Source organism: Sphingobacterium sp. HJSM2_6, from assembly GCF_049316305.1.
Classification (GTDB): Bacteria; Bacteroidota; Bacteroidia; order Sphingobacteriales; family Sphingobacteriaceae; genus Sphingobacterium.
Window position 1 is genome coordinate 173,015 of sequence record NZ_JBMOXB010000003.1, and the last position, 57,671, is coordinate 230,685.

The 57,671-nt window shown below is 35.0% G+C and carries 53 protein-coding genes and 1 pseudogene (1 of these 54 cut by a window edge); 25 read left to right on the forward strand and 29 right to left on the reverse strand.

Annotated elements, in window-relative coordinates:
- Positions 1 to 158 precede the first annotated feature (158 nt).
- The 5 genes from ACFRAE_RS04515 to ACFRAE_RS04535 all read right to left on the reverse strand — a co-directional run bounded on the left by ACFRAE_RS04515 (position 159) and on the right by ACFRAE_RS04535 (position 3,032).
- Positions 159 to 605: a VOC family protein gene (locus ACFRAE_RS04515; RefSeq protein ID WP_422795931.1), complete on the reverse strand. Its 447-nt coding sequence runs from the start codon at positions 603 to 605 to the stop codon at positions 159 to 161.
- Between the two features lie 138 nt (positions 606 to 743).
- Entirely contained in the window at positions 744 to 1,238 is a 495-nt protein-coding gene (locus tag ACFRAE_RS04520; RefSeq protein ID WP_422795932.1) for an SRPBCC family protein, read from the reverse strand.
- A gap of 242 nt (positions 1,239 to 1,480) precedes the next feature.
- On the reverse strand, positions 1,481 to 1,906 hold the full coding sequence (locus ACFRAE_RS04525) for a DUF1801 domain-containing protein (protein ID WP_422795933.1): 426 nt from the start codon (positions 1,904 to 1,906) through the stop codon (positions 1,481 to 1,483).
- Between the two features lie 11 nt (positions 1,907 to 1,917).
- Positions 1,918 to 2,334, reverse strand: a complete 417-nt coding sequence (locus tag ACFRAE_RS04530; RefSeq protein ID WP_422795934.1) for an SRPBCC domain-containing protein — start codon at positions 2,332 to 2,334, stop codon at positions 1,918 to 1,920.
- 269 nt (positions 2,335 to 2,603) lie between these two features.
- Complete coding sequence (locus tag ACFRAE_RS04535) at positions 2,604 to 3,032, reverse strand: SRPBCC domain-containing protein (protein WP_422795935.1); 429 nt, start codon at positions 3,030 to 3,032, stop codon at positions 2,604 to 2,606.
- 429 nt (positions 3,033 to 3,461) lie between these two features.
- Here ACFRAE_RS04535 and ACFRAE_RS04540 point away from each other — a divergent pair, with 429 nt between their 5' ends.
- The 4 genes from ACFRAE_RS04540 (at position 3,462) to ACFRAE_RS04555 (ending at position 6,093) form a co-directional block, all read left to right on the forward strand.
- Positions 3,462 to 3,914, forward strand: a complete 453-nt coding sequence (locus ACFRAE_RS04540; RefSeq protein WP_422795936.1) for an SRPBCC domain-containing protein — start codon at positions 3,462 to 3,464, stop codon at positions 3,912 to 3,914.
- 11 nt (positions 3,915 to 3,925) lie between these two features.
- Positions 3,926 to 4,276: an iron chaperone gene (locus ACFRAE_RS04545; protein WP_422795937.1), complete on the forward strand. Its 351-nt coding sequence runs from the start codon at positions 3,926 to 3,928 to the stop codon at positions 4,274 to 4,276.
- Between the two features lie 179 nt (positions 4,277 to 4,455).
- The gene (locus ACFRAE_RS04550; protein ID WP_422795938.1) at positions 4,456 to 5,316 is read left to right on the forward strand and encodes an NAD(P)-dependent oxidoreductase; all 861 of its coding nucleotides are present in this window, start codon (positions 4,456 to 4,458) and stop codon (positions 5,314 to 5,316) included.
- Positions 5,317 to 6,093 carry a dienelactone hydrolase family protein gene (locus ACFRAE_RS04555; protein WP_422795939.1) on the forward strand — a complete coding sequence of 259 codons (777 nt, stop codon included), beginning with the start codon at positions 5,317 to 5,319 and terminating at the stop codon, positions 6,091 to 6,093. It abuts the gene before it with no gap.
- An 82-nt stretch (positions 6,094 to 6,175) separates the two neighbouring features.
- Here ACFRAE_RS04555 and ACFRAE_RS04560 read toward each other — a convergent pair whose 3' ends face one another.
- From ACFRAE_RS04560 to ACFRAE_RS04570, 3 genes are all read right to left on the reverse strand, one after another.
- The gene (locus ACFRAE_RS04560; RefSeq protein ID WP_422795940.1) at positions 6,176 to 7,381 is read right to left on the reverse strand and encodes an NAD(P)/FAD-dependent oxidoreductase; all 1,206 of its coding nucleotides are present in this window, start codon (positions 7,379 to 7,381) and stop codon (positions 6,176 to 6,178) included.
- Between the two features lie 105 nt (positions 7,382 to 7,486).
- On the reverse strand, positions 7,487 to 8,740 hold the full coding sequence (dctA, locus tag ACFRAE_RS04565; protein ID WP_422795941.1) for a C4-dicarboxylate transporter DctA: 1,254 nt from the start codon (positions 8,738 to 8,740) through the stop codon (positions 7,487 to 7,489).
- A 134-nt stretch (positions 8,741 to 8,874) separates the two neighbouring features.
- On the reverse strand, positions 8,875 to 9,318 hold the full coding sequence (locus ACFRAE_RS04570; protein WP_422795942.1) for an SRPBCC family protein: 444 nt from the start codon (positions 9,316 to 9,318) through the stop codon (positions 8,875 to 8,877).
- A 352-nt stretch (positions 9,319 to 9,670) separates the two neighbouring features.
- On the opposite strand from ACFRAE_RS04570, the gene ACFRAE_RS04575 reads away from it, so the two are divergent.
- From ACFRAE_RS04575 to ACFRAE_RS04585, 3 genes are all read left to right on the forward strand, one after another.
- Entirely contained in the window at positions 9,671 to 10,795 is a 1,125-nt protein-coding gene (locus ACFRAE_RS04575) for a CofH family radical SAM protein (RefSeq protein ID WP_422795943.1), read from the forward strand.
- A 9-nt stretch (positions 10,796 to 10,804) separates the two neighbouring features.
- Positions 10,805 to 11,365: an SMC-Scp complex subunit ScpB gene (gene scpB / locus ACFRAE_RS04580; RefSeq protein WP_422795944.1), complete on the forward strand. Its 561-nt coding sequence runs from the start codon at positions 10,805 to 10,807 to the stop codon at positions 11,363 to 11,365.
- Positions 11,366 to 11,477: 112 nt separating this feature from the next.
- On the forward strand, positions 11,478 to 11,654 hold the full coding sequence (locus tag ACFRAE_RS04585; RefSeq protein WP_422795945.1) for a hypothetical protein: 177 nt from the start codon (positions 11,478 to 11,480) through the stop codon (positions 11,652 to 11,654).
- Between the two features lie 224 nt (positions 11,655 to 11,878).
- Here the strand turns inward: ACFRAE_RS04585 and ACFRAE_RS04590 are convergent, their stop codons facing one another.
- From ACFRAE_RS04590 to fbaA, 8 genes are all read right to left on the reverse strand, one after another.
- On the reverse strand, positions 11,879 to 14,176 hold the full coding sequence (locus tag ACFRAE_RS04590; protein ID WP_422795946.1) for a GH92 family glycosyl hydrolase: 2,298 nt from the start codon (positions 14,174 to 14,176) through the stop codon (positions 11,879 to 11,881).
- Between the two features lie 81 nt (positions 14,177 to 14,257).
- Positions 14,258 to 15,235, reverse strand: a complete 978-nt coding sequence (locus tag ACFRAE_RS04595) for an NAD(P)H-quinone oxidoreductase (RefSeq protein ID WP_422795947.1) — start codon at positions 15,233 to 15,235, stop codon at positions 14,258 to 14,260.
- On the reverse strand, positions 15,232 to 17,940 hold the full coding sequence (locus ACFRAE_RS04600; RefSeq protein ID WP_422795948.1) for a TonB-dependent receptor: 2,709 nt from the start codon (positions 17,938 to 17,940) through the stop codon (positions 15,232 to 15,234). The genes ACFRAE_RS04595 and ACFRAE_RS04600 overlap by 4 nt, the downstream gene beginning before the upstream one ends.
- Positions 17,941 to 18,110: 170 nt before the next feature.
- Positions 18,111 to 18,638: a ferritin gene (locus ACFRAE_RS04605; protein WP_422795949.1), complete on the reverse strand. Its 528-nt coding sequence runs from the start codon at positions 18,636 to 18,638 to the stop codon at positions 18,111 to 18,113.
- Between the two features lie 171 nt (positions 18,639 to 18,809).
- A complete protein-coding gene (locus tag ACFRAE_RS04610) occupies positions 18,810 to 19,172 on the reverse strand; it encodes a hypothetical protein (RefSeq protein ID WP_422795950.1) in 363 nt (120 codons plus the stop codon).
- A gap of 171 nt (positions 19,173 to 19,343) precedes the next feature.
- Positions 19,344 to 19,685 carry a ribosome hibernation-promoting factor, HPF/YfiA family gene (gene hpf, locus ACFRAE_RS04615; protein ID WP_422795951.1) on the reverse strand — a complete coding sequence of 114 codons (342 nt, stop codon included), beginning with the start codon at positions 19,683 to 19,685 and terminating at the stop codon, positions 19,344 to 19,346.
- Positions 19,686 to 19,698: 13 nt separating this feature from the next.
- The gene (locus ACFRAE_RS04620) at positions 19,699 to 20,580 is read right to left on the reverse strand and encodes a tyrosine-type recombinase/integrase (protein WP_422795952.1); all 882 of its coding nucleotides are present in this window, start codon (positions 20,578 to 20,580) and stop codon (positions 19,699 to 19,701) included.
- 324 nt (positions 20,581 to 20,904) lie between these two features.
- Positions 20,905 to 21,984 (reverse strand): class II fructose-bisphosphate aldolase, encoded by a 1,080-nt coding sequence (gene fbaA / locus ACFRAE_RS04625; protein ID WP_422795953.1) that lies wholly within the window; start codon positions 21,982 to 21,984, stop codon positions 20,905 to 20,907.
- A gap of 178 nt (positions 21,985 to 22,162) precedes the next feature.
- Here fbaA and ACFRAE_RS04630 point away from each other — a divergent pair, with 178 nt between their 5' ends.
- From ACFRAE_RS04630 to ACFRAE_RS04640, 3 genes are read left to right on the forward strand one after another with little or no spacing between them, the layout of a single operon-like run.
- Positions 22,163 to 22,510 carry a Spx/MgsR family RNA polymerase-binding regulatory protein gene (locus ACFRAE_RS04630; RefSeq protein ID WP_422795954.1) on the forward strand — a complete coding sequence of 116 codons (348 nt, stop codon included), beginning with the start codon at positions 22,163 to 22,165 and terminating at the stop codon, positions 22,508 to 22,510.
- Between the two features lie 3 nt (positions 22,511 to 22,513).
- Positions 22,514 to 24,478 carry a M1 family metallopeptidase gene (locus tag ACFRAE_RS04635; protein ID WP_422795955.1) on the forward strand — a complete coding sequence of 655 codons (1,965 nt, stop codon included), beginning with the start codon at positions 22,514 to 22,516 and terminating at the stop codon, positions 24,476 to 24,478.
- 3 nt (positions 24,479 to 24,481) lie between these two features.
- Positions 24,482 to 25,174 carry a hypothetical protein gene (locus tag ACFRAE_RS04640; protein WP_422795956.1) on the forward strand — a complete coding sequence of 231 codons (693 nt, stop codon included), beginning with the start codon at positions 24,482 to 24,484 and terminating at the stop codon, positions 25,172 to 25,174.
- 147 nt (positions 25,175 to 25,321) lie between these two features.
- Here ACFRAE_RS04640 and ACFRAE_RS04645 read toward each other — a convergent pair whose 3' ends face one another.
- Positions 25,322 to 25,876 (reverse strand): DUF1543 domain-containing protein, encoded by a 555-nt coding sequence (locus ACFRAE_RS04645; protein ID WP_422795957.1) that lies wholly within the window; start codon positions 25,874 to 25,876, stop codon positions 25,322 to 25,324.
- Between the two features lie 61 nt (positions 25,877 to 25,937).
- On the opposite strand from ACFRAE_RS04645, the gene ACFRAE_RS04650 reads away from it, so the two are divergent.
- Complete coding sequence (locus tag ACFRAE_RS04650) at positions 25,938 to 26,834, forward strand: serine hydrolase (RefSeq protein ID WP_422795958.1); 897 nt, start codon at positions 25,938 to 25,940, stop codon at positions 26,832 to 26,834.
- Positions 26,835 to 27,674: 840 nt separating this feature from the next.
- Here ACFRAE_RS04650 and ACFRAE_RS04655 read toward each other — a convergent pair.
- The 3 genes from ACFRAE_RS04655 to pdxH are packed head-to-tail and all read right to left on the reverse strand — an operon-like array spanning position 27,675 to position 30,020.
- Complete coding sequence (locus ACFRAE_RS04655) at positions 27,675 to 28,868, reverse strand: NADH-quinone oxidoreductase subunit D (protein WP_422795959.1); 1,194 nt, start codon at positions 28,866 to 28,868, stop codon at positions 27,675 to 27,677.
- A gap of 4 nt (positions 28,869 to 28,872) precedes the next feature.
- Positions 28,873 to 29,364, reverse strand: a complete 492-nt coding sequence (locus ACFRAE_RS04660; protein ID WP_422795960.1) for an NADH-quinone oxidoreductase subunit C — start codon at positions 29,362 to 29,364, stop codon at positions 28,873 to 28,875.
- Between the two features lie 2 nt (positions 29,365 to 29,366).
- A complete protein-coding gene (pdxH, locus tag ACFRAE_RS04665) occupies positions 29,367 to 30,020 on the reverse strand; it encodes a pyridoxamine 5'-phosphate oxidase (protein ID WP_422795961.1) in 654 nt (217 codons plus the stop codon).
- Positions 30,021 to 30,150: 130 nt separating this feature from the next.
- Between pdxH and ACFRAE_RS04670 the strand changes: the two genes are divergently transcribed.
- From ACFRAE_RS04670 to ACFRAE_RS04695, 6 genes are all read left to right on the forward strand, one after another.
- The gene (locus tag ACFRAE_RS04670) at positions 30,151 to 30,717 is read left to right on the forward strand and encodes a YqgE/AlgH family protein (RefSeq protein WP_422795962.1); all 567 of its coding nucleotides are present in this window, start codon (positions 30,151 to 30,153) and stop codon (positions 30,715 to 30,717) included.
- 43 nt (positions 30,718 to 30,760) lie between these two features.
- Positions 30,761 to 32,023: a PQQ-dependent sugar dehydrogenase gene (locus ACFRAE_RS04675; protein WP_422795963.1), complete on the forward strand. Its 1,263-nt coding sequence runs from the start codon at positions 30,761 to 30,763 to the stop codon at positions 32,021 to 32,023.
- 661 nt (positions 32,024 to 32,684) lie between these two features.
- Positions 32,685 to 33,920, forward strand: a complete 1,236-nt coding sequence (locus tag ACFRAE_RS04680) for an ROK family protein (protein WP_422795964.1) — start codon at positions 32,685 to 32,687, stop codon at positions 33,918 to 33,920.
- 105 nt (positions 33,921 to 34,025) lie between these two features.
- A complete protein-coding gene (locus ACFRAE_RS04685) occupies positions 34,026 to 34,790 on the forward strand; it encodes a 5'-nucleotidase C-terminal domain-containing protein (protein WP_422795965.1) in 765 nt (254 codons plus the stop codon).
- Positions 34,765 to 35,715 (forward strand): bifunctional metallophosphatase/5'-nucleotidase, encoded by a 951-nt coding sequence (locus ACFRAE_RS04690; RefSeq protein ID WP_422795966.1) that lies wholly within the window; start codon positions 34,765 to 34,767, stop codon positions 35,713 to 35,715. The genes ACFRAE_RS04685 and ACFRAE_RS04690 overlap by 26 nt, the downstream gene beginning before the upstream one ends.
- Positions 35,716 to 35,766: 51 nt before the next feature.
- Positions 35,767 to 36,987 (forward strand): MFS transporter, encoded by a 1,221-nt coding sequence (locus tag ACFRAE_RS04695; protein ID WP_422795967.1) that lies wholly within the window; start codon positions 35,767 to 35,769, stop codon positions 36,985 to 36,987.
- Here the strand turns inward: ACFRAE_RS04695 and recR are convergent.
- Entirely contained in the window at positions 36,984 to 37,598 is a 615-nt protein-coding gene (gene recR, locus ACFRAE_RS04700; protein ID WP_422795968.1) for a recombination mediator RecR, read from the reverse strand. The genes ACFRAE_RS04695 and recR overlap by 4 nt on opposite strands.
- Positions 37,599 to 37,816: 218 nt before the next feature.
- Positions 37,817 to 39,091 carry a Gfo/Idh/MocA family protein gene (locus ACFRAE_RS04705; RefSeq protein WP_422795969.1) on the reverse strand — a complete coding sequence of 425 codons (1,275 nt, stop codon included), beginning with the start codon at positions 39,089 to 39,091 and terminating at the stop codon, positions 37,817 to 37,819.
- 226 nt (positions 39,092 to 39,317) lie between these two features.
- On the opposite strand from ACFRAE_RS04705, the gene ACFRAE_RS04710 reads away from it, so the two are divergent.
- Entirely contained in the window at positions 39,318 to 40,022 is a 705-nt protein-coding gene (locus ACFRAE_RS04710; protein WP_422795970.1) for a TIGR00730 family Rossman fold protein, read from the forward strand.
- A gap of 78 nt (positions 40,023 to 40,100) precedes the next feature.
- Here ACFRAE_RS04710 and ACFRAE_RS04715 read toward each other — a convergent pair whose 3' ends face one another.
- The 3 genes from ACFRAE_RS04715 to ACFRAE_RS04725 form a co-directional block, all read right to left on the reverse strand.
- Complete coding sequence (locus ACFRAE_RS04715) at positions 40,101 to 43,358, reverse strand: TonB-dependent receptor (RefSeq protein ID WP_422795971.1); 3,258 nt, start codon at positions 43,356 to 43,358, stop codon at positions 40,101 to 40,103.
- 370 nt (positions 43,359 to 43,728) lie between these two features.
- Positions 43,729 to 46,104 (reverse strand): endonuclease MutS2, encoded by a 2,376-nt coding sequence (locus ACFRAE_RS04720; protein WP_422795972.1) that lies wholly within the window; start codon positions 46,102 to 46,104, stop codon positions 43,729 to 43,731.
- 3 nt (positions 46,105 to 46,107) lie between these two features.
- Entirely contained in the window at positions 46,108 to 46,809 is a 702-nt protein-coding gene (locus ACFRAE_RS04725; RefSeq protein WP_422795973.1) for a DUF4296 domain-containing protein, read from the reverse strand.
- Positions 46,810 to 46,883: 74 nt separating this feature from the next.
- Between ACFRAE_RS04725 and ACFRAE_RS04730 the strand changes: the two genes are divergently transcribed.
- Genes ACFRAE_RS04730 through ACFRAE_RS04750 form a run of 5 tightly spaced genes read left to right on the forward strand, consistent with a single transcriptional unit; the run spans position 46,884 to position 51,305 of the window.
- Positions 46,884 to 47,570: a YggS family pyridoxal phosphate-dependent enzyme gene (locus tag ACFRAE_RS04730; RefSeq protein ID WP_422795974.1), complete on the forward strand. Its 687-nt coding sequence runs from the start codon at positions 46,884 to 46,886 to the stop codon at positions 47,568 to 47,570.
- A gap of 2 nt (positions 47,571 to 47,572) precedes the next feature.
- Positions 47,573 to 48,025: a GNAT family N-acetyltransferase gene (locus tag ACFRAE_RS04735; protein WP_422795975.1), complete on the forward strand. Its 453-nt coding sequence runs from the start codon at positions 47,573 to 47,575 to the stop codon at positions 48,023 to 48,025.
- Positions 48,003 to 48,854 carry a DUF3298 domain-containing protein gene (locus ACFRAE_RS04740; protein ID WP_422795976.1) on the forward strand — a complete coding sequence of 284 codons (852 nt, stop codon included), beginning with the start codon at positions 48,003 to 48,005 and terminating at the stop codon, positions 48,852 to 48,854. Before ACFRAE_RS04735 ends, ACFRAE_RS04740 begins: the two co-directional genes overlap by 23 nt.
- A 5-nt stretch (positions 48,855 to 48,859) precedes the next feature.
- The gene (locus tag ACFRAE_RS04745; RefSeq protein ID WP_422795977.1) at positions 48,860 to 50,128 is read left to right on the forward strand and encodes an aspartate kinase; all 1,269 of its coding nucleotides are present in this window, start codon (positions 48,860 to 48,862) and stop codon (positions 50,126 to 50,128) included.
- Entirely contained in the window at positions 50,121 to 51,305 is a 1,185-nt protein-coding gene (locus tag ACFRAE_RS04750; RefSeq protein WP_422795978.1) for a THUMP-like domain-containing protein, read from the forward strand. Before ACFRAE_RS04745 ends, ACFRAE_RS04750 begins: the two co-directional genes overlap by 8 nt.
- 175 nt (positions 51,306 to 51,480) lie before the next feature.
- On the opposite strand, the gene ACFRAE_RS04755 is transcribed toward ACFRAE_RS04750, so the two are convergent.
- The 4 genes and pseudogenes from ACFRAE_RS04755 to ACFRAE_RS04770 form a co-directional block, all read right to left on the reverse strand.
- Positions 51,481 to 51,810, reverse strand: a complete 330-nt coding sequence (locus ACFRAE_RS04755; RefSeq protein WP_422796004.1) for a tetratricopeptide repeat protein — start codon at positions 51,808 to 51,810, stop codon at positions 51,481 to 51,483.
- A 104-nt stretch (positions 51,811 to 51,914) separates the two neighbouring features.
- Positions 51,915 to 52,115 (reverse strand): annotated as a pseudogene (locus tag ACFRAE_RS04760) (transposase); the annotation flags it as partial.
- Positions 52,085 to 52,282 (reverse strand): hypothetical protein, encoded by a 198-nt coding sequence (locus ACFRAE_RS04765; RefSeq protein WP_422795979.1) that lies wholly within the window; start codon positions 52,280 to 52,282, stop codon positions 52,085 to 52,087. The gene ACFRAE_RS04765 and the pseudogene ACFRAE_RS04760, both read right to left, overlap by 31 nt.
- Positions 52,283 to 52,491: 209 nt before the next feature.
- Positions 52,492 to 53,091, reverse strand: a complete 600-nt coding sequence (locus ACFRAE_RS04770; protein ID WP_422795980.1) for a hypothetical protein — start codon at positions 53,089 to 53,091, stop codon at positions 52,492 to 52,494.
- Between the two features lie 1,505 nt (positions 53,092 to 54,596).
- On the opposite strand from ACFRAE_RS04770, the gene ACFRAE_RS04775 reads away from it, so the two are divergent.
- A complete protein-coding gene (locus tag ACFRAE_RS04775; RefSeq protein WP_422795981.1) occupies positions 54,597 to 55,610 on the forward strand; it encodes an LLM class flavin-dependent oxidoreductase in 1,014 nt (337 codons plus the stop codon).
- Positions 55,611 to 55,818: 208 nt separating this feature from the next.
- A protein-coding gene (locus ACFRAE_RS04780; protein ID WP_422795982.1) for an FAD/NAD(P)-binding protein crosses the window boundary here: on the forward strand, positions 55,819 to 57,671 show its 5' portion. It continues 16 nt past the right edge of the window; the window shows 1,853 of its 1,869 coding nt (coding positions 1-1,853); the start codon lies at positions 55,819 to 55,821; its stop codon lies off the right edge, out of view.

Genomic DNA, 57,671 nt, shown 5'->3' on the forward strand with positions numbered 1-57,671 from the left:
GTTCAATAAATTGCGGCATCTTAAAGATGCTTGTGTACTGATTTCTACCAAAAAGAACTTACTCTATTTATATAAATCTAGTAAGTTCTTAATGGTATAGAAATATGGGAATAAGGTTTTAATAAACTATACACTTAGCATAGGTTATGTGCTCCTCCTTAATCCATTTTTTTATTTCCTTCAAAGTGAATCATCCAATATATCCCAAATTGATCCTGAAATGAAGAGTACAATTCAGCAAAGAAGGTTTCCTCTAAATTCATTTCTATTAATTTTGCATCAGCAGATAATAGCTGATGAATAGCTTGTGCTTCTTCAGCTGTAGCAGTATCCAACATAATATATGTTGAATTTCCAGTAGTTAATCGATGTCCAAATCCTTCCACGATATCAGACCCCATAATCATAGTATCTTCATTAATTTTGATTGCCGTATGCATCACTTTACCATTTGCATCAGCTGGTAAAGGCGGATGGGATGGATCGGCAGGCATATCATCGTATAGATAGGTCCCTAAATTAGAGGTATTAAAAACTTGTTCGTAAAATTGAAAAGCTTCTTTACAGTTTCCATCGAAGTTTAAATAAGCATGAATCTTTGCCATAATAATTTAAATTAGTTTATATGAATATAGTCACGAAGATAAAAGCGAATATGACAGCCTATTGTCAGCAGGAATTTTAGGATAAAAAAAATATTAGCGGTATCTATTCGTTCTGTATAATGATGCATTATAAGTTGGTTAAGCCAATTTTAACAACAAATTATCTAAATTAAATTGACTTTGCTCATACCCTTCTTTAAAACCGAGGTCTAAATATTCCTTTAAAACTTGTTGATCTGAGAAGGTACAGGTATTTACAACGGTGCAATACGAATCATTCGAGAAAAATTCAGTGTTCCATTTAGAAGTTGGAAGTTCAGAATTGATCTGACCATTTTCATCAGAAAACGCATCAAATCCTGAATAACGTACCAGAGGAATAATTTCTTCGTATCGAAACATAGCCCAATGTTTTTCTCCTGCTGGGCCATTCATCGCATACAACCATATTCCTCCGACTTCGAAGGATTGTTCTTTGGTCGTGCACTTCCAAGGTTGTGGAGCAAACCATTGATCTGTTAGGTTGTGATCTGTATAAGCCCTCCAAATTTGATCCAATGTCCCTTTGAAATCCCTGCTGATAATAACTTGATTTTCGTTGATCTTAAATAAAGTTTTGTTCGTATGTTCCATAAATATTGCGTTAGTATAATTCCTCATTTTTAAATCATTCTAAAGCTTGGCTTCCATAATTTAAACGAGCTAATCAAAATTAAACTACTTTTACGGCTTCATACTTGCCATAAGACAAGTATTATTGACAATCGTCAGGATATAAAAACAAGTTTTACCTTAAAAAGTTTGTTTTGAACAAATCGAATCCTACACATCAGCATAAGACTTATATAATTGAGTCGAGTTACCCCAATAAACGATCAACCAATGCGGGTATATAATTTGGAAATATAGTTTACCGTTTCTTCCATCAATTTTTCGAGCGCATTAAGATTAATATCATTTAGCTTCTTGATGTAAATGCAAGCTTTTCCAATCTTATAATTACCTAAATTTTGTACTAAAGGCAGATGCTCTTCACAACCGGTATACACATACAAGGAAATTGCAGATTTTCGTGGAGAAAAGGCTAGTAATGGGGCATTACCAGCATGACCTGATGCATATTGGTAATGGTAATTTCCAAAACCAATTATGGAACTTCCAAACATTTTAGGTTCTTCTCCTGAGACTTTTCGCATTAATCCTATTAATGCTTGTGCATCAATCCGTTGCCTTTCGGAAGGAATAGTCTCCAAAAATTGGTCTACAGGAAATTCAGAAAATGCTGTTTTAGTCGTGGACATTATTTTAAACCTTATAAATTTTCGACGTATGTTTTAAAACTACCTATTACCACTTCCCAACCTGCTTTCTGAAGATCAATGGAATGAATACCATCGGGTTCAATATACAGATTGACCTCAGTCAAACCCTCTTTTACTTTGAAATGATAAGATGCTTTCCTTTTTTTATCAAATTCAAAGGAGATCTTTTCATAAGGGATAATTTCGGTATATACCCCTGAAAATTTAAAATCAAACCTTTTATCTTGATTAACCAAATGATACTTGAATTTGCCTCCAACCCTAAAATCATTTTGAACTTCAGGACAATACCATTCCCGATCCTGTTTATCCAGTGGATCAAAGACTTCAGCTTTTAAATTGGAATCCCATACTTTCTTAATATCGGCCTTAATTCTAACGACGATATGAATTTGATTTTTTGCCATTTTAGTACATTTATAGTTAATGTATCAAATGTTGTTATTGGCTATTATATTAATTGCACATCTGATTGATTATTAACTAAATTTAAGTAAACTAAAAATATTATAATCGAGAAAAGCAGGAAATTAAGATATTTAAATTTATTTGTAGTATAATTTATTACAAAAATAAAACCATAGCCCGTTTTATTATAGAAAGCTATGGTTTTTATTATTCCGATGGGCAGCTGAACTGCGACCCAATAGGTTAGCTTAGGGGTATAATTTACTCCCTAAACGGAATTGTTTTTCGTATCTACATACGTTTTGAAACTATTCAATATTGCTTGCCAACCATCTTGTTGAGATTTTATTGGATTGACATCTTCCGTTTCAAAAGTGGTAACCACCAATGTTTTCCCCTCTATTTCTTTAAAATCCACTCTTACTTTTCGTCCATCCGCCAATTCAAAAGCCAATAAATTTGGAGGGATAACCTCCGTATATCGGCCTTCATATTCAAAAGAAAAACTGCCATCTTTTGCTGCCATTTTATATTTAAAGGGTCCATCTACACGCAATTCACAATAGGCTTCTGGGCAATGCCAATCTGGACTTGCTTGATTCCATTGCATGATATCTTCCACCCTCGTATAAGCTTGCCATACTGTTTTTACATCAGCATTTATTAAAGCATCGATAGATATACTTGATTTATTCATTGTTTTTAGTTCAATAATGTTGAATTCTTAAAAACACTTATTTTGTTTCTTAAGGAAATATAAGTGAATTAAACTTCATATAAAATTATCCAAATTAACGAATAGTGCTATTTATTACAAAATTTAATTCGCTATTTCCTATTTCAACAGGCGTATGATCATTTTGTTTCAATGGCTTTCTAAAATTTGGAATAAAAATTTCAAAATTTATGGAAAGCGTTCTACAAACAGGAACAGCGTATTTTCCATTAGTTTGAAATTCCAATGAATTAAAAAATACCTTTGATTAATAGGTATTTAGCTAATACACAAAGAAACAAAGGGCTTAAGTTGTATTTTTTTCAATCAAACTTAATTATATTCGTTCAATTACATTATAAACGTTCAATGCTACTATATTTTAACCATCATATATAATTCTTAATTTATATGGAAAAATTCATCAACGCCAGAGCATCTATTCAAATTCGAAAACCCGTTAAGGAAGTATATGAGGCCATCATTTCCGCAGACAAAATGAGTGGATATTTTATCGAGAAAAGTTCAGGATCATTAGTAACAGGAGAAACGGTTTTATGGAAGTTTCCTGAATTTGAAGAGGAATTTCCAGTGACTGTGAAATTTATGAAGGCCAATGAATATATTTCCTTTGATTGGAGCGGTGGTGCTGAAGGGATGTTGGTGGAAATATTTTTAGAAAATTTAGGAAATGAATCAACCGTTGTCCGCGTGAAAGAAAGCAAAATGCAACTGGATGATGATGGAATTCAACAAGCTATCGGACAGACGGAAGGATGGGCAAATTTTTTAGCCTGCATGAAGGCTAATCTTGAGTATGGAATTAATTTGCGAAATGGCGCTTTCGACTTTATGAAAGAATAATAAAAATCGACATGAAATTTAATAGCATAGACGAATATATCGCAAGTTTCGACCAAAGTGGCCAAAACCTATTAAATGGATTTCGGGATAGCTTAAATAATATAGTCCCGAAAGGTACGTTAGAAACAATTAATTACAATATGCCAACTTGGAAATACCAAGGTAATTTGATTCATATCGCACTGTACAAAAATCATTTAGGCATCTATCCTGGATCGGCAGCAATTGCTAATTTTACAGCTGATTTAACAAAATACAAATGCTCTAAAGGAGCTATTCAAATACCTCTTGATCAACCAATTCCACAGGATTTACTTGAAAAATTAGTAAAATATAACTTGAAGCTTCTGGAAAAGAAATAGCTGCTAATAAGGCTGTTTTTTTTATTTTTATATTGCAGAAATAGGATATCCTTTTGACTTACAGTCTTTTTCCATTACCTATGGAACAGTTATTTCCCATGTATCTTAAGCTGGTATCTAGCAATCATAGTGCTGAAAATTAATTTTCTCGAAACCTAATTAATTATGTAAATTACAATATGATTTATAAAGATAAAGTTGGATTTGTAGGTTTAGGAAATATGGGGCATCCTATGGCTAAAAATCTCGAAGCAGCAGGTATCGAACTATTTGTATTCAATAGAACGCCAGAAAAAACAGAAGATTTCCAAGAAAAAAGTACCATATGCCATAGCCTCGGAGACCTCATTCAGCAAGTAGATATTATTTTTACGATGTTAAGCAATGATGATGCTGTCTATGCAGTCTATGAGAACCTATTACAACATGACATAAACGGAAAATTATTTGTGGATATGAGTACGGTTTCTAAAGAAACGTCTATTTCTATTGCGGCATCTTTGGCCGCCAAATCTGCTTCGTTTATAGATGCACCTGTAGCTGGAAGTACCAACCCAGCAAAACAAGGCACTTTATTATTTATGACCGGCTGTAATGATTTGTTATTCGAACGCATAAAGCCTTATTTGGAAATCATGGGGAAAGCTATTAAGCATCTTGGGGATAATGGTATGGGTGTTTCCGCGAAGTTATGCATTAACTATTACTTATCGATCTTATTCCAAGGTATGGCTGAAACGGTATTGTTTGCTGAAAAACTAGGGATTAGTAGATCGGCTATGATGGAAATAATCAATGAAAGTGCCAGTGGTAGTGGAGCTAGTAAAGTAAAAACGAATTCCATTGTAGATAATAAATTTCCTGCGGCATTCTCCTTGGATCTGATGTTAAAAGACATCAAATTAGCGATTGATGCTGGAGCACAATTGCCTTTCTCAAATACTTTGCTAGAGACCTATCAAGGTGCACATAATGCAGGGCATGGTGCTGAGGATGTAATGGCAATCATTCAATATTTGAAAGAAACACAAAGAAATTAAATGCATATAAAATACCATCTTAAAGAAAAAGAAATGAAGTCCTACGGTTTGTTAATATTTATTACGTTAAGTATGGCTCAAGGAGTTCGTGCTCAAGAATTAAAAGAAATAGGCTATCAGGATAAGAGTCAAAAATTGGTAGGACTCTTGACAACGAATGCGGGGTCAAGCGAATCAGCAGTATTAATTTTACCTGCTTGGAAGGGTATTGACGATGAAGCTAAGGCTGCGGCAATTTCCCTCGCCAAAGAAGGCTATGTCGCGCTTATAGCTGATATTTATGGGGAAGGTCAAATTCCTGCTGACAATACGGAAGCTGCTAAATTATCTGCTAGCTATAAGGCTGATTTTTTAAACTACCAACATCGAATCCAATTGGCCTTAGACGAATTAAAAAAACAAGGTGCTAAACGAGTGGCCATTATTGGGTATTGCTTTGGCGGAACTGGTGCACTTGAAGCCGCAAGAGGTGGATTGGATGTTTTGGGTGTAGTCTGTATTCACGGCAGTTTAAATAAAGCTGCTGATCGTCATAACAACCCTATTCAAACAAAAGTCCTGGTACAGCACCCTGCAGCTGATGCCAGTGTTAAGCAGGAACATTACGATGCCTTGGTACAAGAATTAAATGATGGGGATGCGGATTGGCAGATTATTACTTATGCGCATGCAAAACATACCTTCACGAATCCTCAGTCTGCCGATTATAATCCATTGATGGCTAAACGTGCTTGGAATCATATGTTGTTATTTTTACAAGAGCTGTTCATTCAATAAGTTTAGCTATAACAGTTATTTTTAAACCCAAGGAGACCGGAGAATAACTGGTCTGCTTGGGCTATAGTATTATCTATTTCTACTACCTACCAAAGGCAAAATAAGGACTTAATTCATGTTGTTTTCCTTCTAACCATAACGAAAGCATATCCATACCGGTAACTGAAAAAGTTATGCCATTGCCTCCAAAGCCTAAAACGAAATAAGAATTTTTAAAATCACGGTGTTCTCCAATGTAGGGAAGTCCATCTTTCGTCGATCCAAAAGTACCTGCCCAAGTAAAATCTGTTCTGAATTCAAGATTTTGAAATACTTTGAGGAAGGATTTCTCCAATTTTTCTCCCTTTTTTGCTAGTAATTCATCGCGCTTAACAGGATTGTGAAATTCTTCATCTTCACCGCCAATTAAAAAGCGTCCGTCATCTGTGGTACGCATATATAAATAGGGATCACTCGTATTCCAAAGTAATAAATCGTCATAAGAGGCATACATCGACGGATTGATTTCAGAGACAATGGCATAGGTACTTAGCAAATTCACGAATTTCTCTTTTATCATATTTGCACTTTCAAATCCTACGCAATAAATTATTTTTTTTGCCTTTATTTTTCCTCCGGTCTGTAAACTGACATACTCTCCATCCTTTTTACTAATAACCCCTGTTAAATGAGTCTTGTCAAATACCTTTAATCCTCTTTGCACATTGAAGAATAATAATTCATGCGCTAGATTAAACGCATCTACACTAGCTCCTAAGTCTGATAAAATGCCACCATAGGCATAATTTAAGTGATAGGTTTTAGCTAATGTTTCTTCATCTATCCATTGAACTGCAAAACCAGCATTTTTTCGAGCATCATATTCTTTGCTTAACCACGCTAAATCGCTCTTCCGACTAGCAAAATAAAGAGATTGCTTTCGTTTAAATCCTGCTTGTGATTTAATTTGTTTACAAATTTTTTGAAGTTTCAATATTGATTCCCCACAGGCATGATAGCTCGCAATGGCTGCTTCCTTACCTATTAATTCTTGAAGTTCATAGAGTGGCACATCGACCTCGTATTGCAACATGGAGGTTGTCGCAGAGGAGCTTCCATTAACTACCTCACGCTTATCTATTAATACTGTATGATAACCATCTTCTACACATTGATGAGCCGCTAAACTCCCAGTTATTCCAGAGCCAACTACGAGTACATCGCAACTGATTTCGTCGTAAAGGGAAGGATATGATTCTATAAGTCCATTTTTAATTAACCAAAATGGTTCATTTGATTTTAAATCCATAAATTATATATAATATTCTTAATTCATACTAGTAGTGTTTAAATAGAATAATATATAATGTCAAGAAAATGTTTTTGAAGTTAAGCAATTTAATAAACTGAGGCCTTAGTTCAGCTGTTGATGCAGCGCATCTTCATCGAGTCCTTTTTCATATTTAGCAATAACAAAAGTAGCTGCCGCATTTCCGATGATATTTGTTAATGCCCTTGCCTCACTCATGAATCGATCAATACCTAAAATAAGGGCTACTGCCTCCACAGGTACATGACCTACGACGGGTAAAGTGGCCGCTAAGGTGACAAATCCACTACCAGTTACTCCTGCAGCGCCTTTGGAAGTTAGCAGCAATACAAGGATTAGGGTAATTTCTTGCTCAAAGCTCATGTGCATGTTCAATGCTTGAGCTATAAAAACGGCTGCCATAGTCAGGTAAATGCAAGTACCATCTAAATTAAAAGAATATCCTGTAGGGATCACTAATCCAACGATGGGCTTCGAGCAGCCTGCATGTTCCAATTTTTGCATCAGGCTTGGTAAAGCTGATTCAGAAGAGGATGTGCCTAGAACAATTAAAAGCTCCTCTTTGATATAAGCTAGCAATTTGAAAATGTTGATTCGCACATAAAAATATAGTACCGCCCCTATGACAACGATAATAAAAATAAAACAGGTTAGGTAAAAACTAATCATTAGCAATCCTAATGAGGATAAGGCTTCGATACCATATTTCCCAATCGTAAAGCCCATCGCCCCCATAGCACCTATCGGAGCCAAATACATAATCATTCGTATAATGGCGAAAAGACTCTTTAGGAATGAATTTAGGACATTCATAACTGGTTCTGCTGCCTTATCTCCTATTTTAGTTAATCCTATACCAAATAGTACTGCAAATAATAATACTTGCAATAGATTATCTGAGGCTACCGCAGCAATGACATTACTGGGAATGATACTCAGAATGAAATCCATAATGGTATGATGCTCTTCTGCTTTCTGAACATAATGACTGATTTCTGAAGAGTCTAAACTCGCTGGATCTATGTTCATTCCTGTTCCTGGTTCAATTAAATTCACAAACACTAATCCGATGATCAAGGCTATCGTGGTCATGATTTCAAAATATATTATAGCGCTTAAACCAATTTTTCCAACTTTTTTAATGTCTTGCATGCCTGCAATTCCGACGACTATGGAACTAAAAATCAATGGAGCGATCAGCATCTTGATCAATTTAATAAACCCATCTCCCAATGGTTTTAATTGAATAGCAAAATCAGGATAAAAGACACCACAAAAAATCCCAATAAGGATTCCTAAAATCACTTGAACATATAAACTGGAAAAAATGGATCTCATAGATTAAATTTAGTTATTGTGTGGCTAGGTAAGAATTTTTAGCGACAGCCCAAATTTAATCTAATCTGATAAAATCCACTAAAGAAATGAAAAATTGTTTGATTACTTAATAGAGTGATCTAAATGAGCAAGCATTATCTAGTATTGTTGAGACGATCTATATATTTAGAAAGTTGATCCCCAAGGATTCGTTCCCAACCTAATTCAAAATTATCTTGAGTAAAATGCTCTCCGGCATCTTTGAAGTTTTCTAGCCCTTCATGAGTCAGGTGTAGTGTTGTAGCACCTCGACGAGGAATCAAACGCCAAGTAATAATGGATGTCCCTGCACTTTGCTTCGGATGCCTCCAAGTAAATTTAAATAGTTCGACAGGAATTATTTCAATTACTTGGCATTGATAAAGGGTGTTTTGTTGTTGATTGTGTTTAAAAAATTCAAATTCACCCCCCACTTCTGTAGTGAAATTAGGAATCTCATAGAACCATTCTTTCATATTTTGCTTATTGGTCAATGCTTGCCATAATTTGGTTGCATTTATCGGATAAGTCCGCTCCACATGTATAGTTTCTGAATGCATATCTTCCTAATTAGTTTTCCTATTAAATATACTTATAATTACAATGCATTTCCTAAAAGATTGTTTACTAAAATGTAAAATATTTAAATCTTAATGTATTGATTATTACATATTTTAAACAAATAACAGTTGAGGGTTTATTTACGATACTTTTTACGGTTAAGGAACTCCAAAAATTCTATCTTTTGGCAATTATCATTTGCCTTCAATTTGAAAAAATAATTTTTAACGTCTAGACATAAAGTTTATTTAAATCCTTAAATCAGCGGATATATTCTCAAAAATAGCTTATGAATTACTCCCAGGTATAATGCTTTACTTTTCATAAAAACCTACGTATCTTTGTCAATAGATGGATGTGAACAATTTATTAAAACGAGCTCTAAACTTTGAATTCCTAAGTAAAGAGGAAGGTATATTTTTATATCATGAAGCAGCAACTGCCGATTTGGTATTTGTGGCTAATGAATTAAGAAAAATTCAAGTCCCACATGGTAAAGTGACTTGGCAAATTGACCGCAATGTCAATACCACCAATGTCTGTATTGCAAATTGTAAGTTTTGCAATTTCTTCCGTCGTCCTGGACATGAAGATAGTTATATTACTGATCTAGAAACTTATAAACAAAAAATAGAAGAAACATTTAAATTTGGTGGTGATCAATTGCTCTTACAAGGAGGTCATCATCCGGATCTTGGATTAGACTTCTATTGCAACCTATTTAAACAACTTAAGGAATTATATCCAACCTTAAAGCTACATTCCCTAGGGCCTCCTGAAATTGCCCATGTGTCAAAATTAGAAGGTATGAGTCATTTGGATGTGCTGACAGCAATGAAAGAGGCTGGACTTGATTCATTACCTGGTGCAGGCGCTGAAATATTAAATGATCGAGTTCGTCGTTTAATCTCAAAAGGTAAATGTGGCGGGCAAGAATGGTTGGATGTTATGCGTGCAGCGCATAAAATCAATCTTCCTACTTCGGCAACGATGATGTTTGGCCATATAGAAACCATAGAAGAACGATTTGAACACTTGGTTTGGATACGTGAAGTTCAATCTGAAAAACCAGCAGATCATTATGGTTTCGTCGCATTTATTCCATGGCCATTCCAAGACGATGGCACCTTGCTTAAAAGACTTCGTGGCATAACTAACAACGTGACTGCCGATGAATATATCCGAATGATTGCTTTGAGTCGCATAATGTTACCAAACATCAAAAATATTCAGGCTTCTTGGCTTACAGTTGGTAAACAAACAGCACAGATATGTTTGCATGCTGGAGCAAATGATTTTGGATCCATCATGATTGAAGAAAATGTGGTATCTGCAGCTGGTGCTCCGCATCGGTTTACATCCAAGTCTATTCAAGACGCTATTTCAGAAGCTGGATTTGAACCTCAGTTAAGAACACAAACCTACCAATTTCGTGAAATCCCTAGCCTCATGGAGGAACAGGTTATTAATTATTAATAAGTAGCATTGAAAGATATCATTCGTCATATAGAAGCGATTATTTATGCCTCCGCAGAGGGTATTAGCTTGAAAGATTTAAGAGAAGTTTTACAAGACAGCCTTGCTATAGAAATTCAGAAAAATGAATTGCAGGGCTTTATTGATAAAATAAAAGAAAAATATGATACCGATGATTTTGTCCTGCAATTGGTCAATATCAATGATCATTATCAGTTTTTAACTAAAGCGGCGTATCATCCTGCGATTAATCAATTGCAACAACATAAAGACAAGAAGAAATTAAGTCAGGCTGCATTAGAAACCTTAGCCATCATCGCTTATAGACAACCTATAACGAAACTAGAAATAGAACAAATTCGTGGCGTTAATTGCGATTATTCGATTCAAAGGCTTTTAGAAAAAGGAATGATTCAAATTACTGGAAAGGCCGACAGCCTAGGAAAACCTCTATTGTATGCCACAAGTACGCAGTTTATGCTGCATTTTGGACTGTCGAGCACGAAGGATCTTCCTCAACTCAAAGATATCGTTTCTGAAGAAAATACAATTGGAGAAATCATTGAATAAAATCACTAATTTATTTGCAATTTTCAAATATTAAAAATTTAAAAAAAATATTTAGCAATTGAATTTTCTTGTATAATTTTACATTACAAACATAATTTATTTCTATTATAACATGGCAAATATCCAAGAAATTGAAACTGATGTAATGGTTGATGAAAAAGTGCTCAACTTCAATGGTCCTGATGATGATACTGATGACGCATTTGAAGATGATGATAACTTTGGTCTCGATGAAATCGATTCTATAGGCGAATACGATGATTTTGACGATGAAGATGATGATTTTTAATTTTTTATTAAATCATACCTTCGCTTAGAATCATCTCTTAAAACGAATCATAAGTTCTTTTATGGAGGGGCATATAAACGTTTTAATCTTTTTTATAAGCTTGAATCCTATTCAAGCTTTTTTTGTGCACTAAAAACAGGAAAAGATATCCTTCTTTTTTATTCATAACATAAAAAGGGTCGTGTTTAACAACACGACCCTTTTTATGTTATAAGATATAAAGATTACTTATCGTCTTTACTTAACGAGTAAGGTAAATCACCCTTACTTACACCTCTTTGTTTATTAGGAGTTGCTCCCATATCAAATTGGATATTTGCACCTTTCACCATAGCACTATGACTTAAATAGTTTTTGGTAAAGCTTTTACCATTGAATTTGGCCGATTGAATATACCTGTTTTTATCGGAGTTATTCTTGGTTTCTAATGTTACTTTCTTACCATTACTTAAGTTTAAGGTTACTTTATCAAATATTGGAGAACCTATCACATATTCATCCGTTGCTGGAGTAACTGGATAAAATCCAAGAGCAGAAAAAACATACCAAGCTGAAGTTTGTCCGTTGTCCTCATCCCCACAATAACCATCAGGATTAGGTGAATACATACGATTCATCGTTTCTCTTACCCAATATTGCGTTTTCCAAGGTGCAGAAACATGATTATATAAATAAATCATGTGCTGAATAGGTTGGTTACCATGTGCATACTGCCCCATATTGGCAATTTGCATTTCACGGATTTCGTGAATTGGAAATCCATAATACCCATCATCAAATACTGGAGGTAGTGTAAATACAGAATCTAATTTGATTTCCATAGCGGCATGACCACCCATTAGTTTAGCTAATCCTTCAACATCTTGGAATACAGACCAGCTATAATGCCAGCTATTACCTTCGGTAAATGCATCTCCCCATTTGAAAGGATTAAATGGTTTCATAAATTGACCATCTTTGTTTTTACCTCGCATCAATCCTGTAGCAGGATCAAATAGCTTTTGGTAATTGTAAGAACGATTTTTATAAAAGCTTAAATCTTCAGTAGGCTTATTCAGTGATTTTGCCAATTGATAAATGGAAAAGTCATCATAAGCATATTCCAAAGATCTTGCTGCATTTTCATTTATTTTAACATCGTATGGTACATAACCCAACTCGTTGTAATATTCCGCTCCTGCTCTACCCACTGCCGTAATAGGACCAGCATTTTTAGAGCCCTTTTTCACTGCTTCGTATAAAACCTCAATATCTTTCGAGCGTACACCTTTAATCCAAGCATCCGACACTACAGAGGCCGAATTATTACCTACCATGATATTACGATAACCAGGACTTGCCCATTCAGGCAACCAGCCGCCTTCACGATACGCATTCGCCAACCCTTCTTGCATCTTTTCATTCATCTCCGGATACATTAGATTTAAGAATGGAAATAAACATCTGAAAGTATCCCAAAATCCGGTATCCGTAAACATATAGCCAGGAAGAACTTGACCATTGTAGGGCGAGTAATGTACTACTTCACCTTGGGCATTGATCTCATAAAACATCCTAGGGAATAATAAGGATCGGTATAAGCAAGAATAAAAAATTCTCATTTGATCAATTGTTCCACCCTCAATTTCAATTTTTCCTAATTCTTTATTCCAAATAGCTTCACCTTTGCTCACTTGTTGGTCGAAGGTTACGCCATCCAACTCTTTCAAGTTTAAATCTGCCTGTGCTCTATCGATAAATGAAGAAGCTACTTTTACTAAGATTTGTTCACCTGCTTTTGCAGTTTGAAATCCAACTATAGCGCCCACATGATCTGCTTTTACAACATATCTACCATCGGTTAGTACAGAATCTGCAAATGTTGAAACATTAGCAAATGGACGGTCAAATTGAAGAACAAAATAGTTTTTAAAGTTACTAGGTACTCCTCCACTGTTTTTGGTGGTATATCCAATGATTTTTTGCTCCTTCGGAAGAACCTCTACAAAAGAACCTTTATCAAATGCATCGATTAATACATAGGCTTTGTCGGTCTTTGGAAAAGTAAAGCGAAAATAGGAAGCTCGTTCGGTTGGTGTAACTTCAACTTTCGTATCGTAATCCGCTAAATAAACAGAATAATAATGTGGTTTTGCAATTTCTGCTTTGTGGGAAAAATAACTTGATCGTTTATCTTGATCAAAAGTTTTATTATCTACCATGGCCATAATAGAAAATTGACCATAATCATTCATCCAAGGAGAAGGCTGATGCGTTTGTTTGATTCCACGCAACTTTTCTTCGGTGTACGAGTACATCCAACCATCGCCCATCTTACCCGTTTGAGGACTCCAAAAATTCATCCCCCACGGTAATGCAATCGCCGGATAAGTATTTCCACTAGATAGAAAGTAAGTTGATTGAGTCCCAACTAAAGTACTTACCAGATCAATTGGCTTTTCTACCTTACCAATTTTCTGCGCATAGCTAGTAAATATACTTCCAGCAACCAAAATTGCTGTTGTAATAAATTTTAAGTTCATAGTTTACTAAATAGGTTATATCAATATTATATGAATTATAAATATATATATAAAATATTACACGAAGAATGCTAAAAGTATTTAGCTTATATTTGTAAGTACTATTTTACCATAATGTTCGGCTTTTTCAAAACTAAAATGAGCCTCTACTACATCCTCAAGTGCAAATATTTCACGGATAATTGGTTTGATTTTATTTTCTAATATTAAGGGTATCACTTCCAGTTCGATAGCCCTAGTAAGCAAAGCTTTAAATTGTAAATCTCTTGATCTTAATGTAGAACCTGTTATCAAAATTCTCTTTTGCATCATTTTAAATAGGTTTAACGCTACTTTACCCCCTTCTACGGCATTGATATGAATCAATCGGCCATCTTCATTCAAGATATTGATATGCTTATTAAAATACTCCCCAGCAATGCTATCCAACACTAGATCAATTTTATTCGATTTCCAGGCTATTTCAAAATCATCCTTTTTATAATCTAAAATATCATCTGCTCCTAAAGATCGAACCAATTCCATTTTCTCTGGACTTCCAACCGTAGTATATACCCTTGCTCCAAATTGTTTCGCCAATTGAATCGCTATGGTCCCAATACCGCCTGCACCGCCATGAATCAATACAGATTCTCCAGCTACTAATTGCCCCCTTTGAAAAAGATTATTCCAAACGGTGTATACATTCTCTGGTAAGGCCGCTGCCTCTATAAAACTTAAATTTGCTGGCTTTTGAATACAACAAACTTCTGCGGCACAAACCATTGTTGCATAACCTCCACCAGCGATAAGAGCCATTACCTCATCCCCTAATTGAAATTTTTGAACCTCATTGCCCAAAGCTACCACAACACCTGAAACCTCCAATCCTGGAATTGAGGCATCAACCTCAGCAGGTGCAGGATAATTTCCTTTGCGTTGAAATACATCCGGTCGATTAATCCCTGCTGCTTTCACTTCAATTAATACTTCAAATGGCTTAGGTACTGGAGTCGATCTATTTTCAATACGAAATACTTCTGGGCCTCCAAATTGCGTTATAATTGCGGCTTTCATCATCGTTTATTGGGGTAAGTCTGCAGGCGTAAATTTAAACTGAGCATCAGGTATCTTCCTAAACGATTATTTCTAGACTCTATAATATCATTTCCTATATACTCCGTAAAGACTCCTACGTTTTTATTTTGATCCAATAGATCATAACATTGCAACCTGAACATGGCCATATTATTTTTCAAAAAGTTGTATTCGATATAGGTGTTGATAATAGATGGACTCACATCTGTCAATTCACTCGCATATCCACGGTAAAACTTCTGCGACATCTCCGCGCCTAAGATGAGTCGCTCACTAATATATCCTTTGGAACCCAAACTTAATAAATACGAATGTGCTTCAATCTCATTGCGGTAAGGCAATTCATAAACAGCTTTATTCAGGAAGTAATTCGTATTGAATACCGATTCAAAATACTCGTTCCAAGTATATTTCAGCGTAACATTTTGATTAAATAACACTTGTTTCGTACTGCTTTTCAAGGTGTTAATAAAAGAAATATTGTTATAATAATCCACATTACCTGACAATTCCAATTGGAAATCATCATTAACAAATGGCGTATTGAAAAAATAATACCATTTGACATCATAATAACCATCAGTATTTTCAAAGGTGGTTTCTTGAATCGTTTCATTCGATACCGCACGCTTTGAAGTCACGATTTTATTATTGATAAATGTATAAGCCAAATTCGTTTGAAAATATTGCGCTCTATTAGGGACTAATTTCCTAAACAATAAGGAAATTCGATTATTAAATTCTGCTTTTAAATATGGGTTACCGACAACAATATCCCTGGATTTTGAATTATCCCTTATGGGGATAATATGGTAGAAATTAGGCTGCGAATTACGGCCTAAATAATTCACCTCCATATCCAAATCCTTATTCAGCCTATACTTCAAATTGACAGAAGGCACTAGATTCACATTGTTATACGTATACTGTATAGAATCCCCCTTTACACTGCCAGATAAATTAATTGGCTGAACGGTTAATCCCATATTGACCCGAAACAAATCATTTGGTTCATACTGATAATTAAGTCCAGTTTTATTACTTCGGAATTGGTAGGAATAATTTACACCCAAAGAATCTATTGGTCCTTCATCCAATCGAAAAGGATCCCTTACCATCCGAACCGCCGAAATGTTGGTGATATCAAAATCATATAATATTTCCAATAGACTATGTTTCAAAAATGGCTCCACATAAGACATTGAAGCTTTATAAGCGCTCATTTCATTTCTAGTATCCAACAATTGTCGTTGATTAAACACATTCACTAGGGGATTCAATCCAGTCGAATCATAAATCAAAAAGTTCTCCGTTACACTTTCATCCTTACCCATCGATTGGAAATTGAATTTCATCTCTCCTATTAACTTACGACCGGGCTTTTGAAAATATTTGGAATACAACACAGTCATTTCCGCATTCGGTGTATTAACTACCGAAGTATCCAAATTATTTCCAAATTCTTGAATTCTATAGTTTCTTAGATTTGTTGACTTTAAATTGTAATTTATAAAATTATTATACGTCAGCGTTGGTACGATCTTCAGTATATCTTGATTTTTAAATTTCGAATTAATCTCAAAATTCAATTTATGAGAATTATCATGAGACTTTCGGAGGAAATCTTCGGATTTACGAATTTTATACCCCAAATAAGACGAGGTTAACAAGGAATTACCTTCTGTTGTATTTTGTTTGCTCTGATAAGTATAGCCTCCGCTTATGGTAATAAACCTGCCTATACTGTCTGAGAAACTAATTCCTAAAGAGGATAATTTATTTAAGCCATCGGATTGATCGGAAAAATCACCAATATCTCCTATAGCCGAGTTTCTCCCCCCTGTACCGTTGGGAGAACCAAAGGTAAATAAACTCGTATTGGTATTGTTCACAGAGGCTATAATGGACATCTCTTGCCCATTATTAAATTTATTAACCCCCAAGCTGCCCAGATACCGATCTCTTGTGCCTGAGCCTATAGTGGCTTGTCCAAAAGTTATTTCTTTTCTATTATCTTCTAAGATGATATTGATTATCTTTTCTGGTTCGGTATTCTTTATCCCCTTCTCTTCCGAAACATCACCATAGTAATCAATTACTTCAATTTTTTTAACAAAATCAGCGGGTAAATTGCGCGTGGCAGTCAATAAATCACCGTTAAAAAACTTTTTACTATCTACTTGCACACCTGCAATCACTTGACCATTATAATAAGTCGTGCCATCGCGTAGTATCCGGAAACCAGGTAAATTCTTGAGCGCTTGTTCTAACATGGCATTTTTCTCATAATTAAATGCCTTCATGTTATAAATAGTGGTATCTCCTTTTTGGATGATTGGTATAATCTTCAATATTCGGACTTCAGGAATTAAATGGGTATGAGGAAGTAATTTTACGCGAGGAACATACACATGATCTGTCAATAGATTTATGGTAATCAGTTTATTAATAATCTGATAGCCTAGCATACTGTAGGTAACACTTACATTACGACTTTTAATTTTGGATAAGGTATAAAATCCATGTTCATTCGTAAGTACCGAAACTGTATCTAAAGAACTGACTAAGCGAACAGAAGCCCCTTTCAATCCAACACCCAATGAGTCTACTACAATCCCTTCAATCCTATTTAATTTTTGGGCATAAACTTGCCCATAACCAATAGTGGTTAATATTAAAATTAGCAAACAAGGGTAGACGTATCGCACCTAAAATTTAATTTACCTGTTTATTTAAACTCATATTAAATTACAATAACTGAAATTTAACATTAAAACGTTTAAACTAAAAATAATTGTATAAAAAAAACGGGCTAAATTTAATCTTTAGCCCGTTTTTTATGATTCAAGAGAAATTATTACTCTCCAGCAAATTTTACTTTCACTAAGTGACGGTCAATTTCCCATTTTCCTGTTCCTTCTTCTCCAATAACATCAAACAATTCTAAGATGCGACGGCATACATATTCCTCTTCTACTTGTTCCGCTAAGAACCATTGTAAGAAGTTAAAAGTTACAAAATCTTTATTCGCCATACAACGATCAGCGATTTTGTTGAACTGCTCGGTAACAAACATTTCTTGCGCTAAAGCTTGTTCAAAAACGCCTCTGAAGGATTCAAAATCCACAGGCACATTGGAAACTTCAGGAGAAATAGAACGACCACCGCGCGCTGAAATATAGTTGAAGATTTTCAACATATGAGCTCTTTCTTCATCCGATTGCTTTGCAAAGAAATCTGCCGCATTATCCAAACCTTGGTCATCACACCATGCAGACATCGCTAAATAGATTGCTGATGAATGTGCTTCAACTTTAACTTGGGCATTTAATATATTTTCAATTTCTTCTGAAATTGATGTTTTTAATTTTAATAGATCTTTCATGTTATTGCTTATTTATGATAATACCATTAACAGGATATCTTCTTCGTTTCCTGTAATACAAAGGTACATTAAAATTTATTGGAATAAATGAATTAATTGCTATACGAATTCAGTCTAAATTAGGAAATAACTTTATAAACTATTTAGAATCAGTATAATTACAAAAAAGGGTTAACAAGCTAACAAGTAGTTGGATTTTAGGCACGCTTGCACTTGGCTATTCAATTCAATCATGAATTTTGCCCCAGCCAATACTTCTCTTAATTTCAAAATATCTTCAACTGTTAACAAAAAAATGCTTTCCGAGCGAAAAGGCATAATAATTTCAAAATCAAAAGTCCTATCTGAATTAATCAACATTTGCTCAATATCAATCGCGTCAATTCTCTTTTTGAACAAGAAGAAATCACGTAATTTAAATGAACTGGTAATACCTTTAAATTCCAACCAATAACAGTTTTTTCTACTGCATTGATATACAGCACCAGCTTCATTCAAAAACACTTCATCAAAACTTGCTAATGGACAAATCATCGGGTCTTCTTTTAATTTGGAACAAATCTAAATATTGTTAAGAATTAATCCAAATAAAAAACATCAATATTTTAATAAAATTACAAGCGCATGTGCTTCCTAATCCAAAATTACCTTTAAAAAAAAAAGGTACCCAGATGGAGTACCTTTTCAGTATAATTTTTCAGAGGTCTAAAACTCATCCTCTTGATTTAATATTTCTTTATGATGACTAATTGGTTCTCGTGTCTTTGTTTTGTGTTTATTAATTTGTCTACGGATGGATTCAATAGCTAAATCTGTAGCTTCTTCAAAGCTTTTGGCCTGTGCTTTCGCAAATAATTGATTTCCTGGAACATTAAATTTTAATTCTACTACCTTGTTGGACTCATCTTCTACATTTTCTAACCTCAAATAACATACGCCTTCAATAATGTTGTCTAAAAACTGATTTAATTTTTCAGTTCTTTTTTTAATGAACTCGATTAATTTGCGGTCAGCAGTAAATTTAATTGATTGCACTGTAATGTTCATTTTTCCTCCTTTTTTAAGCCTTTGGATGGGCTTGTTTATAAATAGATTTCAATCGCTCCGCTGAATTATGGGTATACACTTGGGTAGCCGCTAATCCAGCATGTCCTAATAATTCTTTAATTGCATTTAAATCCGCTCCATTGTCCAATAATGATGTTGCAAATGTGTGCCTCAGCACATGTGGACTACGTTTTTTTTGCGAGGTAATCATGCTTAAATATTTCTCGACTATCCGTGCTATTAATTTTGGATAGGCAGGTTTCCCTTCTTTGGTAACGACCAAATAAGGGGAAATGTTTTGAAATTGTTGTTCTTTTTTTTGATTGATATATTTTTTAAGTTCTTCAACTAAGGTTATATGAATTGGCACAAAACGTTCTTTGTTGCGTTTACCGAATATAAGTATTTTTTTATTATAAAAATCAATATCTATTTCTCTTATTTTTAACAATTCCGCCAATCGAACTCCAGTACCAAATAGCAACTCTATGACAACAAAGTCCCTCATGTCTTCAAAACTTTCCAATTGCTGATCCATTTGTTCTAACAATTGAACGAGTTTTTCTTTTTCAACTACCACAGGCAATTTTTTCGGAGTTTTCATCGCTTTAATGAGCGATACTGGATTCTCCTGCAACAGTCCTTCGCGCAATAAGAATTTATAAAATGATTTAATAGATGATATGCATCGGTTTACTGACCTTGAAGACATACCTTGTTCTTTTAAGCTGGCAAAAAAATACCTAAGAAATTTATAATCTATTGTAGAAAATTCCATGTGTTCAGCCTCTGAAAACAAAAGCAAACTATCGATATCTTTCTCATACGCTAATAAGGTATGATTAGAATACCGCTTTTCAAACTTCAAATAAGAAATAAATCGCTCCTTAAACATCGTATCTGCTATTCATATCACTTTATGTAAGTATAAGCATTATTACTGATAAATAAAATGATCTTAAGCACAATTAAAGGGATAATTTACCTACAATTGATATTCTTATGGGCGCTATCTTTCCTGCAATTTTAAGCATGCATTCCTCGTTTCTTTAACTAGGCAACATCATCCAAGTTCATACTTCCAGATAATGCGGATTTCCAACTCATCGTTCACCGCTACACCTTTCGTGCGATCTGCTAACCTTAAATGATCGGAACAAAAAAAGAGATGCTTGTTATAGCATCTCTTTATCTCTTTATATTGAAAAAGTTGTTCTAATTACAATTTGCTATTGATATCAATTGCGTTCAATTCTTCAAAAGCTTGTTTCAAACGAGTAACAAAAGCCTCTTCTCCTTTACGTAACCAAACACGTGGATCATAATATTTTTTGTTAGGAGAGTCAGATCCTTCTGGATTACCAATTTGAGCTTGTAAATAATCGCGATTTTTCGCTTCATATCCTCTTACTCCATCCCAGAAAGCCCATTGCATATCCGTATCGATATTCATTTTAATGGCTCCATAAGAAATAGCTTCTTCGATTTCTTCAGCAGAAGATCCCGAACCACCGTGAAACACAAAATTAACAGGTTTTTCCGCAGTTAAGCCGAATTTTGAACGAATAAATTCTTGTGAATTATGTAAAATAACAGGTTGTAATTTTACATTTCCTGGTTTGTAAACTCCGTGTACATTACCAAATGCAGCAGCAACCGTAAATTTATCAGATACTTGAGATAGTTCTTCAAAAGCATAGGCTACTTCTTCCGGTTGTGTATACAATTTAGAACTGTCTACATCCGAGTTATCCACCCCATCCTCTTCTCCACCAGTCACACCTAATTCGATCTCCACAGTCATTCCTAAAGGTTTCATGCGCTCTAAGTACTTTTTAGAAATTTCAATATTTTCTTCTATCGGCTCTTCGGATAAATCAAGCATATGTGAAGAAAATAATGGCTTACCATGTTGTGCAAAAAATTTCTCTCCTGCATCTAAAAGACCATCAATCCAAGGTAACAATTTTTTCGCTGCGTGATCCGTATGTAAAATAACAGCAACACCATAATGCTCAGCTAATAAATGAACATGATGTGCAGCGGAAACTGCGCCTAAAATACATGCTTTTAAACCATCATTATTTAATGTTTTTCCCGCATAAAATTGGGCTCCACCATTGGACAATTGAACAATTACTGGTGAATTAACCGCTTTTGCCGTTTCTAACACCGCATTTATAGAGTTGGTACCAATAACATTAACTGCTGGTAAAGCAAATTTATGCTGTTTAGCTAACTCGAACAATTCTTGTACTTGATCCCCTGTTAATACACCTTTGAAATCTTTTAGGCTCATAGTTTATTCTTTCTAAATTTTCATTAATGGAAATAAAGATAAACTTTTTTATTTACTGAAAGAAATATAGTGTAAAAAATACACTATTAAAAATTAGCATTCAAAAGTTAATATCAGGGAGGTAATTATTATTTTTAATATCTTTAGTTCTCTTTTCACAATAATTGTTTCTAAACATATGGTACAAGTTTACGGTATAAAAAATTGTAACACAGTAAAAAAAGCATTGGACTGGCTGCAAGAAAATAACATCAATTTTGTTTTTCATGATTATAAAAAAGAACCAGCCACCCTCGAAAAATTAACAGAATGGCAAAAATCTCTCCCTTGGGAATCCTTAGTCAATAAAAAAGGGACTACATGGAAAAAACTTAGTTCGGAGGAACAACTTTCTGTGGTAGATGCTCAATCTGCAAATGCAGTTTTATTAACTAATAATTCTATGATTAAAAGACCATTAATCGAAACCAACAAAGGCCTATTACTAGGTTTTAATGAAGAAGAATACCTTACTAAATTTAAATAGCCGATGAAGAAAATGATTTTAAAAGCTACGCTAGCAGCCCTTATTGTTCAAGCAACCTTCTTTAGTCAGGTGTCTGCACAAAACAAAACAGAAAGTCTTTACGATTATAAAGCAGCATTTGCCCCAGGTTTTTATACCCAAAATGGCAATCCTTACCGCTCAGCCTCCGGCAAACCTGGCCATCAATATTGGCAAAATGCAGCTAACTATGATATTAAGGTAAGTTTGAACGATCAGACTCATGAAGTAAAAGGAACCGTTAAGATTTCTTATACCAACAATAGTCCCGATGTGTTGGATTTTATTTGGTTACAACTTGAACAAAACTTATTTCATCCAAATTCGATTGGTCAAGCAGTGGTTCCATTAACAAATAGTCGATATGGCGATGCCGGCGATGACTTTGCTGGTGGGTATCAAATAAGTAACGTATTGGATGCTGCAGGAAAGGATTTACAAAATAAAATCCATGATACCCGTATGCGTATAGATTTGCCGAGCCCTTTAGCTGCAAACGGTGGTAAAACTACATTCAGTATAGATTTTTCCTATACTGTTCCAAAGCATGGGGCAGACAGAACAGGAATTTTAACGACTTCCAATGGCGATATCTATTCCATCGCTCAATGGTACCCAAAAGTTTCGGTTTACGACGATATATCAGGCTGGAACAGCCTGCCATATACAGGGCCGGGTGAATTTTACTTAGAATACGGGGATTTCAACGTTGAAATTACAGCTCCAGCAAACCATATTGTGGTTATGGGTGGAGAATTGTTAAATCCACAGGAAGTATGGACTAAGGAACAATTGGATCGGTATAATAAAGCAAAATCTTCGGATCAAACAGTTATCATTCGTGCGCAAGAAGAGGTAACAAATAGCAATTCTAGACCTAACAAAAGTACCTTAACCTGGAAATACAAATTAAGCAACAGCCGCGATGTAGCTTGGGCATCTTCCAAAGCCTTTATTATTGATGCTGCCCAGATAAACCTTCCAAGTGGTAAAAAATCATTAGCCATGTCTGCTTATCCCAAAGAAAGCAATGGTGGAAATGCTTGGGAACGATCTACAGAATATACGAAAGCATCTGTAGAATATTATTCTAAAAAATGGATGGAATACCCCTACCCTGTAGCAATTAATGTTGCATCCAATGTAGGAGGCATGGAATACCCTGCCATCGTATTTTGTGGAAGCAAAGCCAAAGCTGGAAGTTTATGGGGCGTTACAGATCATGAATTTGGACATATTTGGTTTCCAATGATTGTAGGTTCCAATGAACGTTTATATGCTTGGATGGATGAAGGTTTTACCACCTTTATAAATGACTTATCTACTGAAGCCTTTAATAAAGGAGAGTACCACCGCAAAATGGGCAATGCCAATGCGATGGCTATGAGTTTAATGAATCCCTTACTAGAACCTATTTATAGTAGCCCTCAAGGTATGAAGGAGCGTAATATTGGCTATTTAGCTTATTACAAACCTGGATTTGCATTACGTATACTCCGAGATGAGGTATTAGGTGCAGAACGATTTGATGCTGCCTTCCGTAAGTATGTAGATTATTGGGCTTATAAACATCCTACCCCACACGATTTTTTCCGTGTCATAGAAAATGAAACTGGAGAAAATTTAAATTGGTTTTGGAGATCTTGGATTATCAACAACTGGGCGCTCGATCAAGCCATTGATGATGTAAGTTATGTAGAATTGGACCCTGCTAAAGGAGCCATCATCAGCCTAAGCAATTTACAAAAAATGCCAATGCCAGTGGTCATCGAAGCAACCACTGCCTCTGGTAAGAAAATAAGACATAAACTTCCAGTGGAAGTTTGGGAAAGAAACAGTACCTGGAAATTCGTTTTAAAAAGTACTGAAAAACTAACAAATGTAATTATAGATCCTGATCAAGTATATCCTGATATTAATCCGGAGAACAACGTGTGGATTTCCAAATAGATCATGAGAAAATACCTATATATATTTGCCTCGTTCTTGTTTATTGCAATACTCATGAACATGGCTATCGCCCAAGAAATTAAGGGTGTTATTTTAGATTTAGAAAACAGTAAACGCGTATCTTCGGTGAAGATCACCAATCTTAGAACCCAACAAGAAGTCAATAGCGATACGGAGGGTAATTTCACGATTCCAGGACAGGTTAGTGATTATCTCGCTTTCGCTGTTCGAGGATATGATCGAGATACGGCTTTTATCTACCAAGATGGATTACGTTATATTTATTTAATCCGAGATAAAAGCACCATTCAAATTGACGAGGTGGTCGTTACTAAAATTACCGATAGCCGACTATCAAGAGAAATTGAAAGAGCAAAAAACAACAGTAAATCTGTGGAAACTAGCCAACAAAGAGGTGGACTACGAGTTTCTCCATCCCGGTTATTTGGTCAATCTGCAAAACAGGCTCGAAATTCCATTCAAATACTTGTTTTAGAGCAAGAATCTCGCTTTGTAGATCGCGTTTTTACAGATCAGAAAATCTTAGCATTAGTCCCTCTAAACTCATCCGATTTGGCTTTATTTAAAAGCAAATACAGACCATCGTATACGTTTATTAAACAGGCACAACCGGAAGACTTGACTTCGCATATATTAGAGTCCTATGCTGCATTCAAAAAATTGTCTAAAAAATAAAAGCTTCAGTGGACCTAAAAATTAGGTTTAATGAAATAATAGATATATAAAATGGGTTAGAAATGCTAATTATTAAATTAGCTTACTAACCCATTTTTATAGCTACAAATTTTTAATCTCCTTCAGATTTAACAGCATACCTTGGTCTTATGCCGGTGCCAATAGTTTACTTATTTTCAAATATCCAATTTCCAATTTATCTTCCATGACTCCTTCCGGATCTTCAACTAATTGAATTTCAAATTTAGATTTAATTCCCTCATACAATAGTTCCTCAACTGGATAGATGTCGTCGACATCAATACCGTATTTATCATCTATGTGTGAAGATACATGGTGTTTCCAAAAGGTAGTCTCCTTTGCTATTTTGCTCGCCTCAGCCAAATCCTTTGCAACAACCAACTGCTTATAATGATATTCTTCCATATCTGCTGGTTTATATCCTCCTAGATTTACAAAAAACAATTTCTGCGTATGTTGTTGTTGTTGGGTCCCCTTTGGTAAAATTTTAATCCGATAATTAGCAACATATTGTACTTTTCGCCAAGAATCAATATGCATTTTTCCTTCCAATTCTGGCCAAAACCTATATAGATCAGGGACTAATTCTTTCAATTCATCCGCAATTCCAAAATAGACATCATGTTGTTCTGTAAATCTTCCTTCTGGCTTCCCACCAAGTACGAGCATATATAAATCCATCGTATTTATTTTTAAATAATCTTTACTTACCTTCGAATACCTTTAAAGTTAATGCATTTTTATGAAAAATATTATCTTAATAACATTATTATTTAATCTTATTGCAATAAGCAGTAATGCTCAAAAAACAGATAAAAAATTAAGCGATAAACTCCATAAAGAAATCACAGGGTTTAAAGGAGATATCGGAATATATGTAAAACACCTCAAATCTCAGAAAGAGGTAAATATTATGGCAGACAGCATTTTCCCCACGGCAAGTATTGTCAAAGTTCCACTACTAGTTGGTGTCTTTCAAAAAATTCACGATAAGCAATTGTCCTTAAATCAGAAGTTCTTATACGATGACGCTAGAACCTATGGAGGATCAGGCTTAATGCAATTTTATAAAGATAGCACCCAAACAGATCTCTCCACGATGATTTCATTGATGCTGACTTACAGTGACAATGTTGCGTCCATTTGGTGTCAAGAATTAGCAGGAGCTGGACTAGAAATTAACCCATTGATGGATAAATTAGGCTTGAGCAATACCCGTGTGAACTCCAGAACCAAAGGAAGGGAATTGGATTGGAAAAAATATGGTTGGGGGCAAACTACAGCAAAAGAAATGGCTCAGCTTTTTGAATACATCCGATTGGGTAAGGTTATATCTCCTGCCATTTCGGATAAAATGTATCGTTTTTTAAAAAATCAATATTATAATGAACGATCCTTATCTCAATTTCCTGCACATATCAATTGCATATCAAAAACAGGCTCAGTCAATGAAGCTAGAGCTGAAGTCGTATTAGTGAATGCACCTCATGGAGATTTTGTATTTTCCGTATTTACTAAAAACAACAAGGATCAGCGTTGGACCAATCAAAATGAAGCGGAAGAACTGACGCGCCGCATTGCCCGAATTATCTGGAACCACTATGAAGAAGATTTTGAACCATATGAATTGATCAATTAATCGCTAAGGACAATAAAATTAAGCTTTACAAGCACGAACAACCATTTATTGGAGAATCAGGAATAACATCTTGATTCTCCGTTTTTTTTTAAATTTAACCAAGGAATACGATCTTAAATTTTTCCATTTTTAACGGCTAAGCCCACTCAACTACTTGTGTAAAAATTGTTAGACAAGACTGCAATTCCGAGCTTCTAGGACTGAGAAAAATCAGCTCTCATTCGGATATGGTTCGGAGATCATATGCAGATCATATGGAGATCATTTGAAAACAAGCGAACAAGATCCAAGTTAGATTCGCTCGAATACCCAATAAATCCTAGCGTCGTATGGTGCTGTCGAACATGTTGCTTTAGTTAATTTGGAACTAATAAAATTTATACTGCGAATAGGCTTCCACGTGTAAAAAACAGCAGGTCCGACCTGAGTAAGAAGCAATGTCTCATTAAACTAAAACAACATACATTTATCCGCATTTACCATAAATGGAAACTATAATGATAATTTTATTGTATCATTCACAAATTATAACTAACGCAACAAAACGCAGTATTAGGTGCCAAATCATCAAAAGGTAAAATCAAGCTATTTTAGACAAAATAAGTTTATAATAAAGCTAAATTTTAAAGATCAAGGAAAATGATTATCCAAAGAATTACTATCTTAAACTTATTAAAATGGGGTATATTCGAGATTTTAGGCAAAAAGAAAGGGAAGTAATCTGGCAATTACCTCCCTAACTATTAACCAATTATAAACTTAAATTATGAGATAGCAAAGATAAGAAATATAATTAAATCTCCTAATAATTTTGCGTTTTTTTGCGTTTTTTAAAATCCCTTATCGGTCCACTTCGCCCAATACAATATCAAGTGAGCCTAAGATAGCAATCAAATCTGCGATCAACACCCCCTTACCCAGTTCTGATAATACGGATAAGTTGTTGAAACTAGGTCCTCTAGCCTTAACTCGTCTAGGAATATCGGTTTTCTCTGCTGTCACAAAATAAAACCCTAACTCTCCTTTCGGATTTTCAGCGCGCACATAGTAATCTTGAGCCTTTAAATTCACTTTCTTAGGGACTAAACCACGAGGGTCAAAATCGATTGTTCGTTTGTAATCGGAATTTAATCGCTCTAAACATTGCTTTATGATTTTTACAGATTCCTTAACTTCTTCTACACGTACTTGATAACGGTCCCAACAATCGCCCAATTCGCCCATTGCTCCACGACCCACAGGTATTTCAAAATCCAATTCTGGGTAAACAGAGTACCCATCAATTCTTCTCAAATCCCATTTTACACCAGAAGCACGAAGCATCGGTCCTGAACAACCATAGTTGATTGCCACATCAGCTGGCAAAACGCCAATATTGGCTGTACGCTGAATAAAAATAGCATTCGTAGATAGTAATTGATCTAATTCCTCCAGTTTAGGCTCAAAATAGTGGATAAATTCCAAACAGCGTTGTTCAAAATTGACAGGTATATCGTAAAACAAACCTCCAATCCATATGTAATTATAAAGCATCCTAGACCCTGATGCCCACTCCAGCATATTCATGATATGTTCGCGATCTCTGAAACACCACATAAATGGGGTAAACGCTCCAATATCTATACCATACGTGCCAATGGCGATCAAGTGTGAAGCAATCCGGTTTAATTCACAAACCAACACCCTGATATATTCCACCCGTTTTGGAATCTTATCCGCAATTCCAAGCATTCTTTCCACCCCCATCACAAAGGCATGGCTATTGTTCATCGACGATAAATAATCTAATCGATCGGTAAATGGGATGCTTTTCGTATAGTTTATGGATTCGGCATGCTTATCAAAACACCGGTGTAAATACCCCAAATGCGGAATAATCTCCTTCACTATTTCTCCATCCGTAATCAACTCTAATCGGAGAACTCCATGGGTGGAAGGATGTTGTGGGCCCATATTGATCACCATCTCTTGAGAGGAGACCGCATCGATTCGAGCTTGATAATTTCTTAGTCCTTGCTGATATATATCGTTCATTATGTTATTTTACGGGGATGTCGTGATAGGTTTCAGGATCAATGTAATCTTTTCGCAAAGGAAAACCTTGCCAATCATCAGGCATTAATATTCTTCTTAAATCTGGATGATTTCTAAAATAAATACCCATTAAATCAAAAATTTCGCGCTCATGCCAATCTGCAGTTCTCCAAACCCCTGCTACTGAATCCAGTTCAGGCATCGTGCCTTCTACCCGATCGAATGCTAATTTCACTTTCAACGTCAACTGTTTTTGAAAAGGGATGGAGCTTAGATGATACACCACTTCGAAATAGGGTTCAGGATAAAAGTCTACGGCCGTAATATTGGCTAAAAAATCAAAATAATACCTAGGCGCATCTCTTAGTAGCTGACAAATTTCGACTAGTTTTTTTTCATGTACATAAATTGCCGCTTGTAAACCATTTTCTTGACAGGCTATCACAGCATCGTCCTGTAAATGTTTAATAATAAAATCCTTTATTTCTTCGATCATATTTATGGGGCTATACGCATTATCTTCCAAGTACTTTCCTGTTTTTCATAGACTACTCGATCATGCAATCGACTACTCCTACCTTGCCAAAATTCTACTCGAGTAGGGCTTAATAAAAATCCTCCCCAATGAATAGGTCTGGGTATATGCTGTTCGTTTGTAAACCGATCTTCAACTTCTTTAACTAAATTCTCCAATTCCATTCTATCCTTTAATAGCCTACTTTGTGGGGAAGCGATTGCTCCTATTTGACTTCCTCGGGGTCGAATAGCAAAATACGCATCCGAATCTAGGGCTGCTAATCTTTCTACCTGTGCTTCAATACGCACCTGCCTTTGTAATTCAGGCCAAAAAAACAATACACTAGCATAAGGATTAGCTAGGAGTTCTTGCCCTTTACGACTTTCATAATTCGTAAAAAAACTGAGTCCTTCGGGTTTTATATCTTTCAATAAAACCACCCTTGAAGATGGTCGCCCCTGCTGATCACAAGTAGATAATACCATCGCCGTAGGTTCTGTTACCTCACTGGTCATCGCCTCTTGAAACCATTTGGAAAATTGATGAATAGGATCAGGCAAAACATCAGATTCACTTAAGCTACTTAAAGCATAATCCTGCCGTATAGATGCAATTTCTTTATGTAGGATGGACATGGTTATTTATTATTTGCTACAAACTTAACCAAATATCCATTTTTTATAGAAAATGATATTAAAATTATTACTATTTTACATCTATATTGAAAACTTAATTGTATAAATTTGGTTATTAAGAAAGTCAATTATGTTTAGCGAATTTACGGCCAAGACTGGAAGTTTACTCATTTCTGAACCATTTATGTTGGATCAAAACTTTGAGCGATCGGTTATTTTACTCTGTGAACATGACCCACAGGAAGGTTCTATCGGGTTAATTCTAAACCATCGATCCATGCTGACTTTGCAAGATATTGTTGATCAGCTGGATGGAACACCCTTTCCATTAAATTTTGGGGGGCCTGTAGAGGGTAATGCTTTATTCTTTATCCATAAGGCGTTTGATAAACTCCAAAGCGGAAATCATATTATGGATGATCTCTACTGGGGAGGAGATTTTGACTTACTGAAAACATTAATTAACACCAATCAAATCAGCAGCAAGGAAGTAAAACTTTTTTTAGGATATTCAGGATGGAGTTCAGGTCAATTGGAAAAGGAAATCAAGGATAATTCCTGGGCCGTTCACAATACGTTCAATATAGACCTTACCTTTATTTCGGATGGAGAGGACCTATGGAAAGAGGCCGTGATCAGCTTGGGACCAAAGTATGCACATGTTGCAAATTTCCCTAAACGACCAGAATTCAATTAATAAATAGCAATAACACATAGAATCTAATAAATAAAACACTACGATGAAAAAACACATTAGCCACGTATTATTTTACACAGCAACCACAGTCTTTGTGGCCTGTTCTGGCACCAATACCAATGGGAATGAGGTAACTGACAGTAGCAAACAAACACAAGACACGACTAAGTTGGCTCCTGTAGAAACTAATCCTGCTAACAGTGCCTACAAACCTGCATTTGCTGGACAAACTAGAATAGCTGGAGTTAAAACAACGACAGCCTTTGAAGGTAAAGTCGTTGCAGAAGGTCTAAAAAGTCCTTGGGCAGCTGCTGTACTACCTGATGGAAGACTAATAGTTACCGAGAAAGCTGGGAATTTTAAAATCGTTGACACGTCCACTGGCCAGCTAAGTGAAGCCATCACAGGCTTGCCTAAAGTTGATGCGCAAGGTCAAGGTGGTCTTTTGGGTATTGCATTAGATCCTGATTTCAGCAGCAATAGAATGGTTTATTGGGTATTTGCAGAACCTGCAAGCAGCGGTGGCAATCATACTGCAGTAGCTAAAGGTAAACTTGCAGCAGACGAAAAAACAATAGAAGGTGCTACGGTCATTTATCAAGCATTGCCTTCTCACGATGGTAAACTACACTATGGTGGACGGATTATTTTTGATCAAAATGGCAACCTTATCGTAAGCACCGGTGAACGTTCGGATGCCGTAACTAGACCACAAGCACAAGATTTAAGCTCCGCATTAGGTAAAATTGTAAGAATTACTAAAGATGGAAAAGCAGTAGCAGGAAATCCTTATGAAGGAGACAGCAAAGCTCGTCCAGAAATATTAAGTTATGGTCACCGTAATGTGCAAGGAATTGCTATACATCCTGAAACTGGTGATTTATGGAATACCGAATTTGGACCAAGAGGTGGTGATGAACTGAACTTGGTTAAACCTGGTAAAAATTATGGATGGCCAACCATTACTTACGGTATAGAATACAATGGTAAAGAAATAGGTAATCCTCCGATTCAACAAAAAGAAGGAATGGAGCAACCTGTATATTATTGGGATCCTGTATTGTCGCCAAGCGGAATGATTTTTTATACCGGTTCAAATATTCCTGAATGGAAAAACAATCTTTTCATTGGTGGATTAAGCAGCACACACATTGCTCGATTAGTCATTGAAAACAATAAAGTAGTGGGTGAAGAAAGACTTTTAGCAAAAGAAGGCCAACGTTTCAGAGAAGTTGTTCAAGGTAAAGATGGTGCAATATACGCGCTGACAGATGCTGGTAAACTTTATAAAATTGACAAGAAATAAATAAAAAAATAACAAATTTAAAATAGGCTTCTTTAAAAAAGAAGCCTATTTTTTTTGAGTGCGTTTGCAACGCAATTAAATTCTATCCAGTTCCTGATAATTGCTTCAAGTGCTAAGGCTAAGCACTGGAATGGATGATACTTAGTGATCTAATATACAAATTGAACTGGACGCTCCTAACTGTATTCGATGTGTTAATCTTCAAAGGCAAAGGATAAAAATTTAGGTAAAGCAAATAATAATTATTTTTTAAATAATGCTTAGCATTTCATTGAAATAATAAGTGAATAGGGTTAATAATAACAGCTGGTTAATAGGGATTCGTCGATGTAATGAATTAGCTAAACTGAATCTACTAAAAATCCGCTTCAAATATATTATTTCTCATTAAATAATATGTTTTATCAAAAATTAATATTTTTAAATATAATTTTTTAGGTAATTTTATTTTTCAATACACCTGATTAAGTAACCAATAGTTTAATTTTTCATTTTCTCAGACCTCATCTATTTGCTATTTATAAAATAAATATCTATTTTAGAAAAATTTTAATCAAGTACTCAAATAAATGTTTTCAATAAGCAAATCCTTTTAGCAATTTAAACACTCACCAAAACAGGATTTTATTATTAAGAACAGCGTATTTTACACCTCAATGTTATGAATTTTGTAGAAAGATCGTTTTTCCCTAACCCAAGTAAAACACAAACTATAGCGAAAACTGCTAGAAAAAAATTTACGTTATTAAAAACAGTATACCAAATAGAAAAAACCTCCGTAAACGAGCTCATGAAAAAACTTGATTTGAGTTTCCCTACATTAAATACATTAATTGTCGATTTAGTAAAACAAAATTTACTCATCCAGCATGAACGTGGGGAGTCGCTTGGAGGTAGAAAACCAAACCTATACCAATTGAATAATAATTTATTCAAAGTGTTAACGATAGAGCTGGACAAGTATGGTTGTTTTCTAACGTTAGTGGATAATAACGGAAATGTATTGAACAAAACGAAACGTTATCCCTTGCAGTTGTCGAGAGATTTAAATCAACTGAACCAATTTTACGATATCATTAGAAAATTTAAGGAGGAGGAATCTATCTTATGGCCCGAACTATCAGGTATTGCGATTTCTATGCCTGGCTTAATAGATAAGGTTACGGGAGACAATTACACGTATTTTTATGAGCCTAATTTTCACTTAGAACTAGAAATCGAAAAAGTATTTAATAAAAAAACCAGGATCATTAATGATTCGAAGATTTATACACTGACCGAACAACAGCTTGGGCAACTACGTAATAGAAAGGATGGATTGGTTATCCGCTTAGATTGGGGAATTTCATTAGGAATAATCACCAATGGGGAAGTATATATGGGTAAAAATGGTTTTTCCGGCGAAATGGGACATATCAGCTTCGTAGAGGATGGAGAGCTTTGTTATTGTGGGAAACGCGGTTGTTTGGAAACCTTAGTATCTGGTATTGCATTGGTTAAAAAAGCTATTCGAGATATTGAAAATGGTATCCCAACCTTGATTGCTAATAAATTTAACAATGAAGAACTTCAACCCTTTCATATTATTCAAGCCGCATTGGATGGGGATCAATACGCCATCGAGCTTATATCTGATCTGGGCACGAAACTCGGGAAAGCAATCTCCTTTTTCCTACAAGTATTCAATCCGGAAACTATCGTATTAGTTGGACAATTTGCTAAGGCTTCCAACTTGATTACTACTCCAATCTTACAACAAATACAAACCTATTCCATGACTAGAATATCAAGCAATTGCGAAATACAGGTTTCCAATTTGAAGGAAACCGCAATTCCGATAGGTCTTGCTCGTTATTTTGTTCAACGTTATTTTGAAGATCGGCTAAACCTTAATTAACTTTAAGTTAGGATAAAGTTATACTTTCATGTCTTTTAGAAATAAAAGAAGCGATTGTTATTAATTTACTGCAATCTTAATAACTTTGTGTAAAATTGAGTTGATATGCGCAGAAGGTTGAATAAGCATTTTCTTTTAGGGATCTCCCTATTTCTTTTACTGTTTAATTCCTGTAAAACGAATTATTACCAATCGCAGGATAGTCAAAAGCAAATGATTGCTATTGACTCAAAATTGGAAGAGGATCCAAAGATTAATACCCTAGTCATCCCCTATCGTCAACAGCTAGAAGCAAAAATGTCTGAAGTAATTGGGCTGTCCAAGGAAAGTATGGCACAAAATAGAAGTCTTGCAGAATCTCAGCTGGGAAATTTCTTTGCAGATGCGTTATTAGTTATTGGTAAAAACATGGACGCCTCTGTCGATTTTTCCTTGGCGACAAAAGATGGCATGCGTTCGAGTATAAAACAAGGAAATATCACGGTGGGTAATATTTTTGAATTTATGCCATTTGAAAATGCCATTACTATTTTAGAATTGAAAGGAACTGATGTCTTATTATTGGCGAAGTTTATTGCCGAAACAAATGGTCAACCCATAGCCGGTGCAAGCATAGTTATCAAAAACAAACAATTGGTTTCTTTTCTTATAAATAAGGAGACTATAGATCCTAATAAGTCATACAAATTGGTTACGTATGATTTTGTAGCCAATGGTGGAGACCATGTACAAGGGCTTTCTAATCCAATAAGTCGGATTACCGCTCCTTCACTTGTACGTGAATCACTTATTGACTATATACAAACATTAACAAAATCTGGTAGACAAGTAGAAGCAGCATTAGATGGAAGAGTTAAAATCATTCAATAGACGGAAGTTTTTAAAAGGATTAGTAGCAATTGGTGCAACAAGCAGTCTAATTGGTTTACCAAATACAGGTTTTGCAAATAGAAAACCTATTAAAATAACCATTCTGCATACCAATGATGTGCATAGCCGCATAGATCCTTTCCCAATGGATGGAAGTCGATTGCAAGGATTAGGAGGCGTAGCTCGTCGGAGCACTTTATTGAAGAAAATTAGGCAAGAAGAGGAAGAGGTCCTGTTGTTTGATGCAGGGGATATTTTTCAAGGTACGCCATATTACAATATTTTTGGAGGTAAGCTTGAACTTCAATTGATGAGTGAGCTTGGCTATGATGCGGGCACTTTTGGAAATCACGAATTCGATAATGGTCTTTCTGGCTTGGCAAAGCATTGGCATGAAGCAAAATTTCCATTCATATCTTCAAATTACGATTTCAGCAATACAATATTAGCTGGAAAAGTTAAAGAATTCATGATTTTTAAAAGACAAGGGATTAAAATAGGTGTTTTTGCAGTGGGGGTAGATTTAGCTGGTTTGGTAGATCCGAATCATTATAAGGATGTGCTAATCAAAGATCCTATCGAAGTTGCTCAAAAAATGACCAAGACCTTGAAAACGGACCATCAATGTGATTTAATTATTTGCTTATCGCATATTGGCTACCAATACGATGATGAAAAGGTCTCTGATTTAATCTTAGCAAAAAACACCAAAGATATTGATTTAATCATCGGTGGCCACACGCATACCTTTTTAGATAAGCCAACCGAGGTTAGCAATTTAGATGGTAAAATAACCTTGGTAAATCAGACTGGACGTTCGGGGGTTAATCTAGGAAGAATAGATTTTATTTTTGATAAACAAAAAAATATCCAAAGAACAATCGCTTACAATTACCCTATTGACGCACAATTAGATCTGGCATAATAGGTTTATTCTTTTACAGTTTATCTATCGCATTTTGGGGATTATCAAAAGTTGAAAACGCTTATTAAATTATATGTAGATTCTTATCGGGGGCTCTCCTCCGCCGCATGGTTATTGGCATTAGTTATTCTAATAAACCGTACCGGATCAATGGTTATCCCATTTTTAGGAATATACATGTCATCGGCGTTGGGATTCTCGAAAACGCAAGTAGGCATTGTTCTCGGTTGTTTTGGATTGGGTTCCGTGGTTGGATCCTGGGTAGGTGGTTGGTTAACCGATAGACTTGGCAGTTATAAGGTTCAGATGATGAGCTTATTATTGGCCATCCCTATTTTCTTGGTATTACCTCATTTTAAAACATTTCATGGATTAAGTTTCATGATATTTATATTGAGTATCAGCACTGATATCTTTAGGCCTGCAAATTCAGTGGCTGTAGCCAGGTATGCTAAACCGGAGAATATTACCCGAGCCTATTCGTTAAACCGCATGGCAATCAATCTTGGATTTTCTATTGGCCCCGCTCTTGGCGGCTTTTTAGCAACTTATTCCTATGATTTGATTTTTTATGGAAATGCTTTTGGTGCAGCGTGTGCAGCTGTTGTGTTAACGATTTTCTTTCGTAAAAGGGTCGCTGTATCCACGGTCGAGAAATCAAAAACAGGGCACGCGGAAATCAATCCAACGAAACGTAATGCATATACCGATGGATTATTTCTGATTTTTAGCCTTACATGCTTCTTTTTCTCTTTAGCATTTTTTCAACTGTTAGGTACACTACCCCTCTTTTATAAAGAAATTTATCAATTAAAACCAGACCAAATTGGTTTAATTCTTGGGTTTAGTGGTTTTGTGATCGTCTTGTTTGAAATGATTTTGGTGCATTGGGCTGAACATCGATTTAAAGTTAAACAAATCATGTTCTGGGGAACCGCCTTAGCGGGATTATCTTATTTTATGTTAACCTTAGACTTTGGAATCGTATGGCTATACTTTGCAATGTTTATCCTATCCTCGGGGGAAATGCTGACTTTACCATTTTCGGCTACAGTCGCTATTCATCGAGCAAGTAAAAATAATCAGGGAGCTTACATGGGATTAAATGCATTATCTTTTGCTGCATCGCATATTTTTACAGCCTATTTAGGAACTTATATTGCGGAGCATTTTGGTTACCATACGCTATGGTTCGCCACTGGGTTTACATTAGTCGCTTGCAGCTTTTCTTATTATTTTATTATAGACAAACTCCTTAAAACAAAAACTTAACCTACATTACGTTCGTAGGGTACCCGAGTAGCAATGGATCTCCCTAACGTGATTTCATCTACATATTCCAATTCCCCACCGAAAGAAATGCCTCGTGCAATTGTACTAATTTGAATATTATACTCCTTCAGCTTCCTATAAAGGTAAAATATAGTGGTGTCTCCTTCCATCGTTGCACTTAATGCTAAAATGACCTCTTGGATATCACCTTGCTTAACACGTTCGATAAGTCCTTCAATTTTTAAATCAGCAGGCCCTACTCCTTCCATTGGAGAAATTAATCCTCCTAAGACATGGTAAACGCCATGATATTGGTTGGTGTTTTCGATAGCCATAACATCACGAGTGTCTTCAACTACACAGACTATTCCATGCTCTCTTTTAACGGAGCTGCATATCTCGCAATAATTATGATCAGAAATATTAAAACAGGTGCGGCAATATTTGATATCGCTTTTAAGTTTATCAATTGCTTGCGTAAAACTGTGAACTTCTGAATCAGATTGCTTAAGTAAATGCAATACTAATCGCAAGGCTGTTTTCTTACCTACGCCCGGCAGCTTTGCAAACTCATCCACCGCTAATTCCAATAATCTTGATGAAAAATTCATTCTTCAAAATTACAAAATATTGAAGGAATTAATCTGTAAATATTTGAAGGAATATAGACAGATTAGTTAAAAAAAACTGCTTCTTAGGGAGCATATCATAATCCCTCAGCATAAAACACCGAGTTCCCATATTTCTAATAAACTCGAGAATTAATGCCTGAGACCAAAAAAAACGCTTGATTACGATCGTAATCAAGCGTTTACCATATGCTATTGGATTAAAAATCCAAATAATTCCATTCACCTCGATAAGGCCTAGTTTTTAAGTTGTTTGCAAATGGATTGTCAAACAATTCCTTTTTAGGATCCCACTTAATTGTTTTTTGCAATTGGTAGCCAATATTTACAGCATTACAAACAGTAGCTGTACGATGTCCGATTTCCACATCACAGATTGGCTTACTTCTTTTCTTGATGGAATCTACAAAATCTTTGTAATGATTCTCAGAATAGTACACTTTGCGATCTTTCTCCGCGATTGTTTTAGGCAAATTGGATTTGTCAGAATTTAAAAATTCCCTGGAAACTTCTATTTTACCTTCGGTACCTATAAACTGAATGGCATTGAATTTACCCCATGCTTTATGAGTAACTTTCACCCCATTGGCATAATTATAATAAAGTCCTTCTTTTGCATTCGCTTGTTCCGGTGGCGTAAATGATACTGGCCCACTGTGATCCATATCTAAAGCCCATTGCACAATATCATACATATGCGCTCCCCAGTCAGTGATATATCCTCCCCCAAATCCATGATATAACCTCCACATCGCCCATTCAGGTGCATCAATTAGCGGACTCAATACAGGGTGATAACCCCGGTATAAGGAAGGGCCTACCCAAAAATCCCAGTCTAAATGCGCAGGTGCGTCTAACCAAGGTAAATCACATTCCTTTACTGGATCTCCAACAGAAACATTAACTTCTTTTATTTGACCAATATATCCATTACGAATCAGGTCTGCAGCATGACGGAAATTATGGTATGATCGCTGCATACTTCCAGTTTGCAAGACACGTTTGTACTTTCTTACAGCATTGACCATCGCTCTACCTTCATCTATCGTTAATGCCAATGGCTTTTCACAATAGATATCCTTTCCGGCTTTGGCACTATGAATCACATGCAATGCATGCCAATGATCCGGGGATGCAATCACGACAGCATCGATATCTTTTCGTGCCAATAAATCGCGGTAATCCTTATAGCCTTCTACTTGATGTGCAGATTTCTTCGCATTATGCGTATTAGCCTCTCCAATGAAACGATTTAATTTCGTGCTATCTACATCAGCAGCAGCCAATACCATGGTTTCTGGAAGCCCCATGAGTCCATTTAACAAGGTTCCAACTTGTTTACCAACACCAATATACCCCAGGTTGATACGATCACTTGGCGCTAAAAAACCATTGCCTCCTAGCACATGTCTAGGAAGGATACTAAATGCGGCTGCTCCTAAAGCTGCATTGCTTATAAATTTTCTTCTGTTCATTTAGGTCTATACTAGTTGACTCTTTGTCCTTGTTTAAAATAGGTTTACTTATTTAAAGCTATGGAAAGCATTTTAATAATCAAAATTTACATGAATGAACTTTTAAAAGGAACTATTATTAGAAAAAACAACTTAGTTTCTAGTAATTATTTTAAGATTAAATCTTATATTTCACTAGGAAGAAATGAGGTGCATAAATGAGTATGCAGATAAAGATTTTACAAATATGACAAAAGACGAAAAAATCATAAGATCCTTTGCCAATAAAAATTGGCAAGAAATAAAAGTAAAAGACTCTTGGCAGATATTTAAAATCATGGCAGAGTTTGTTGATGGTTTTGAAAAACTAGCTAAAATTGGACCTTGTGTCTCTATTTTTGGGTCGGCAAGAACCCCAGAAAATCATAAATATTATGAAATGACCGTAGAAATCGGTAGGCTTTTAGCTGATCGAGGGTATGGGGTAATATCTGGAGGCGGCCCCGGTATTATGGAAGCTGCAAATAAAGGTGCTTATACTGCTGGAGGAAAATCCGTAGGCTTAAACATTGAATTGCCTTTTGAACAATTTCACAACAAGTATATTGATCGGGATAAATTGTTGGAGTTTAATTATTTCTTTGTTCGTAAGGTCATGTTCATGAAATATTCCCAAGGCTATATTGTAATGCCAGGCGGATTTGGTACCATGGACGAACTATTTGAAGCCATAACTCTTATTCAAACGGGTAAGATTGCTCGATTCCCAATTGTATTAGTCGGTCTAGATTATTGGAATGGCTTATTTGACTGGATAAAAAACAGCATGCTAGGAAATAAGTATATTTCAGAAGAAGATCTAAACCTTTACCGTATGGTCGACACTGCCGAAGAAGCCGCAGAACATATCTTTAGATTCTATGATAAGTATCTATTGAAACCAAACTTTTAAAAATAGAATAACTATAAAAGCAAAAAGGCTGTATCATCTTTCGATGATACAGCCTTTTTTTTTCTAGAATAGGATATCTTAATTAAAGATATAACGTACACCTAATTGAATTTGGTATCTAGAATCCATACCCGTATTCACACGGTAAGTTTCATTACCTAATGCTTGATTCACTTGATAAACAGGTCTATTTTGGTTGTCCTTGTTTACAAATTGCAATACATTATTCGTAACTGGGATTTTTGTTGTACCCCATTCGCTGTTCAATAAGTTACCTAAATTGATGATATCAATCGATAATTGTAATTTATGATCATTGTTTTTCAATAATGCAGAAATCTCTTGCATAAAACGTAAATCAAAACGATTCATCCAAGGGTATTGAGCACCATTACGTTCAGCATATTTTCCTTTTCTTGAACTTAAATAATCATCTTGATTAATGAATGCATTTAAGCGAGTCCATTGATCATTTGCACTTTCAAATACCGTTCTGTTTTTTGAATTTTCTTGAATATCTACCAATTCGATTTGCTCTCTGCTTCCAGGTACAAACATTAATTGATTAGAAATTCTACTTGCAATTCTCATTGGATCATTCGTAGTTAAGAAACTGAATCTCGTAGCACCGTATTGATCACCATATGGTCTTCCTTCGTAGAATAAACCAACTTTAGAAGGGAAGTTTTTAGCAATTGCAAAGTTGATATTTACCGCAGCAACTACACGATCAGAAACTAGGAAGTTTGTATACGAAAGAACTGGTTTGTTTGGCTCGTCAACAACTGGATTACCTGTGTATGCTGAATTTGCTTGAGAACCAGGGTTTGAAGTTACATCACGTGCATCACTTTTGGTATAGGCTACCATAACATCACCGTATTTACCAAATGTTTGCGATAATTGAACTGTAATGTTAGCAGCATGTCCCTTACTTGTATTATCTAACACAATAGCACGTGTAATCGATGAGTTAATACGATTATCCGTTCCGTTTGTACCAGCATAATAATGGCGCGTATCACCTAATCCAGAATATTGACCACTAGCTGCTACTTGATTTGCATCTCTGTGGTAAACTTCTGTCAAAGATTTGGTGAACATACCTTCTACAGAGATTTTAGTTTTCCAAGGGAAAGTATAATCTACACCGAAGCTAGATCTCCAGATTTGAGGTAATTTGAAATTATTTGCAGTCGCATTAATTTCGTACGAAGAAAGAGCAGAAGGATTGCTTGGAATATAAGCTGTTGGATCATTAGAAAATGGTCTATTTTCTGGATTTGTTAAGAAATCACTACCAAATAATAATCCAGTTTGTCCAGCTTGGTTTGTTAACCAAACCCCCGGTACACCTCCTGTAAATAGACCTGATCCAGCACGAAGTACTAACGATTTATTTCCATATACATCATAATCTACAGCAATTCTTGGAGAAACTTGCACACGTGATTTTGGTAATCTACTCACATCTAATTTCTCGTCTGAGCCTTGCCCATCTTTAAATGTCATGGCATTTACTTTATCATTTGCTGTAATATTTGCTGTATAAATTGGCATATCTAAGCGCACACCATAAGTAAATTTCAAATTAGGCATTGCAAACCAATCATCTTGAGCATATACAGAGATAGGCATCAAACTAAATTTAGCACTAGGTCTAGGTGTTCCACTAACAGCTGAGTAGGTTAACTGATATAACAATGGTTTTACAGTAGTACTTCCTTGAGCTGCATTCAAAAAATCATCTAATGTATTGTAACGATATTGACCATTAAACATTTGAGCAAATGCGTTATCGTATTGTTGAAATCCTACAGAAGCTCCAAAAGTAAATTTGTGATTTCCTGCATATAAATTTAAATCATTAGAAAGCGAGTATAAATCTTGATTCAACACATTCAATCCTGAGAAAGGTTCAGAACCAAAAGATATGTAATTTGCGCCAGCTCCATTCTCAATATCCACTAATGGGAAAGCACCACCTAACATATCACGTTTAGCACGAAATCCTGAATAAGTCATTTTTAAATTATTTGACCATTGAGAATTGAAAGATGAATTTAATTCTGCCGTAATAGAGTTGATGTTCTCATTTTGTCTGTAACGTAAACCAGAGAAATTCATGGAGGTTAAAGAAGTACCTCTACCTCTTGAATTAGAACCACTTGGATTAACGTCTCTAAAAGATTTCAAAAAGTTATAACGAACGGTTAATTTGTTTTTGTCATTGATATTCCAGTCAAATCTTGCCGTTAAGTTGGTCGCTTTCTGATCATTATTATATCCTTCATAAGTACCTGGATCATATCCATATTTAGAGATTAATAAATCTTTTACAACATCTAAATCAGAGGCCAATACATTAGAGATATTACCACCAGCTTCTGTTCCGCGGTTTGCAAGCATGTTAGTACCAGGAGTAACACGCGTAGTATGTTCACCGTTGATAAAGAAAAACAATTTATCTTTAATAATTGGTCCACCTAAACTAGCTCCAATTTGTTTGTTGGTGTACGTTTCTGTTTTAGCAATATCAAGATCACCAACTTTGTATCCTTGTAAATCTTGATTTTTGTAATACGTATAAACCGATCCAGTAACTTTATTAGAACCACTTTTCGTGATTGCATTTACACTAGCACCTGTAAAACCGCCTTGACTAACATCATATGGCGAAAGGTTAATTTGAATAGCCTCAATAGCGTCTAATGAAAAAGGTTGAGCACCTGTACCACCACCTGGTAAAGAAGACAAACCAAATGCATTGTTCATTTGAGCACCATCTAATGTCAATGAATTAAATAAACTATTACGTCCAGCAAATGAAAAACCATCACCTTGTGAGTTCGCTTGTGGAGTAAGTTTAGTTAAATCGGTAATACTTCTAGAAATTGCAGGCATTTCCTCAATTTTCTTTCTCGAAATATTAGTAGAAATTCCCGTGTTTTTGTTGGTTAAGGAACGTGTACCTACGATCGTTACTTCGGCAATCTCAGTACCTGCATTTGCACCAAACACGGGGTTCAATACAAAAGGTTGACCTAATTGTAAGTAAACATCATCATAAACGATAGGATCTTGACCCACATACGTCACTTCGATACGGTAAGGACCTCCGACACGCATGTTCGCCAAATTGAAACGACCTGATTCATTTGCTGAACCAGAGTAAGTGGTACCTGATGGGGTATGCACCGCTTTGATGGTAGCACCTGAAGTCGAGGATCCCGACGATTGAGTGACTACACCCGTCATGCTACTTGTAGTTACTTGCGCTTGGATGGTTCCATAACTTGCAAGAACTAAAGCAAAGAAAAGTAAAGATTTCTTCATAAAGTTTGTTGTTTTTCCAATGCAAAATTAAAAAGCCAAATTGACTTTGTTGGATGCTTAACACAAACTTAATATACACCAAGGGCACTCCTTAAACACTTTTGGCTTAAATGAGTAAATAATACACTTAGGAAATAATACTTTTATTACAATGCACGCATAATAATTATTAAATCCACAATCAAAAGTATGGATAATTAAAATTTTAACAATTTTTAACTTTTGTTAAATGTGGAAAAGTTTTTTTACTATTGTGACTAGAAATTTCTGTTTTAACCTAATTTAGTAACGAACCTATCCAAACAAGACTCAAGTTGTATGATTATCAAGGTCCTAAAGAGGAAATTGAATTGAATAAAATAGGCTAATCTTAAGCCAGATAAGCATAGGTAATGCCATCTCCCCCACGGTCTGCATGCTCATCTTCAAAACGGCTCACTTGAGCATATTTTCGCAAGTATTCTCGAATGAATCTACGCAGAATTCCATCCCCACGACCATGAATTATTTTCAACGATGGATAGCCAATCATCACTGCACGATCCAGAACCAGTTCCAGTTTATTAATTGCATCCTCTGTACGTAGGCCTCGCACATCGATCTCTGGATGAAAATCTGCCACACTATCTGAAGAAACAGATTTAAATCGCTTGGTCGCTTTCGCTTTTTCCTTACCTCGCAACTTCTCTACCTTATTCTTTTTCACGACCGTACGCAATTCACCTAAAGCTAATATTAAGTTGTTTTTAGCAATTTCAATCACCTGAGCCTCATTGCCCGTATCCACAATTCTCACCCAATCCCCTACTGCTAAATCTTCAGAGGGCTCAACTATGATATTCGGCTTAACGACTTTAACCATTTTTTCTTTAAGCAGATCAGCCTCTTGCTGCAGACTAGCACGGAGTTTTTTAGTTTTATCTTTATCCGCTTGCGTGGACTTAATTTCCGAAATGGTATTCTCTACTAGCTTATTCGCATTCTTGATAATTGCTCTTGCTTCCTCCTTAGCCGCTTTGATCAGTTGAGATTTATGTTCCTCCAAATACGTTTTTAATTCCGTCAATTCGCTTTGTTGGCTCAGCATTTCCTTCTCGCGCAGTTGAATAGCCGTTTTAGTATCGTAAATTTCCTTTTTCTCCCGTTCCAAATCCACCAGCAAGGTATCCACTTTCTTTTGTTGAACACCGATCTTCTGCTTTGCCAAATGAATCACCTCTTTAGGCAATCCGATATTTTGCGCTATTTCAAACGCATAAGAACTTCCAGGTTTTCCAATTTGCAAGATATAGCGAGGTTTCATAGCCTCGTTATCAAACAGCATGGATGCATTTTCAATACCTTCTTGATTACTTGCAAAAACTTTTAAATTCGAATAATGCGTAGTAATAACCCCCCTCACCTTCTTCTTATTCAACACTTCCAATACCGCCTCTGCAATAGGTCCACCAAATTGAGGATCCGTTCCTGTACCAAACTCATCGATCAATAACAATGATTTTGCATCCGCAAATTGCGTGAAGTATTTCATTTTCGATAGATGAGCACTATAAGTACTTAAATCACTATCGATAGACTGATCATCACCTATATCTGCAAAAAACTGTTTAAACACACCTACTTTCGAACTGGAATCACAAGGAATCAGAAAACCCGATTGCGCCATCAGTTGCAATAAACCAACCGTTTTCATACAAACAGACTTTCCACCCGCATTTGGACCAGATACCAATAATATTCGATCCACTTCATCAATCTTCAAATTAAGTGGAACTACATCCATTAATTTCTCTTTTTTAGCCGTCAAAAACAGCAGCGGATGCTTTGCATTCGTCAATGAAATACTCGGTTGATTGATTATTTCTGGCATTTGCCCTTCGATATCTATGGCAAACAAAGCTTTCGCTCGTACAAAATCCAGCTTGGTCAATAGCCCATGATAAGAGAACAATAAAGGCACATGCGGACGCAATTCAGTCGTTAACTGAATCAAAATCCGGATGATTTCCCGCCTGCGTTCAAACTCCAGATCCCTGATCTTATTATTTAATTGAAAGACTTCTTCTGGCTCTAAATAAACCGTTTGTCCCGTAGCAGACACATCATGAATTAATCCTTTAATCTTACGTTTATTCTCCGCTAAAATAGGAATACATAGGCGGCCATCCCGAATAGTCAAGTTGCCATCTGCTGTCCATCCCTGCCCTTGCGCTTGCTTAAAAACAGAATCTATACGTTTTCTAGCTTCTTGTTCAGACTTTAAAATTTGCTGACTGATTTCCAACAACAATCGAGATGCATTTTCTTTTATTTTTCCACGTTCATCGAGTACGTTTTCTATATGTCTAACGATAGATTTTTCTATGGGTAAATGCTCAAACAGTAATTCCAAGTTCGGATACTGCTGTTCTCGTTCATTAAAGTACCGTATGATCGCATAAACTGTTCTTAAAGACAAGAGAATTTTATAAAACTCATCTTCTAACAAAAACGAACCTTCCACTTTTGCTTTCTCTATAAAGGATTTTATAGGGTAAAAATGGTCTATAGGTAGTGGTGCATCATGCAGCAAAACCTGTTTAAATTCATTCGTTTGGCGTAAAAAACGATCTATATTTTCCAGTTTCGTTTGTGGTTGTACTTTATCAACCAGCTCCTTACCAGCTTCAGTTAAACATTTCGCTTTTACTAAGTCTTTGATTTCAATAAATCCTAACTTCTCAACGGCATTTTTCGGATAAATCATGACTTAAGGTATGAGTTGGTGTTTTCGCTTGGATGGTAATACAGGTTTCACTCGCAAACTTGGGGATTCCTGTTCTTTTAATTTTAATGTATCAGGTAAACTTGGCTTCTTTACTAAACTATCCAATACAGGGCTATTTTTTAAAGCTGTGCTATCTTTAGGAAGTTTCAATGGAGCACCATGAAAGAAATTCTTTTCTAATAAAAATGAAATTCCAGAATTTTCAAACGTCCTTCTAGAATAATCCAATATTGTTAAGTTTATCGAATCCGATTTCGCATTTAAGATCATGTTGTTTAACTGATTGACTATGCGCTGCTCCTTCATAGTTCTATTGACACTGTCTTGATAAACAGCATTTTTTATGGAGTCCATTTTTACAAATTCACGTTCTTCCAATTCCAAATTCTTAACCACCTCCGTATAGGTGCGCTCATTTAGTTTTGGATTTCCATAGTAGTAAACTAGGTTATTTTTAAATGAATTGGAATCTAGGTCATATTTCAAAAACAATTCTTCGTAAAGCGGATCGATTACTTTTCGAGCACTATCAGGAGATAGCGACACCAAGTAACCATCAAGTATATGCATATCTGTAAATAAGGCAATCATCTCTTTCTCGGAAAGTATACCCCTTGGAGTACCTTTCTTACAAGAAGAACTGATAAAAAACAACAGCAATAAAACAATTATTAATCGATGCATTTCGTAAATTTGTACAAAATTAAGTAAATCCTAGCATATAGCTTTCCAAATTTAATTAAAGAGTATCCATTACTATGAGTATTTCATCAAATATTGAAACTTTACAAAACGAATTAACTCCTATAGGTGTTCAATTAATTGCTATTTCAAAAACAAAATCCAATGAGGACATCTTAGAAGCCTATCAGGCTGGCCAGCGCATATTTGGTGAAAATCAAGTTCAGGAGCTTACAGCCAAGCATGAAGCACTTCCCAAAGATATACAATGGCATCTAGTAGGTCATCTTCAAACAAATAAGGTGAAATACATTGCAGACTTCATCTCCCTTATACATTCTGTTGATTCCTTAAAACTATTACAAGAAATTAATAAACATGCTTTAAAAAGCGATCGAATTATTGATTGTCTTTTACAAGTCTATATTGCAGATGAAGACAGCAAGTTTGGGTTAGACCATGCGGAAGTTATTGAACTATTACGCAGTGAAGAATTGCAAGAACTAAAAAACATCAGAATCTGTGGTCTCATGGGTATTGCTAGTAATACCAGTAATGAACGCATTATAAAAGAAGAATTTTACGAATTGAAGATCTTATTTGATGGAATCAAAACCACCTATTTCCGAAAAGATCCTTCTTTTCAAATCTTATCGATGGGTATGTCCTCAGATTATAAATTAGCCATAGAACAAGGAGCTAATATGGTCCGATTAGGCAGTACCATCTTTGGCCAACGCGTAATCAAACATTTTAAAGCGTAAGTATGAATTTTCAAATACGATCAGCCAAACGATCTGACTGTCCAAGGATGATGGAGCTCATTCAAGAATTAGCCATATTTGAAAAAGCTCCAAATGAAGTCACTGTTAGTCTAGCTGAGTTTGAAGATGCTGGATTCGGAAATAACCCCGTATGGGCCGCATTTGTTGGTGAAATAGACGGTAGCATAGTAGCTCTTTCTTTATATTATATCCGCTATTCCACCTGGAAAGGTAGAAGATTATATTTAGAAGATTTAATCATTACCGAACAATACCGAGGCAAAGGTTATGGAAAACTGCTTTTAGATCATACCATTAATTATGCAAAAACCAGCAATTACAGTGGTATGATGTGGCAAGTATTAGATTGGAATAAACCTGCAATTGACTTTTATAAGAAATACGATTGCAATTTTGATGAGGAATGGATAAATGTTAGCATTAATTTTCAATAAAACTATCCTACGCTATGTTTTCATTGTAGTTTGTTTGTACCTAAGTCAGGCATGTCTTCGTCCACCTGCTGAGCAGACAAAGGCACACAGCATATTCAATAAAAACCTGACAGACACTGCCGTATACCAGCAAAAAACAGTTTTCGAGGCTAGTCCATATCTTACTGAAAACGAGGGTCAGCTGGACACTAGCTTTGTAAAAATAACTTACCCTGAATTTAAGGATAGTATACTAAATGGTATAGTGACCGATGCTATGCTGTTAGAAGGCGAAACGAATATTCAACATTACGTCAATAATTTCATTGAAAGTTATGGCAATTTCATTGAAGAAAACGACATTCAATATCCTATAGCATGGTCCAAAGAAACCAATGTTGATGTACAAGTGCTAACGCCAGAAATCATCAGTATACGGAATAGAACCTATGAATTCACGGGCGGAGCACATGGCAATTATTTTGAACTCTGGTCCAACTATTCACTACAGGACTATAAAAAACTAGACCTTAATCGTTTTATTTCTGAGGATAAAATAAAAGATTTTACTAAAATTGCAGAAAAAATTTTCAGAAATCAAGAAGGTTTGCAAGATACAAGCAACTTAGAAAGGGATTATTTCTTCGAAAATGGAAAATTTGCTTTAGCAGCCAACTATGGATTTTTAAAAAAAGGTATTGCTTTTTTTTATAACACGTATGAAATAAAACCTTATTCAGCAGGTCCAACACAACTTATTGTACCTTATGAACAAGTTGAACATATCCTTACGAATACTGGAAAACAATATGTAAAGCATATTAAAGACTTTTATCAAACTATTAACTAGCATAAATGCAAGTATTTAAATTTGGTGGTGCTTCGGTAAAAAGTGCTGAAAATATTAAAAACGTCGTATCTATTATTGAAAAATATAAGGATACGGAATTATTGGTAGTCGTATCTGCTATTGGAAAGACGACTGATAAACTAGCTCAGATTACAAGCGATTATTTCAAAAATCAGGGGGATCCATTACAGCTGTTAGAGCAATTGAAAAATGAACATTTCGAGTTATTAGATCAGCTTTTTACAGACCGTACGGCTTCAATTTATGATGATATTGCCAATACATTTGTCGAGGTCGAATGGATATTAGAAGAAGAAGCTCAAGACAGCTTTGATTACCTATTTGATCAAATCGTATCCATCGGCGAATTACTGTCGACTAAAATTATAGCAGCTTATGCTCAAAATCAAGGTTTACCAGCGATATGGGTAGATGCTCGAGACTATATATTTACCGACAATACTTACCAAGAAGCTAAAGTAGACTGGGAAAAAACTGAGGAAAAAATACGTAAAGATTTTCCGGTTATTCTGGACGATCAAATTATTATTACGCAAGGTTTTATTGGTTCTACTTCTGAAAACTTTACAACTACATTAGGTAGAGAGGGCTCAGATTATTCTGCAGCCATATTCGCTGCCAGTTTAAACGCTGAAAACATCACCATTTGGAAAGATGTTCCCGGCGTGTTGAATGCCGATCCTAAATGGTTTGATCAAACAGAGCTTATTCCAGAATTGTCCTATACCGATGCTATCGAATTGACCTACTATGGCGCTACTGTAATTCACCCAAAAACGATCAAACCTTTACAAAACAAAAAAATCACTTTAAATGTAAGGTCTTTTATTAATCCCTCTGCTCCTGGCACCCAGATTAAAACGACCAATCAAACCTTGCCGGTTCCATCCTTCATTTTTAAGGTGAATCAAGTATTTATCAATATACAGCCCCGCGATTTTTCCTTCATCGTCGAGGATAATTTAAGTCATATTTTCAATGCTTTCCACAATCATCGTATTAAAATCAATATGATGCACAATTCTGCCATCAGCTTTTCAGTCAGCGTAGACGATACTGGAGAAAATGTATTGAATCTATTGGAACAATTGAAACAACGTTACAAAGTTTCGGTAGAAAAAGGACTTGAACTTATTACCATTCGATACTACAATCAACAAACGATAGATCGAGTATTAGTAAATAAGGAAATAATTCGCGAACTTAAGGACAGTTACACTTGCCAAATGCTGGTGAAAAACAAAGATGAATAAACATATATTAAAAGAGGATGTACAAAATTACCTTAAAGCAAATCGGGAGAAATCACCGGTGGAGATTGCTTTAAAGAAAAGTCCTTTTGAACATGTGAGTTCAGCTGAGTTGGCATCGCAAATAGATGGATGGCAACGAAGTGTCCGAAAATTGCCTACCTGGGCCAACAGTGAAGGTATTTATTATCCTGACAAAATAAACCTTGAACAATGTTCTTCAGAACATACTGCATTAATTAAACAACTGTTGATTCATAAAGGTACTCGAGTTATTGACTTAACGGGAGGTTTTAGTGTAGATAGTTGTTACATGGCCCAAGAAGCTTCCGAATTAATTCATTGCGAATTGAATGAAAAACTTTCTGCGATAGTTCATCATAATGCTGCTGTACTGAAAGTTCAAAACTTAATCTGTTATGCGGGAGATGGCATTGAAGTACTACGGCAAAGTGATGACCAAGCTTTTGATTATATCTATGTTGATCCTTCTAGAAGAATCAATCAAGGTAAAGTATTTTTATTAGCACATTGCGAACCTAATCTTTTGGAATATCAGGAATTATTTTTCCAAAAAAGTAAATACATCATTAGCAAATTGTCTCCTTTGCTTGACATTTCAATGGCACTTGAACAGCTGAGCCGAGTCAAATATATTTATGTAATCAGCTTAGACAATGATTGTAAAGAATTATTATTTATCCAAGATAAAGATTATTCCGGTCAAGCCAAGATTAGGGCCATACGCTTATTTCAGAATCAATTACAAAGTTTTGAGTTTACTTATGAAGAAGAACGAGGAATCATTAGCCGATTCCTAAAACCGCAACATTACCTTTATGATCCTGATGTGGCCATTATGAAAGCTGGAGCATTCAAATCGGTGGGAAAGCAATTTGGTCTAGGAAAACTACATCAGCACAGCCACCTATACACTTCCGAGAAATTGGAAACCGATTTCCCTGGCCGTGTGTTTGAAATCGAAACAGTTCTATCTCTTACTGATTTCAAAAAAAATAATCCATGGCCTCAAGCCAATGTAGCAACAAGAAACTTTCCAGAAAAAGTCGAAATCATCAAAAAGAAATATAAAATTAAAGATGGTGGAAAACAGTATTTATTTTTCACCACCGATATCAGTAATCAGCTAATAGTTATTGCTGCCAAGCGAATAAGTTAATTCATCGTCATAAAATAATTAGGCTATCTATATATTTTTTTAAGGAGCTATCATATTTTGTTTATTTAACGTCAGTTCGATATATATTTGATCCTCCGTTCTATTTGTTAGACTGTTATTGCGTACAACCTGAGCGTCTGACTGAATTTTCGCCTCGTCAATTTTGATAAGTGAATTATTGGATTTGCAAAATAATATAGTCATTTAAACAGTTACATTCCCTATAAAAAACCATCAAATTTTTTACCTTCAAATAATCAGCCAAATCAATACAATCCTGTGTTAAAATTCGATTTTCGTGCCCCCAAATTCCATAACATAACATCCTAGCAATTTCATAAATTGCTTCTTTATCACCTAATAATACTGATTTCAAATATAACGAAAATGCATATTTATCATTTTTTTCGACTCCTTTGCCTTTTTTATAACAAACAGCTAATCTAATAATGCAAACGGGTAAAATTGACGTGATGTCTACTCTAACAATTCTACAGCTTTCAATATATTCTTATCAACAACCTTTCCATAAAGGTACCAGGTTGCTAAAGAATATTGCGCCTTTTTATTTTTTAATTGTGAAACTTTCTCTAATAAACTGAGTTGGGTTTAAGCAGCAAGGAATACTCGATTTTCTTGCTGTTCAAATTGAATATTTAAAGAAGGTTTTTTAAGAAAGAAAGCATATGCTGCCAATACTCCTAGAATATTCAATAAGAAGTTATTTACAGACCTATGCCTTGTATGCTATAGCTTACAAGTGTTTTTCAATTCGTCATTTACACATTCAATAATGGCGCATTTTCGTACAGATCCTTCAGATGAGGCAGGGCATCATGCACATAGAAAGACTTGAGATTCGTAAATTGAGCTGTATGAAAAGGAACCATTAGGCTGATGATCTCACTATCACACAAACTTGTTTTACGGCATCTATTTCCTAATTTTTTATCTTCAATTCGTTTTTCTTCTAACATGGGTTGAATTTACCTTCGGTGCTACTTCGCGGTCTTTGCAAAAATCATCCAATTTACGAAAATTTACGAATAAATAATTTTATTATAAAGGGATTCATGAGCACTTCGTGGCTCTATAACTTTATCTCTTAACACAGGACTTGATTTACATTTTTAAGAATTTGACTATCAACTAATTATACGCAAAAATCAAGACCATTTTTATGCATTTAACTCTCTTTTTTAATCTTTTTTCTTATCCCGAACTCGTTAAATAGAAAATTTAATCCAATCGTATAAAACCCCAAATCTTCTATAACTTTATCTGACGATATAAATTGTTGAAAACCAATATTTGGAGATAAAGTAGAATTATCTCCAATTTTAAAATTAAATATATTCAAATCCGCATTAAATACCAATATATGATCAGCTTTATTGACAGTTTTTTGAAGCCCAACATTAAAATACATTTTATCACTTTTAGCATCATAAGAATCTCCCATTATCAAATTTGCTAAGTACTTAGGGTAGATAGATATATTTCCTCCTATGCTAACAATATCTTCTTTTATTAAGTTTGCTCCACCAAAATGTGAATAAGACAATACCGGACTTATTGAAAATAATTTGTAGACAGTAAAGCTTCTTTCTAATTGGATCGTATTGCTATTTATTCCCCATTTTTTGGTTTCCTTGCTGTCAGGGATCCCAAATTTATAAGTAACAGAATATTTATTTCTAACTTCTGAAAGTTTATCTTGTGCTTGGACGATTTTAGGATTAACAGCTATTAAAATTAAAATTGATGTTATATATAAAATTTTCATATTTTATTTATTTAAATAATTTAACCACTGCTTCTTTATACCAAGACAAAGTTTTATAAAAATCTTTGTATTTGGGCTCTTCTGGGATTGATATACTCAATCCAGAAAATGCTTTTATCTCATAATTTAGAAAATTTGGTGTCGCAGCTTTGAATAAGACACATTTTCTTAATGCTAAAGTAATTTTTTCGGACTCTTCTTTGCTAAAATTTTAAAAACGAATGATTTCATAATTTAATTTTTAGTTTATATAACTCTATTAAATATAGATATTTTTTCAAAATAAACACATATATCACAAAAAAATCGATAAACATAAATTTCGAATTAATAAAAACCTATAATATAAAAATAATTTCAATATTTTTTATCTCTAAATGATAATTTTATTTAAAATCATCTTTTTCTGAACGCTAATTATTCCTCATTGTTGTAATTTATCAAACTTTTCATTAAAATATTTTTCAACATGATCTATTTTCCATCCAGAATATTTATCTAGTGTATCCTAAACATTACCTTTCGTATCAAATCCTTTATATACTTTCGAATAGCAGAATCAATCATATCAATCTTATTCGCTCCCTTTTTTCGGGAATTTATTTTTATTTCTTTTTCAATATTTTCTAAGGCTTTTTAAAAACGTTTAGCAAAAATCTGCTCCCTGTATTTTGGATCTGTCAGTAGTCTTTCTCTATCCTCGATTAACTTTTCATTACGAGCTCTCAAAGTCATTATTCCATTTGGTAAAATATACTTGAACCTCCTCTGATAGGATCCAATCCAATGTCTATGAATGGTCTTCCACTCCTCATTTGTTGCAACAACTTAACGCTACTTCAGATATGTTTACATACAGGAGGCAATTCTAATATTTCCATGATGATTTTTTTCAAAAGGTTCACTAATGTTACCTTTAGAACTACTTAATCGTTCATTGGTTAATTTAAAAATTACAGCATAGTCTCCTTTGTTTTATGGATATTTTGACTTAAGTATAAATTAGCAAAGGCTTGAGCAAATGACATCATGAATGGAGTGTAATATACTATTCATATCTTATCTTGAAGAATTACTCCATTACTAGCTATTACCATAATACCATTTTGATCAGTATACTAAAAATATTTTTCATTGTCGCACCAGCTAATGGAATTGTTAAATCAAAATAAACAATTGACGTTTTTAATTGTTCTATTTCACTATTTTTTTAAAGAGGATCTTCTTGCTTATCTTCTGAATTTCCTAATTAAGATTTTAATACATTATTGCCTATTCATACAAATCTCCTTCGGATCTTCATCGGAGGTTAGCCGTAAATCAACCGAAAAATCCCGAAGAACATCCAAAGCAAATCCTTATTAAAGCAGTTTGATTTTTGAACTTTATCAACAGCATACTTAGATTCACAATAAGTAAAACAAACAAGGAAAATCAAGTAGATTTTTGAAAATCCATACATTCAGATTACACAAACAAAGCAAAAGATAAATTATCTTTATCGCATGAACAATGTCCAATTTTCAGTTTTAGAATTAGCAAACCTTTGTAAAAATAAAACTACCCAAGATGCGATCGAACGAGCAAAAATAGGTGCTCAGCATATTGATACCTTGGGGTATACAAGACTATGGTTAGCTGAACACCATAATATGGAGCATATAGCCAGCTCGGCTACTTCCGTATTGATAGGACATTTGGCCAACTGCACTTCGCATATTCGCTTGGGCTCTGGAGGAATAATGCTCCCTAATCATGCTCCCTTAGTCATTGCAGAACAGTTTGGCACCTTAGGCACCATTTATCCTAATCGAATAGATTTAGGACTGGGCAGAGCTCCTGGCACAGATCAAACTACAGCCTTAGCTTTACGAAGAAATAATCTGAATACCGCTTTTTACTTTCGTGATGATGTGAAGGAATTACAACAATATTTCAGTGCAGAAAATGCTATTTCAAAAGTTAGAGCCTTTCCAGGCGAAGGGGTTCAAGTGCCCATTTGGATTTTAGGATCCAGTACCGATAGTGCCTATTTAGCAGCTGAATTAGGTTTGCCTTACGCCTTTGCAGCACATTTTGCACCAGCTATGTTAAAAACAGCCTCCAAGATTTATAGAGACCATTTTAAACCATCTGAACAACTGCAAACACCATATTTTATGGCATGTGTCAATGTCATCGCTGCTGAGACTACAGAAGAAGCACAAATATTGTCGACAAGTTTATTTAATTTATTTGCAGGAATTATTACCAATCAACGTAGACCTTTATCTCCACCGACAGATAAGCCCATTTATGCTGGAATTACTGAGATTGAACAAGCAGTTAATTCCATGGTATCTTGTACTTTTGTAGGCGACGCAAATGCCTTAGCGAGCCAGCTAACTTCTTTTATAACAGAAATTGGAGTAGATGAAATCATGGTTACAAACTATATTTATGATGATCAAAAGCGTTTAGATGCGTTTAATTTTATTGCTGAAGCATTTGAACTAATCAACGCTCCTACAAAGGCTTAAATTTTTCACGGCAGTAAACTTGCTTTACATGTGAATAAAATAGATTTAGCTAATACGGCAATTCGAATTACGATATGAAATTTTATTTACACATTTATAGCAAAAATTAGATTTTGATTATTCAATACTATTTTGTAGTTTAAACTTATTAACACACACGACTATTTTACAGCAAAAATTGCACTTCTTTTTATTAATTTAGAGGCGTATGATATGGAATTCTTCACATGTATGCTCAGCTATCATTCAAAAGCCTGAACAACTGCAACAACTCGTAAAAAAAATTGATGAAATTGATGTGGCCGATAAAGAATCGCATTACATTTCTATTATTGGTGGAGGACCTAAAGGTTTTTATGCTTTAACGCAGTTCTTAACGTTATGTGATCGCAGGGGTTTAAATACAAACGTTCAAATTCATTGGTTTAATTCAAATCCAAATTTTGGTTCTGGACCACATTATCAGCCCGATTTACCAGACTACCTGTTGTTGAATCAATGCATTGCCGATGTTAATTGTTGGGAAGAAGAAGAATGGAAGCTAGATGAGGAAAAACACGCTAGTTTAAAAGCTTGGATACAAAAACACAAAACATGTAATCAAACCGTTCAGAATGAAGATTTGTGCACGCGGGAATTATTTGGCCGGTATTTAATAGATTCCTTATTATCCATATTACAAGCCCATAAATCGAATATCCGTATTCACCTCATTCAAGGTAAAATTGAAGATATTTCCTTGACCAAAAAGTACATTAAGTTGACTGCAAATCAGCAAGTTTTACCTTATAAATACCAATCCATCTTGTTGGCTACAGGGCATTCTTTTCAGAATATTATTCCAGAAGCTATTATAAACAATGCGTCTAGCGAAGTTTCTTATATTTCAGAACCCTACCCGCTCCAACAATTAGATCATATACGTCCCAAATCAGAAGTGGCTATTCGTGGTATAGGGTTAAGCTTTATCGATGTCATGTTATATTTAACCGAGGGAAGAGGAGGCATTTTTTATAAAAATGATCAGGAATTAAAATATTTACCTTCAGGTAATGAGCCTATTTTGTTTCCATTTTCAAAAACTAACTTGCCTATATTACCAAATAATATCTTTTGGAAAGATCAAAAATATCAACCCAAGTTTTTTACTAATGAGTTTATTGAGCAGTTATTAGCCACAAAAAAAACGAAAAATTTTCAGAAAGACATTTTCCCTACCCTAGACTTAGAAGTAAAATATGCTTTTTATTCCCGTTTAGAACATTTAGTGGATGCACCTGAAGAAGAGATCTTGAAATTTATTGAGGAACGGCAAGATGATGAACGATTCACCATAAATGCATTGACAGACCCGATTAGTTATTCTAGAGTATCCCCTGAGGCAAACTTTAATGAATTTATAACAGATTTAAGTATCTATTGCCTTCGTTTTATGGATGCCGGAGAATTATTTAGTCCGATGAGTACCGCATTAGCTGCTGTACGGGAATCATTTTTTCAGATGAGAAAATTATACAATTTTTCAAATCTGAAGGGTAAATCGCAGGAGAAATTCGATCAAGACTGGCTAGGCCCATTGACCCAGTTAGCCTTAGGTCCCGCAAGGATTAATGTTGAAAAATTCTTTTGTTTATTGACAGAAGGCTACATTAAATTTATTTATTACGAAGAACCTGAGGTTAGCGTTTTAGAAGACAAAATTTGCATTAAATCCAATCATGTTGAAAAAACATTTGATTACTTGATTGAGGCTAGGGTGGCAAAACTGAATTTAAGAATGGGTAATTGTCAACTTATTAACAAATTATATCAAAAGAAAATAATTCGCGAATTAGTCAATGGCAGCTACCATACTGGCAAAATTGCTATAAATAAAAATGGAAAACTCAAACAATTAACTTCCAACCATTTGATATATTTATACGGTACACCTACAGAAGGTGCGGTATTACACAATGACCATCTTTGTAAGGAGAAAAACAATTTTGCATATTTTTGGGCATTAAAGACGATTCAGAAAATTGAGAATAACTTCCCCAAAGAATTAATAAGCGTAGCCGA

Bases quoted from the DNA above. Each gene is read 5' to 3' on its own strand.
- ACFRAE_RS04515 (WP_422795931.1), bottom strand. From the start codon at position 605: ATGGCAAAGATTCATGCTTATTTAAACTTCGATGGAAACTGTAAAGAA.
- ACFRAE_RS04520 (WP_422795932.1), bottom strand. From the start codon at position 1,238: ATGGAACATACGAACAAAACTTTATTTAAGATCAACGAAAATCAAGTT.
- ACFRAE_RS04525 (WP_422795933.1), bottom strand. From the start codon at position 1,906: ATGTCCACGACTAAAACAGCATTTTCTGAATTTCCTGTAGACCAATTT.
- ACFRAE_RS04530 (WP_422795934.1), bottom strand. From the start codon at position 2,334: ATGGCAAAAAATCAAATTCATATCGTCGTTAGAATTAAGGCCGATATT.
- ACFRAE_RS04535 (WP_422795935.1), bottom strand. From the start codon at position 3,032: ATGAATAAATCAAGTATATCTATCGATGCTTTAATAAATGCTGATGTA.
- ACFRAE_RS04540 (WP_422795936.1), top strand. From the start codon at position 3,462: ATGGAAAAATTCATCAACGCCAGAGCATCTATTCAAATTCGAAAACCC.
- ACFRAE_RS04545 (WP_422795937.1), top strand. From the start codon at position 3,926: ATGAAATTTAATAGCATAGACGAATATATCGCAAGTTTCGACCAAAGT.
- ACFRAE_RS04550 (WP_422795938.1), top strand. From the start codon at position 4,456: ATGATTTATAAAGATAAAGTTGGATTTGTAGGTTTAGGAAATATGGGG.
- ACFRAE_RS04555 (WP_422795939.1), top strand. From the start codon at position 5,317: ATGCATATAAAATACCATCTTAAAGAAAAAGAAATGAAGTCCTACGGT.
- ACFRAE_RS04560 (WP_422795940.1), bottom strand. From the start codon at position 7,381: ATGGATTTAAAATCAAATGAACCATTTTGGTTAATTAAAAATGGACTT.
- dctA (WP_422795941.1), bottom strand. From the start codon at position 8,740: ATGAGATCCATTTTTTCCAGTTTATATGTTCAAGTGATTTTAGGAATC.
- ACFRAE_RS04570 (WP_422795942.1), bottom strand. From the start codon at position 9,318: ATGCATTCAGAAACTATACATGTGGAGCGGACTTATCCGATAAATGCA.
- ACFRAE_RS04575 (WP_422795943.1), top strand. From the start codon at position 9,671: ATGGATGTGAACAATTTATTAAAACGAGCTCTAAACTTTGAATTCCTA.
- ACFRAE_RS04585 (WP_422795945.1), top strand. From the start codon at position 11,478: ATGGCAAATATCCAAGAAATTGAAACTGATGTAATGGTTGATGAAAAA.
- ACFRAE_RS04590 (WP_422795946.1), bottom strand. From the start codon at position 14,176: ATGAACTTAAAATTTATTACAACAGCAATTTTGGTTGCTGGAAGTATA.
- ACFRAE_RS04595 (WP_422795947.1), bottom strand. From the start codon at position 15,235: ATGATGAAAGCCGCAATTATAACGCAATTTGGAGGCCCAGAAGTATTT.
- ACFRAE_RS04605 (WP_422795949.1), bottom strand. From the start codon at position 18,638: ATGAAAGATCTATTAAAATTAAAAACATCAATTTCAGAAGAAATTGAA.
- ACFRAE_RS04610 (WP_422795950.1), bottom strand. From the start codon at position 19,172: ATGATTTGTCCATTAGCAAGTTTTGATGAAGTGTTTTTGAATGAAGCT.
- hpf (WP_422795951.1), bottom strand. From the start codon at position 19,685: ATGAACATTACAGTGCAATCAATTAAATTTACTGCTGACCGCAAATTA.
- ACFRAE_RS04620 (WP_422795952.1), bottom strand. From the start codon at position 20,580: ATGTTTAAGGAGCGATTTATTTCTTATTTGAAGTTTGAAAAGCGGTAT.
- fbaA (WP_422795953.1), bottom strand. From the start codon at position 21,984: ATGAGCCTAAAAGATTTCAAAGGTGTATTAACAGGGGATCAAGTACAA.
- ACFRAE_RS04630 (WP_422795954.1), top strand. From the start codon at position 22,163: ATGGTACAAGTTTACGGTATAAAAAATTGTAACACAGTAAAAAAAGCA.
- ACFRAE_RS04635 (WP_422795955.1), top strand. From the start codon at position 22,514: ATGAAGAAAATGATTTTAAAAGCTACGCTAGCAGCCCTTATTGTTCAA.
- ACFRAE_RS04640 (WP_422795956.1), top strand. From the start codon at position 24,482: ATGAGAAAATACCTATATATATTTGCCTCGTTCTTGTTTATTGCAATA.
- ACFRAE_RS04645 (WP_422795957.1), bottom strand. From the start codon at position 25,876: ATGGATTTATATATGCTCGTACTTGGTGGGAAGCCAGAAGGAAGATTT.
- ACFRAE_RS04650 (WP_422795958.1), top strand. From the start codon at position 25,938: ATGAAAAATATTATCTTAATAACATTATTATTTAATCTTATTGCAATA.
- ACFRAE_RS04655 (WP_422795959.1), bottom strand. From the start codon at position 28,868: ATGAACGATATATATCAGCAAGGACTAAGAAATTATCAAGCTCGAATC.
- ACFRAE_RS04660 (WP_422795960.1), bottom strand. From the start codon at position 29,364: ATGATCGAAGAAATAAAGGATTTTATTATTAAACATTTACAGGACGAT.
- pdxH (WP_422795961.1), bottom strand. From the start codon at position 30,020: ATGTCCATCCTACATAAAGAAATTGCATCTATACGGCAGGATTATGCT.
- ACFRAE_RS04670 (WP_422795962.1), top strand. From the start codon at position 30,151: ATGTTTAGCGAATTTACGGCCAAGACTGGAAGTTTACTCATTTCTGAA.
- ACFRAE_RS04675 (WP_422795963.1), top strand. From the start codon at position 30,761: ATGAAAAAACACATTAGCCACGTATTATTTTACACAGCAACCACAGTC.
- ACFRAE_RS04680 (WP_422795964.1), top strand. From the start codon at position 32,685: ATGAATTTTGTAGAAAGATCGTTTTTCCCTAACCCAAGTAAAACACAA.
- ACFRAE_RS04685 (WP_422795965.1), top strand. From the start codon at position 34,026: ATGCGCAGAAGGTTGAATAAGCATTTTCTTTTAGGGATCTCCCTATTT.
- ACFRAE_RS04690 (WP_422795966.1), top strand. From the start codon at position 34,765: ATGGAAGAGTTAAAATCATTCAATAGACGGAAGTTTTTAAAAGGATTA.
- recR (WP_422795968.1), bottom strand. From the start codon at position 37,598: ATGAATTTTTCATCAAGATTATTGGAATTAGCGGTGGATGAGTTTGCA.
- ACFRAE_RS04705 (WP_422795969.1), bottom strand. From the start codon at position 39,091: ATGAACAGAAGAAAATTTATAAGCAATGCAGCTTTAGGAGCAGCCGCA.
- ACFRAE_RS04710 (WP_422795970.1), top strand. From the start codon at position 39,318: ATGACAAAAGACGAAAAAATCATAAGATCCTTTGCCAATAAAAATTGG.
- ACFRAE_RS04715 (WP_422795971.1), bottom strand. From the start codon at position 43,358: ATGAAGAAATCTTTACTTTTCTTTGCTTTAGTTCTTGCAAGTTATGGA.
- ACFRAE_RS04720 (WP_422795972.1), bottom strand. From the start codon at position 46,104: ATGATTTATCCGAAAAATGCCGTTGAGAAGTTAGGATTTATTGAAATC.
- ACFRAE_RS04725 (WP_422795973.1), bottom strand. From the start codon at position 46,809: ATGCATCGATTAATAATTGTTTTATTGCTGTTGTTTTTTATCAGTTCT.
- ACFRAE_RS04730 (WP_422795974.1), top strand. From the start codon at position 46,884: ATGAGTATTTCATCAAATATTGAAACTTTACAAAACGAATTAACTCCT.
- ACFRAE_RS04735 (WP_422795975.1), top strand. From the start codon at position 47,573: ATGAATTTTCAAATACGATCAGCCAAACGATCTGACTGTCCAAGGATG.
- ACFRAE_RS04740 (WP_422795976.1), top strand. From the start codon at position 48,003: ATGTTAGCATTAATTTTCAATAAAACTATCCTACGCTATGTTTTCATT.
- ACFRAE_RS04745 (WP_422795977.1), top strand. From the start codon at position 48,860: ATGCAAGTATTTAAATTTGGTGGTGCTTCGGTAAAAAGTGCTGAAAAT.
- ACFRAE_RS04750 (WP_422795978.1), top strand. From the start codon at position 50,121: ATGAATAAACATATATTAAAAGAGGATGTACAAAATTACCTTAAAGCA.
- ACFRAE_RS04765 (WP_422795979.1), bottom strand. From the start codon at position 52,282: ATGTTAGAAGAAAAACGAATTGAAGATAAAAAATTAGGAAATAGATGC.
- ACFRAE_RS04770 (WP_422795980.1), bottom strand. From the start codon at position 53,091: ATGAAAATTTTATATATAACATCAATTTTAATTTTAATAGCTGTTAAT.
- ACFRAE_RS04775 (WP_422795981.1), top strand. From the start codon at position 54,597: ATGAACAATGTCCAATTTTCAGTTTTAGAATTAGCAAACCTTTGTAAA.